This window comes from Motilimonas pumila (genome assembly GCF_003596335.1).
Taxonomy (GTDB): domain Bacteria; phylum Pseudomonadota; class Gammaproteobacteria; order Enterobacterales; family CBDFNC01; genus Motilimonas; species Motilimonas pumila.
The window spans coordinates 57,205-114,875 of the sequence record NZ_QZCH01000001.1; the positions used below are offsets into that span (position 1 = coordinate 57,205).

The window sequence follows — 57,671 nt, forward strand, 5'->3', positions numbered from 1 at the left end:
ATTTAAAAGGTAAAATAGCCATTATGCAGGCAGGTGAAAAGCCCGTGCCATTGGATATGAACTGGCAACAAAATGACGCCAACTTCGATTTAACCTTTACCCGCTTCATCAAAACTGTACTGGAAGTAAAGCAAACAGAGCAAGCAGCAACCTTGGTCGATAATGAAGGCAAAAAGTACCAAGCTGATAACGCGCAGCAGCTGATTTACGACATTACGAGTTGGCGCTTACCGATGAAGCAAATGCGCCAGTGGATCAAAGGCATTCCCAAAAACTCGCAGTATGAATTAAACCAAGATGGCTACGTCAGCCAGTTCACCAGTATACTGCCACAAGGCACCTGGGACATCAGTATCACGGACTATATGCAAGTGCAGCAATACATGCTTCCTAAGGCCATCACTATGACCAGTCAAGACATCAAACTCAAAGTACTCGTTTACGAGTGGCACTTGGTGCAATAACAATAATGTCGCGCCTGGAGGCCAATATTAGCCTCCTAAGCTAACCACACATCACCTAGCGAATGTAATCCGATATGATCCATGACACTCTGGCTTGGCCAGCCCCTGCCAAGCTTAACTTGTTTTTATACATCAACGGTCAACGTGAAGACGGCTATCACGAATTGCAAACCTTGTTCCAATTTGTGGATTTGGCCGACTCCCTTGAAGTCACAGCTAATAACAGCGGTGACATTACTCTGACGCCTGCCATTGAAGGCGTCGCGCTGCAAGACAACCTCATATTCAAAGCGGCGCAAGCGCTGCAAGATGCCAGCGGATGTCAATTAGGGGCGCACATCAAGCTAGATAAAAAGCTGCCCATGGGCGGCGGATTAGGTGGCGGGTCTTCCGATGCAGCGACCTGTTTACACGCGCTTAATTACCATTGGTGTTTAGGCTTTAGTGATGAGCAATTGGCCGCCATCGGCGTCAAGTTAGGTGCCGACGTACCCATTTTTATTTCTGGTCGTGCTGCGGTAGCAGAAGGCGTCGGTGAAATTTTGCACCCGGTGAACGTGACTGAATCTTGGTACGTGATAGTCAAACCCGAGGTACACGTTTCTACAGTGGACGTTTTTAAGCACAAGTTATTGACCCGCAATACAAAAAAAAGAGAGATCGCCACCTTATTGAACACCCCTTGGCATAATGATTGTGAATCATTAGTTAAAAAACAATATCCTGAGGTTGCCAAGGCAATTGACGCCTTGATAGAATACGCGCCGTCGAGATTGACGGGAACCGGTGCCTGCGTGTTTGCCACATGTGCCAGCCAAGGCCAAGCCCAGAATATTATAGACAGTTGTCCTACGTGGCTGAACGGATTTGTCACGCAGGGTCGTAATCAATCAGCTTTAAGACAGCGGCTTGATTACTTAAAAAATATCGACGATAAGATTTAATACGTTTATTAAATCGGCTAGCGTGCAACGCTGGTTTAATTTAAACAGGAAGCAACCTGAGGTTCCAACCGTGCCTGACATGAAGCTGTTCACTGGTAATGCGACGCCAGAACTTGCCCAGAAGATCGCTGACCGCCTTTTCACTAAACTAGGAAGTGCCGACGTAGGTACTTTTAGCGACGGTGAAATTAGCGTACAAATTAATGAAAACGTACGTGGCGGCGATATCTTTATTATCCAGTCAACTTGCGCCCCAACAAATGACAACCTAATGGAATTGATCGTCATGATTGATGCATTACGCCGCGCATCTGCTGGTCGTATTACTGCTGTCATTCCATATTTTGGTTATGCACGCCAAGACCGTCGCGTACGTTCTTCTCGTGTGCCAATTACGGCTAAGGTAGTGGCTGACTTCCTTTCAAGCGTTGGCGTTGACCGAGTAATGACGGTTGATTTACACGCTGAGCAAATCCAAGGTTTCTTTGACGTTCCTGTTGATAACGTATTCGGTAGCCCAGTGCTACTTGAAGACATGTTAAACAAGAAGTTAGAAAACCCAGTGGTAGTGTCTCCAGATATCGGCGGCGTTGTGCGTGCACGTGCTCATGCCAAACTACTGGACGATGCAGATTTAGCTATCATCGACAAGCGTCGCCCGAAAGCGAACGTGGCTCAGGTGATGCACCTAATCGGTGAAGTAGAAGGCCGCGACTGTATCATCGTTGATGACATGATCGATACTGGCGGTACGCTATGTCAGGCAGCTGCTGCACTGAAAGAGCGTGGTGCTAAGCGTGTATTTGCATACGCAACTCACGCTGTATTCTCAGGTAGCGCACCGCAAAACATCGCTAACTCTGTGATTGATGAAGTGATTGTCACTGACTCTATCCCACTTTCTCCAGAAATGGCGAAAATTGACAAAGTGTCTCAACTTACTTTGAGCGCGATGTTGGCTGAAGCGATTCGTCGTGTCAGCAATGAAGAATCTATCTCGGCAATGTTCCACCACTAAGCTGAGACACCTCGCTGAGTTAATTTACTGAGCAGGGTAAAAACAGATTGAGAAAAAGGCGCGGTCAGGTTAACATGACGCGCCTTTTTTTATGGGCGCCTACAACTTGGTCGCAAAGTTGGGGCTACATTTATTTTTTTGGAGTATTAAATATGTCAGCTATCAAGCTAAATGCAGAAGTGCGTACAGATCTAGGGAAAGGTGCGAGCCGCCGCCTACGTCACGCAGACAAACTACCAGCAATCCTTTACGGTGCTGAAAAAGAAGCGGTTTCTTTAACCCTAGAGCACAACGAAGTGTTAAAGCTTAACGAAAACGAAAGCTTTTACACTAGCGTACTAACGCTAGACGTTGCGGGTGAAGAAGTTCAAGCACTTCTAAAAGACATTCAACGTCACCCGTTCAAGCCAAAGGTTCTTCACATTGACTTCCTACGTGTTGATGCAACTCAGAAGATCCACACTACACTTCCTCTGCATTACATTAACGAAGAAATAGCTGCTTCTATCAAAGAAGGCGGTGTTCTTGTTAAAACTGCACACGAAGTTGAAGTTAGCTGTCTACCTGGTGACCTTCCAGAGTTCGTACAAGTTGACGTTAACGCTATCGCTCTAGGTCAAACGCTTCACCTTTCTGACCTAGTGGTTGCTGAAGGCGTTGAACTGGTTGAACTAGCAAAAGGCGAAGACCACGACCAAGCGGTTGCGTCTGTTGCTGCACCTAAAGCGTCTAAAGAAGACGAAAGTGCTGAAGAGGAAGCAGCTGAGTAATCGTGAATACGAATATTAAGTTGCTTGTGGGCCTGGCTAATCCAGGCCCCGAATATCAATTAACCAGACATAATGCAGGTGCTTGGTATATAGAAGAGCTCGCTCGCAGCTATCATTGCCAACTTAAACCTGAAGCAAAATTCTTTGGCCTCACCGGCCGCATCAACATCGCTAATCAAGACATTCGTCTCCTCATCCCGACGACCTTTATGAACCTCAGTGGCAAAGCTATTTTAGCCATGGCGAATTTTTATCGCATCAGCCCTGAAGAAATCTTAGTCGCCCATGACGAATTAGACATGCCTCCTGGCGTGGCCAAGTTTAAGCAAGGCGGTGGACACGGCGGACACAATGGCTTAAGAGACACCATCAGCAAATTAGGGAATAATAAGAATTTCCACCGTTTGCGTATTGGTATTGGCCATCCAGGCCACAAAGACAAAGTGACTGGTTATGTATTAGGCAAAGCACCTAATGCAGAACAAGCTAACATCGATAGCGTGATAGACGAAGCCGTCCGCGCCACCGATATATTAGCAAAAGACGGAATAACCAAAGCGATGAATCGTCTTCATAGCTTTAAAGCAGATTAAAAAATTAAGGTAATACTCTTATGGGTTTTAAATGTGGCATCGTAGGTCTACCAAACGTTGGTAAATCCACCTTATTTAATGCACTAACACAAGCTGGTATTGAAGCGGCCAACTTTCCATTTTGTACCATTGAGCCAAATACAGGCGTAGTGCCGGTGCCAGATCCACGTCTTGATGCATTGGCAGCTATCGTCAACCCACAGCGAGTATTGCCTACTACGATGGAATTTGTAGACATCGCGGGCCTCGTAGCTGGCGCGTCAAAAGGTGAAGGCCTAGGTAACAAATTCTTGGCGAACATCCGTGAAACAGATGCTATTGGCCACGTAGTTCGTTGTTTTGAAAATGACAACATCGTGCACGTTGCAGGTAAAGTTGACCCAGCAGAAGACATTGATACCATCAATACAGAGTTAGCGCTGGCTGACCTTGATAGCTGTGAAAAAGCCATTATTCGTGTGGGTAAAAAAGCCAAAGGCGGCGATAAAGACGCAAAATTTGAGCTACCTGTACTAGAAAAAATCCGCGCTCACCTTGAAGCCGATGAAATGATCCGCAGCCTTGAGCTAGAAAAAGAAGAAAAAGCCGCTGTGGCTTACATGAACTTCTTAACTGGCAAGCCCACCATGTATATTGCTAACGTCAATGATGACGGCTTTGAAGATAATCCTTACTTAGATACAGTAAAAGCGATTGCCGCCAAAGAAAATGCCGTGGTAGTTGCAGTGTGTGCGGAAATTGAAGGCGAAATCGCCGAGCTAGACGAAGAAGAAAAAGCCGACTTCATGGCTGAAATGGGCCTTGAAGAGCCAGGTCTTAACCGCGTTATCCGTGCCGGTTACGAGCTGCTTAACCTACAAACCTACTTCACCGCAGGCGTGAAAGAAGTGCGCGCATGGACTTTCCCACAAGGTGCTACTGCGCCGCAAGCGGCAGGTAAAATCCATACCGACTTTGAGAAAGGCTTTATTCGTGCTGAAATTGTTGGTTACGACGATTACATTGAGTTTAATGGTGAGTCAGGAGCAAAAGACGCCGGTAAGTGGCGCCAAGAAGGCAAAGCATACGTGGTAAAAGATGGCGACGTTATCCATTTCTTATTCAACGTTTAGTCTAATGCTACATTAAACGTACAAGGCCCCGCATCGACGGGGCTTTTTTTTGGCTAACAAATATTCAACTGATGATAAAAGCGAATAAAATATAGCCGAACAATTCAAAAGCCAATTTTTTTTAATAAAAACTATTGACGCTTAGGCCGAGTATCCGCATAATGCGCCCCGCAACAACGAACAGGAACACAGTTTTCTGAACGTGAAAGCATTGGCTACATAGCTCAGCTGGTTAGAGCACATCACTCATAATGATGGGGTCCCAAGTTCAAATCTCGGTGTAGCCACCATTCTTCTTTTGAAATAAAGTAATTTTTTTCATAAGATAGAGATGATGCGGAAGTGGTGAAATTGGTAGACACGCTAGATTTAGGTTCTAGTGCCGCAAGGTGTGAGAGTTCAAGTCTCTCCTTCCGCACCATATATCAAAACAAGCCGTTTTGATCCGTGTGAATAATTCATACGTAAAACAATACAATTGGGATATCGCCAAGCGGTAAGGCACCGGGTTTTGATCTCGGCATTCTGAGGTTCAAATCCTCATATCCCAGCCAAATTTAGATGATTGAGCGAGGCTCAGTCATCACAGAAACAACTGGGATATCGCCAAGCGGTAAGGCACCGGGTTTTGATCTCGGCATTCTGAGGTTCAAATCCTCATATCCCAGCCACATTCAATGCCAACAGGCATGAATATCAAGAATGGCTACATAGCTCAGCTGGTTAGAGCACATCACTCATAATGATGGGGTCCCAAGTTCAAATCTCGGTGTAGCCACCATTCTTGATTTAGTTAGATGCGGAAGTGGTGAAATTGGTAGACACGCTAGATTTAGGTTCTAGTGCCGCAAGGTGTGAGAGTTCAAGTCTCTCCTTCCGCACCATCTAACATCCCCAACTCAAGTTGTTCCCCAGAAATAAAACACACTCACAATTTTCTTATTAATATTCTTTTAGCTAATTGAATATATTCAATATTATGTGTCATCTAGAAATAACCAATGCCATGCCCTCTTTAAAAAGTCAGGCATAAAAAAGGCCTAGTTACAGGCCCATTGCGTATTTCATCACTTGATGTTTTATCGGCCCAGCGTGCTGAGCCAAAGTTAACGCCCCCTGGCGCAAAGCGCTAAGGCCAGGCAATTTGCAAGAGAAGCCTTTATAAAATACATCCATTGCGGTTTGCATTAACAAGTTGTCGGGCCTTCTTCGCGACTGGTAGTCCGCTAACGCACGTGCTTTGTCCGCTTGGTGAGACAAGTCGGTTAACAATAACTCTGCCGCCAAAGCCTGGACGTCTTTGAAGCCTAAGTTAACGCCTTGACCCGCTAAGGGATTGATAGTGTGCGCAGCGTCGCCTACCAGTACTAAGCTATCAAGGTAATACTGCTGAGCATGACGACGAACCAAAGGGAATGCACCGTGTTTCACAACTTCAAAATCAAATTTAAGCGGGGCAAACTCTTGCAGTATGGCCTGCTTAAGTTGCTCATTGGAATACTGCGCCATTTGAGCAATGGTTTTATTTTGGTGATACCATGCCAGAGAAGCGTCTTGCCCAGCGAGGGGTAAAAATGCTCTTGGACCGGTACTGACAAACTCTTGCCAAGTCATATCTTGTTGTACTGAGTCGGTTTTGATATGCACTAGCATACAACTTTGGCGGTAATCCCACGCCGTAATGCCAATCCCCCCATGCTGACGACAAAATGAATGAGCGCCGTCAGCGCCGACTAATAAATCCGCCTGTAACTCATTGCCATCTGCAAGTTGAATCATGACACCGCTGGCGCTATTGGTAAAAGACTGGATCCCTTGCCCTTGTAATACCTTAATGGTGTCATATTGCACCATTACCTGCCAAAGACTGGCTTGCACCACTTGATTTTCAATGATGTAGCCAAGTAATGGGGCTTGAATATCGGCCGCATCAAAGGTCAACGCTTCACCGCCTTGCTGCCAAGTGGACAAACGCATGTAAGGGCAATGGCGCTGCGCCGCAATCAAAGGCCAAGCACCTACCTGCTGTAATAATTGTTGGCTCGAGGCGCTAATTGCCGATACCCGCAAGTCGACTTCAGGGCTTATCTGGCTAAAATCTTTGTCGCTGGCTTCAATCACGGTCACCTGCCGCCCTTGTTCAGCCAGTAAGATGGCCAGGGTTGCGCCCACCATGCCCCCGCCATTTATCACAATATGCTGTTTATTCATGTGCTTCTCTGGATCTTGTTTCAGCCCTTAGTGTACCTAATCTGACGCTTATTTAGCGACTGCTCGTTAACATTGTAATTGATTGCTGTTTTTTTATGCTGATTTTGTAGCATGCGCCTGCGTTAATCAGTAGAATATGCCCTCTTTTTTACTTGGCTAGTACAGAGCAGTTTAAGCACATGAGCAAAAAACTACATATCAAAACTTGGGGCTGTCAGATGAACGAATACGATTCATCAAAAATGGCAGATCTGTTGGACTCAACTCATGGCTATAGCCTGACTGAGGAGCCAAGCGAGGCAGACGTATTACTTCTTAATACCTGTTCGATTCGTGAAAAAGCACAAGAGAAAGTATTTCACCAGTTGGGCCGCTGGAAAACGTTAAAAGACAAAAACCCCGGCCTGGTGATTGGTGTTGGCGGCTGTGTTGCATCCCAAGAAGGCGACGCAATCCGCGAGCGGGCCAAATTTGTAGATATCGTGTTTGGCCCACAAACCTTGCATCGCCTTCCAGAGATGATCAAAAAAGTTCAATCAGGCGACGACGCAGTTGTTGACGTTTCGTTCCCTGAAATTGAAAAATTCGACAGCCTACCAGAACCAAAAGCCGAAGGCGCCAGCGCGTTTGTTTCGATCATGGAAGGTTGCTCTAAATACTGTACGTTCTGTGTAGTACCTTACACCCGTGGTGAAGAAGTCAGCCGCCCTCTTGATGATGTGTTATACGAAATAGCGCAACTGGCAGAACAAGGCGTGCGTGAAGTTAACTTGCTAGGGCAAAACGTTAACGCGTATCGCGGTGCCACTTTTGATGACGACATTTGTAGTTTTGCGCAATTATTACGCTACGTGGCAACCATAGATGGCATAGATCGTATTCGCTTTACGACTAGCCATCCGATTGAATTTACCGATGACATTGTCGACGTTTATACCGATACGCCTGAGTTAGTAAGCTTTTTACACTTACCAGTGCAAAGCGGCGCCGACCGCATCTTAAACCTAATGAAGCGCGGCCACACCGCGATAGAGTTTAAATCTATCATTCGCAAATTACGTAAAGCGCGCCCTGATATTTGCATCAGCTCCGACTTCATCATTGGCTTCCCTGGTGAAACCCAAGATGATTTCGAACAAACCATGAAGCTGATTGCGGATGTAAACTTCGATCACAGCTTTAGTTTTGTATACAGCGCCCGCCCTGGTACGCCTGCAGCAGATTTGCCTGACGACGTGTCAGAAGATGAGAAAAAGCAGCGTTTATACATACTGCAAGAGCGCATTAACCAGCAAGCGATGCAGGTTAGCCGTAATATGCTTAACACGACCCAACGCATTTTGGTCGAAGGCCCATCGAAAAAGAATCCAATGGAGCTGCGCGGACGTACTGAAAACAACAGGGTTGTGAACTTCGTAGGGCCACATACATTGGCGGGTAAATTTGCCGATGTTAAGATTGTTGATGTTTACCCTAATTCATTACGCGGTGAGTTTATTCGTGGTGAAGACGAAATGAACTTACGTGCCGATGTCAGCCCGTCTGATATCATTAAAAAGAACCCAAATTACACCGACGAACTTGGTGTGGGTTCATATACGCCACAATAGAGAGACGATATTGAGCAACACATTAGAGAAGCTGGCCTTTGATTTAGAGCCAGCTGACGGCCAGAGGTTAGCCAACCTCTGCGGCCCGTTTGATGACAACATCAAACAAATCGAACGCCGTTTAGGCGTTGAGATCATCTATCGCAATCACGCCTTTCAAGTGGTTGGCAAAGCCATCAATGCCAACGCGGCTCGTGCTATCTTAAAAGACTTATACATTGAAACGGCGCCGGTCAAAGGCAAAGTGAACGATATTCTGCCCGACCAAGTTCACCTTGCCATTCAAGGCTGCAAGCTGCTAGAGCAAGCAGAGTCGCATAAAGATTACGTGCAAGATATCAATATTAAAACCAAACGGGGCGTGATTAAGCCTCGTGGTGAGAACCAATCAAGCTACGTTGCCAACATCCTTAACAGTGACATTAGCTTTGGTATTGGCCCTGCGGGTACGGGGAAAACCTATTTGGCCGTTGCCTGCGCCGTAGATGCCTTAGAGCGCCAAGAAATACGACGTATCTTACTGACTCGCCCAGCGGTTGAAGCGGGTGAAAAACTCGGCTTTTTACCGGGCGATTTGTCGCAAAAGGTAGATCCTTACTTGCGCCCCCTATATGACGCACTATTTGAAATGCTTGGATTTGAGAAAGTAGAACGTTTAATTGAGCGTAACGTCATTGAAATAGCACCGCTGGCCTACATGCGTGGCCGCACCTTGAACGATGCGTTTGTTATCTTGGATGAGAGCCAAAATACCACGGTAGAACAGATGAAAATGTTCCTAACCCGGATCGGCTTTAACTCCAAAGCTGTGATTACAGGCGATATTACTCAAATCGACTTACCTCGTCACACCAAGTCGGGTCTGCGCCATGCGATAGAAGTCTTGCCGAATGTTGACGATATCAGCTTCAGTTTTTTCCAAGCTCAAGACGTCGTCAGACACCCTGTTGTAGCCCGTATTGTGCAAGCATATGAAGCTTTTGAACATAAAGAACAAACCAAGCAAGCCGCTGAACAACGTGCGCGTTTAGCCGCCAAAGAGGACGCAGCCAGTGGCGATAACGCTTGATTTGCAAATAGCCAGCGAGAGTGAGCAAAACTTGCCCTCGCCTCAAGCTATGGAGCAATGGTTAACAGCTTGTATTAAACAAGATGAGGCTGAGCTCACCGTGCGTATTGTTGACGCAACAGAAAGCCAAGCCCTTAATCGTGATTACCGCGGCAAAGACAAACCTACCAATGTATTGTCTTTTCCATTTGAAGCACCACCAGGCATTGAGCTACCTTTATTGGGTGACCTTGTCGTGTGTAAGTCAGTGGTAGAACAAGAAGCGAAACAACAAGATAAAACCTTAACCGCACATTGGGCTCACATGCTTGTGCATGGGTGTCTGCATCTGTTAGGTTATGATCATATCGAAGATGATGAAGCTAATATTATGGAATCATTAGAAACTGAGATATTGTTATCTCTGGGCTTTAATGACCCGTATATTGCTGAAAAGGAAACTGAGTAAAAAATGAGCGACGATATTCCCCAACCTAGCGGCTCTGTAAAGAACCGCTGGCTTAATCGATTAAGCCAACTTTTTCAGGCAGAGCCGAAAAATCAGGAAGAACTAGTCGAAGTCATCCAAGACGCTAATGACAGAGATTTAATCGATCACAACACCAAAGAAATGATCGAAGGCGTACTGGATGTATCAAAAATGCGGGTGAGAGACATCATGATCCCTCGCTCACAAATGGTCACAATAGAAAAAAGTCAAAGCGTTGAGTCTTTTTTACCCATTGTGATTGAGTCTGCTCACTCTCGCTTTCCGGTTATCAATGAGGACAAAGACCACATTGAAGGCATCATGTTGGCAAAAGATCTCATCAGTTATGGCTTTGCCAAAAAAACCGATGATTTCTCTTTAGCCAGCATTTTGCGCCCTGCGGTGGTGGTGCCAGAAAGTAAACGCTTGGATAAACTGTTAAAAGAGTTTCGCTCTGAACGTTATCACATGGCCATCGTGGTAGATGAATACGGCGGCGTATCCGGTTTGGTCACCATTGAAGATATTCTTGAGCTTATCGTCGGCGAAATTGAAGATGAAACTGATACCGATGACGAAAGCCAAGAAGATATACGCCAAATCAGCAAGCGTCATTACTCGGTACGCGCGCTGACGCCGATTGATGATTTTAACCAAGCGTTTGAAGTAAACTTTGAAGACGAAGACCAAGATACCATCGGCGGTTTAGTGATGCACGCCTTTGGACACTTGCCCAGCCGAGGCGAAAGCATTGAAATAAATGGCTTTACCTTTAAAGTGGTCAGTGCAGATAAACGCCGCTTGATTCAATTACAAGTGAAGATGCCAGACACCATCAATCGCGAAGAAATAACGGCGGAAGAATAACGTTTAATGGCCATTTCGATGGCCATTTTTTATGGGAAGAACAGTTTTGTTGATTGCATCCACGTGGCGTAAAGCCTTGCTCGCCTTTGTCTTAGGCGGCGTAACTCATTTTGCATTTGCCCCTTACTCGCTTTGGCCTTTGGCCTTACTGACCCTCACAGGGTTATTCCTATTACTCAATAAACTCGGCCCCAAAGCCGCTGCTGGCGTCGGGTTTAGTTATGGCTTCGGTTTATTTGCCTTTGGTATTAGTTGGATCCAAGTGAGCATGGCACAGTTTGGAGGTATGCCAACTGCGGTTAACTGGCTACTGATGGGGCTACTGTCGGCTTATCTTGCGCTCTTTTTTGCGCTCACAACTTATACCGCAGCACGTCTTAATCTTGCAGGGCCTTGGCAGCAATTATTACTTTTACCCGCTTGCTGGCTGCTATTTGATTGGGCCAGAGGCCATATAATGACAGGCTTCCCTTGGCTTTGGATGGGTTACAGCCAAATAGACTCGCCACTTTCCGGGTATGCCCCTATTTTCGGAGTCCAAGGGGTAACTCTTGCCTGTTTATTAATTGCAGGCTCGATCACTTGGGCTTGGCAAAGTAAAACCTATATTATGCCCTTGCTGGTATGCGTAGCCGTATTTGGCCTTGGCGCGGGCCTCAATACAATGACTTTTACCCAGCCCCAACCCACTCAAAAAGTGGCGCTGGTACAAGGTAATATTGAGCAAAAAATCAAATGGGAAGATGAGCATTTATGGCCATCGATTTTTAAATACTATGACTTAAGCCAAGCGGTCAAAGACGTTGATATCGTGATTTGGCCAGAGTCTGCGATTGCGGCTTTTGAATTCCAAGTCGAAGCCTTTTTGCAAAAATTCGATAACACCCTTAAACAGCAAAATACCGCGCTGATTACTGGTGTCATTAACTATGACCGCAGTGAGAAACGTTACTACAACACTTTAATTGGCATTGGTGCGATTGAAATCGACAAAACCGAGGTTTCAGAAAATCAGAGTAACCAAAGCTCGCCCTATTTCCTTGGTCATGACAACCGCTACTTTAAGCATCACTTGCTACCTATTGGCGAGTTTGTGCCATTTGAAACTATCCTAAGGCCCCTTGCGCCTTATTTTAACTTGCCGATGTCATCCTTTAATCGGGGCGACTACGTGCAGCCGAACATGACGGCAAAAGGGCAAACTTTAGCGCCGGCGATCTGCTATGAAATAGCCTATTCTGAGCAGCTCAGAAAAAATATAGGCTCGGATACCAGTATGATCTTAACCGTCAGTAACGACGCTTGGTTTGGCACCTCAATCGGCCCTCATCAACACTTGGAAATAGCGCAAATGCGGGCGTTGGAATTTGGTAAACCCGTTTTACGTGCCACCAATACCGGTGTGACGGCATTTATTGATCAACAAGGCCAGCTTGCTGCCGTGGCGCCGCAATTTGAAGATATCGCACTGACCCACCAAGTCACGCCCATGTTAGGTCAAACGCCCTATAATCGTTTCGGCTCATGGCCTTTGATTTTCTGGGTCATCGGCGTGTTGATGTTTACCTTAATCATTCGCCGTAAAAAGGCCGCGATTTGAACCATCAAATTGGCGGATAAACCAGCTGAAAGTAGGCTAGTTATTGTTGCTAGCCCCTTGCTGCTGTATCCTGTATGCCATTGATCTGGGCGCGATCTAAAATGCGTTCAAAAAATTCTTAATTTAACCCTATATGTGCGGACAAAAAACATATGCAAGAGCAATACAATCCCAAGGAAATAGAAACCAGTATTCAACAGCAGTGGGACACTGACAGCAGTTTCAAAGTTGAAGTCGATGAAAGCAAAGAAAAGTTCTATTGCCTCTCTATGTTCCCCTACCCTAGCGGTCGCTTGCATATAGGTCACGTACGTAACTATACCTTAGGCGATGTAGTATCTCGCTATCAGCGCATGCAAGGTAAAAATGTCCTTCAACCTATGGGTTGGGATGCATTTGGTTTACCCGCTGAAAATGCAGCCATTAAAAACAATACTGCGCCAGCCAAGTGGACTTACGAAAACATTGAATACATGAAGGCACAGCTAAAACAGCTGGGTTTTGGTTATGACTGGGATCGTGAATTAGCTACTTGCCGACCTGAGTATTACCGCTGGGAGCAGTGGTTTTTCACTAAGCTTTACGAAAAAGGCTTGGTATACAAAAAAATGTCGACCGTCAACTGGGACCCAGTCGATCAAACCGTATTGGCCAATGAGCAAGTCATTGATGGCCGCGGCTGGCGCTCAGGTGCGTTAGTTGAGCAAAAAGAAATTCCACAGTGGTTTATCAAAATCACTGACTACGCCCAAGAGCTATTGGATGACCTGGACCAACTTGATGAGTGGCCTGAGCAAGTTAAGACCATGCAACGTAACTGGATTGGTCGCTCTGAAGGCGTTGAAATGACCTTTGGTCTGGTAGGACGTGACGATACCTTTGATATCTACACGACTCGTCCAGACACATTAATGGGCGTTACTTACGTCGGTATTGCCGCGCAGCATCCTTTGGCTTTAGAGGCTGCGGAATCAAATCCAGCGCTGGCTGCATTTATTGAAGAGTGTAAAAACACCAAAGTGGCTGAAGCAGACATGGCCACTATGGATAAAAAAGGGGTCGATACAGGCCTTAAAGCTATCCACCCGCTAACCGGTGAAGAAGTGCCTGTGTTTGCAGCTAACTTTGTCTTGATGGGTTACGGCTCAGGCGCGGTTATGGCGGTACCCGCTCATGACCAACGTGACTACGAGTTTGCCGCGCAATATGGCTTAGACGTGAAAGCGGTTATCAAACCTGTAGACGGCGAATCAGATATTTCAGAGCAAGCCTACACCGAGCGCGGCGTATTGTTTAACTCTGGCGAATTTGATGGCTTAGATTTTCAAGGCGCGGTTGATGCCATCGCCAGCAAGCTAGAAGGCTTAGGCAAAGGCAAAAAAACCATTAACTACCGCCTTCGTGATTGGGGCGTTTCACGCCAGCGTTACTGGGGCACGCCTATCCCGATGATCAATCTAGAAAATGGCGATGTAGTACCAGTACCTGAAGATCAGCTGCCAGTAAAATTGCCTGAAGACGTGGTCATGGATGGTGTCACCTCGCCAATTAAATCCGATCCTGAGTGGGCTAAAACCACTTACCAAGGGCAAGACGCGTTCCATGAAACGGATACGTTTGACACCTTTATGGAGTCAAGCTGGTATTACGCGCGTTACTGTTGTTCGAACAACGAAGAGATGATGCTCGACCCGAAAGAAGCGAACTATTGGCTACCAGTAGATCAATACATTGGCGGCATCGAACACGCTATCTTGCACTTGTTATATTCTCGCTTTTTCCACAAGCTGCTTCGAGACGCAGGCTTAGTAGAGTCTGATGAACCATTCAAAAAACTGCTGACTCAAGGCATGGTACTTGCCGACGCGTTTTATTTCGAAGATGACAAAGGCGGCAAAATCTGGGTATCGCCACTTGATGTCAAAGTTACTCGTGATGAAAAAGGTCGTATTTCCGAAGCTGTCACTCATGACGGCCAAGCCGTTATTTACGCCGGCATGAGCAAAATGTCGAAATCAAAAAATAACGGCATTGATCCACAAGTCATGGTAGATAAATATGGCGCGGATACGGTGCGATTATTCATGATGTTTGCGGCGCCTGCTGAGCAAACCCTTGAATGGCAAGATTCGGCTGTTGAAGGCTCATTACGCTTCCTTAAACGTGTATGGAAGTTAGCTCAAGAACATGTATCACAAGGCTCTGCAGGTGAACTAGACGTTGCATCTTTGACGCCTAAACAAAAAGAGTTACGCCGCGAGCTTCACAAAACCATCGATAAAGTGTCAGATGATATTGGTCGTCGCCAAACCTTTAACACTGCGATTGCAGCGGTCATGGAATTGATGAACAAGCTTACCAAAGCGCCGCAAAAAGAAGCGCAAGATCGCGCCTTGATGCAAGAAGCGTTGGAAGCCATCACTCGCCTATTAGCGCCTATTACACCGCACATTTGTGCGCGTATCTGGCAAGAGTTGGGTCATGCTGGCAATGTTGAAGCTGCGGATTGGCCTCATGCCGATAAAGCGGCTATGGTTGAAGACTCAAAACTAATCATAGTACAGGTTAATGGTAAGTTAAGAGCCAAGCTAACGGTTGCGGCAGATGCGCAGCAAGCGGAAGTAGAAGCGCTCGCCCTGGGTGATGAGCAAGTCAGTAAGCACACTGAAGGCAAAACCGTGCGTAAAGTGATTTACGTACCGGGTAAGCTTCTTAACATCGTTGCTAACTAATTACCTGTCATTAAGACTCCAACCAGACCTTAAAGGTGAAGGCTGAATGCAGCAACTGAAAAAGGCCAGTTTAATACTGGCCACCTTATTGTTATTAAGTGCCTGTGGCTTTAAGCCAAAAGGGTATGTGACCAATGGCGGTGACATAGATAAGGTTTATCTGCAAACTGCAGATCCTTATGGTCCACTGACGAAGGAGATCGAGCGTCAACTCAGGTATGCAAAAATCGAGTTTATCGCCGACTTACCTGACGCAGAGGCAGTTATTGCACAAGACATCGTAAAACTGGTGGTCAGTGGTGAACGTCAAACTAGCCGAGTGATCTCTTTGTATGACAATGCCTCTACCGCGGAAAATGAGATCAGTTACTCGGTCAGCTATCAAATTTTAAGGCCAGAGCAATCGCCGCTGGCGTTTGACATCAATATAGTGCGTGACTCATTAGAGAACCCACAACAAGCGTTGGCATCTTCCCGTGAAGATGAAATGATTCTCCGTGAATTGCAGCGCGAAGCGGCATACCGCATCGTGCGCCAACTTACCACCCTAGAGTTGGAAAGCAGCCAGTAAATGCGGGTTTACCCAGACCACCTTGGTAAACACTTAAACCAGCCTGCCAATCAGGCTGGTTTAAATTACTTTTTAATCTTCGGTGATGAACCCCTGATTCGCCAAGAAAGCCAGCAACAAGTGATGGCGTTTTGTCGCCAACAGGGCTTTGATGAACACCACGGCTTTGTGCACGAAGCCAACTTTAATTGGGACCAAGTCTTCGACTGTGCCAATGCCATGTCTTTATTTGCCAGTCGTCAAATCATCAGTATTCAGATAGATAAAACTGATAAAACCATTACCGACGCTTTACTGCAACTGGCCCAGCTAAATAACCCAGATACCATCATCATAGTGCATGGTAATAAACTCAGCATGCAGCAAATGAAAGCCAAATGGTTTGTCGCGATGGATAAGCACGGCTTGTATGTCCCTTGCCAACATCCGGATGCTAAGTTTTTTCCGGTATGGATGTCAAAGCGGTTGCAAGCGGCGCAGCTAAGTTGCCGTCAAGACGTGACACAATTTATGTGCCGGCAGTTTGAAGGCAATTTACTGGCCGCCTCGCAGGAAATTGAAAAGCTGAGTTTACAATTCAAACAGCAAACTCTGACGTTAGCACAAGTGGAAGCCAACATAACGGGACATACTCACTTTGGTATTTTCCAGTGGCTAGATACCTTATTCGCGGGCAAAAACAATCGCGCAGAGCGTATGTTACAGCAGCTAAAAAGTGAAGGTACCGAACTTATCTTGCTGAGCGGCACTTTAAACAGCGAGGTAAAAAAACTGCTCACTTACCGCTATCAATATCAAGCGGGGGAACCACTGAGCGTAATTTTCAAAAAAGCCAAACTGTGGCAATCTAAGCAAGCATTGATAAGCCAAGTACTAAACCGTCTCTCGGTTGCCCAGTTAGAACAAATTTATGCCCAGTGTGGCCAACTCGACCGGGCAATTAAAACTCAATACGGCCAAGACAACTGGCCATTATTACAATTAATATGCGTATTATTTCAAGGTCAACACAGCCCTATTCAACCTGTGTTTGAGCCCATTCACTTATAAGAGTCACTCATTACTTATGCGCCAAGCTCAGTCCATCATCGCTTTTTTAGGTGGCACCTTTGACCCGATCCACTTTGGCCATTTACGCCTAGCTACTGAGGTGCAGCAAGCACTTGACGCTCAGGTAATGCTGCTGCCAAACCAAACACCGCCCCATAAAGCGCAGCAACAGGTGAGCTTTGCGCACCGTTGTAACATGGTAGAATTGGCGATTGCTGCTCATCCTGAGTTAACCTTAAGTACGCTAGAAGCACAATTACCACAACCAAACTACAGCGTGCAGACTTTGCAGCATTTACGTCAACACCAGCCTCAGGCGGCCATTGTTTTTGTCATTGGCATGGATTCACTGCTCAACATTCAAAGTTGGCACCGATGGCAAGAATTACTGGCGTATTGTCATTTATTAGTGTGCCGTCGACCGGGCTGCAATACCGACTACCCTGCGCCTTTAGCGCAATTTTTGGCGCAGCACGAAAGCACTGATATTGAGCCATTACTGCGTACGCGCAATGGCCGTATTTTCTTTTTGGAAAGTACCGAACTCGAAATCAGCTCCAGCCACATTCGGCAGCAAATAATACAAGGGCAAAGCCCACGTTACCTCTTGCCTGATAACGTGATCGAGTATATAAAGCAAAATAAACTATATCTTAATCTCGAAGCTTAATACCCTGTATGCTTCGTGCTAGAATAACCCGCTTAAACAACAGGTGAGGAAAAGACCTTTGCAAGCAGATGAATTACGCAGCTTTGCGATCGATAAAATAGAAGACATGAAAGGCCGTGATTTGGTGGTTTTGGATGTTTCAAGCAAATCCAATATGACAGATTACTTGATCGTGTGTTCAGGTAACTCCAAGCGCCATGTTATTTCAATCGCTGAAAATGTAGCCCTAGAAGCGAAACGTGCGGGTAAAAAGCCCCTTGGCATTGAGGGTAATGATACCGGTGAATGGGTGTTGGTCGACCTAGGCGACGTGATCGTGCACGTTATGCAAGATGAAACACGGGATTTCTACCAATTAGAGAAACTGTGGAGTGAAGAAGTTTAATGAAAATCCAGCTGTTGGCGGTGGGCTGTAAAATGCCCGATTGGGTAGAGCGTGGTTATCAAGAATATGCGCGCCGTTTTCCCCATGACATGCCTCTTGAGCTGGTTGAAATTGCCGCGGGAAAGCGCGGTAAAAATGCCGACATTAAACGTATTCTTCATAAAGAAGGTGAGTTAACCCTTGCCGCGATCCCTAAAGGCAACCGCATTGTGACTTTGGAAGTGACCGGACGGCCTTGGGACACGCCACAACTGGCTAAACAGCTCGATAAGTGGAAGCTTGATGGCCGTGATGTCAGCTTACTGATTGGCGGCCCAGAAGGCTTGGCCCCTTCATGCATTCAAGCCTCTGAGCAAAAATGGTCGTTGTCAGCCTTAACCTTGCCTCACCCTTTAGTACGTGTGATAGTGGCCGAGTCTTTATACCGAGCTTGGAGCGTCACGGCTAATCACCCTTACCACAGAGAGTAATCATGGCAAAACCCAGTATCGCCATGCGAGACCACAGCGCGGAATCACGATTGTTTGCCCGCCGTGTTGTGGTCAGTTTATTTATCGTCGTGTCGTTATTGGCTGTGCTGCTATACAACTTGCATTATCTTCAAGTTGAATCGTTTCAAATTTACAAAACCCGCTCTAACGACAACCGAATCAACGTGTTACCCGTGGCACCAAACCGCGGCCTTATTTATGATCGAAATGGCGTGTTACTGGCCGAAAATCGTCCTGTATTTAGCTTAGAGCTGGCCACTGAAAAGATTGATAACCTAGACGACACCGTCATTGAGTTGGCCAATTTATTGAGCCTAGATCAAAACCGAATAGACAATTTCTACAAACAAAAAAAACGCCAACGCCGTTTTAAGCCCGTTGCACTGGTGCCTCGCCTTACTCAAGAGCAAGCTGCATTATTTAGCGTCAACCAGCACAAGTACCAAGGCGTAACTATTGAAGCCAGGCTAAAACGATTTTATCCATTCGGCGATACCCTCACTCACACCTTAGGTTATGTGGCCAAAATCAATAGTCGCGACGTAGAGCGCCTTGCTAAACAAGATAAAACGGCAGAATACGCCGCAACCCATGACATCGGCAAGCAAGGAATAGAGCGCTTCTACGAAGATATGCTGCACGGTAAACCAGGCTACCAAGAAGTAGAAGTCAACAACCGCGGTAAAATCATTCGCACTCTTAAATTTGTGCCGCCAGAGCCTGGCAAAGACATCTATCTCAACTTGGACATTCGTTTACAAATTAAAGCGCAAAAGCTGTTAGATGGACGCCGCGGTTCAGTGGTCATGCTTGACGCCAAAGATGGCGGAGTACTGGCGATGATCTCAAGCCCGAGTTATGACCCCAACTTATTCGTTCATGGCATCAGCAGTAAAGAATACAACAAGCTGTTACAGTCAAAAAGCAGACCATTGATCAACCGGGCGACACAAGGACGCTACCCTCCCGCGTCAACCATCAAACCGCAAATGGCGTTACTTGGCCTGAATGAAGGTGCTATCACACCGCAAAAGAAAATATGGGACCCAGGTTGGTGGCAAATTCCAAACACCAGCAAACGCTTTCGCGACTGGAAGCGCTGGGGCCATGGTTGGGTCGACGTTTACCATGCCATTGAACAAAGTTGTGATACCTACTTTTACGAAATGGCTTACCAAGTCGGCATCGATAAAATCAGTGACTTCATGAGTAAATTTGGATTTGGTGATTACAGTGGCATTGATATTTCAGAAGAAACTGCTGCCATCATGCCCTCACGAGGTTGGAAGCGCGCGCGGTTCAATCAACCTTGGTACCAAGGTGACACTATCTCCATTGGTATCGGCCAAGGTTACTGGACTTCAACGCCGGTACAATTAGCACAAGCCACCGCGATTTTAGCTCGTCGCGGTGACATCATAGTGCCAAGGTTATTGAAATCGATTCGTTCAGACTCTGGCTTTTTAGACGTGCCGCCCGATCGTAAAGCGCCCATTAAACTTAAAAATGAAGCCGACTGGCAAGTCGCCCTTGACGGCATGTATGGCGTGATCAACAAGCAAACCGGTACCGCGCGTAAGGCTTTTAAAGATACTCGTTACGTGGCAGCGGGCAAATCTGGCACGGCTCAAGTCATTAATATGAAAGAAGACGAAGAGTACGATCCTGAAAAAATTGCCGAACATCACAGGGATAACGCCATGTTTGTGGCTTATGCTCCGTTTGAGAAGCCGGAAGTGATCACTTCTATCGTGGTAGAAAATGCCGGCGGCGGTAGCTCCCACGCCGCGCCAGTGGCAAGAGCCATGTTCGACAAATATTTTGATGACAAGTTTTTACTGCATGACGCTGCAGCGCCTTTGCAATTAAGCCAAGAACAACTGGATATCATGCCACCTCACCCTGATTCAGCCGAGGAATAATGGAACGTAAACACGAAAACAGCATCTGGTACAAGCTGCATATCGACTTGCCTTTACTGCTTGGCTTGCTGGCCCTTATGGTATTGAGCTTAGTTGTACTTTATTCTGCCGGAGGCCAAGACACGGGCTTGCTGATACGTCAGGTCATTCGTTTGGGCCTTGCCCTTGTGGTGATGTTTGTGTTGGCACAAATATCGCCCAACTTCTATGAACGCTGGGCTTTGCCTATTTTCCTTGTCGGCTGCGGGCTATTAGTGGCCGTGCTTTTGGTCGGGCACGTGGGTAAAGGAGCGCAGCGCTGGCTCAACCTCGGATTTTTCATGTTTCAGCCGTCAGAAATTATGAAGCTGGCCATGCCGCTGATGGTAGCCGCTTACCTAGGTAACAAAAGCTTGCCTCCGAGTATGAAGCATACTTTTATCGCTTTTATCATCATTTTGACGCCAACGTTAATGATCGCCAAACAGCCCGATCTCGGTACCTCTCTATTGGTTTCTGCTTCGGGTATTTTTGCCATTTTTCTGGCCGGTGTAAGCTGGAAATTGATCACGTTTGCCATCGCATCCGGTTGCGCCTTTGCCCCGGTATTGTGGTTTTTCTTGATGCATGATTACCAGCGGCAACGAGTGCTGACATTTCTCAACCCAGAAACTGACCCACTGGGCTCGGGCTACCACATCATTCAATCAAAAATTGCGATTGGTTCAGGTGGCTTATTTGGTAAGGGTTGGATGCAAGGTACCCAATCGCAGCTCGATTTTTTACCCGAGCGACATACTGACTTCATCTTCGCGGTATTATCTGAAGAATTTGGTCTAATTGGCATTGCCTTGCTCTTTATGATTTACCTATTTGTGATAAGCCGAGGCTTGTTGATTGCCAGTAAAGGTCAAAGTGCCTTTAGCCGTTTAGTTGCTGGCAGCATCACCTTGACTTTCTTTGTCTATGTTTTTGTTAACATCGGCATGGTCAGCGGCTTATTACCCGTAGTCGGCGTGCCTTTACCCTTGATAAGTTATGGCGGTACCTCTATGGTGACCTTGATGGCAGGGTTTGGCATTTTGATGTCAATTCACACTCATAAACGCTTGTTATCGAATTAGCACCCACAAGCAACGAGAGTGAGGAAAATAGGGGATATTCTCCCGATTTACCCACTGTCACTTTTTTACTTTCGCTGTTTTCATGGATGAAACATTAAGCGTATATAAAACAGACACCAAAGCAGTAAATGGTGTCTATAGTTAATGCACTTAACGGCCTCGCACTATGACTAGGCCGATGTTGATTAGGCAATAAAGTTTCATGTTAAAAGCGATTTCATATCCAATAGCAGCGGTTTTAATAGCCGCCAGTTTATTAACCGCCTGTAGCCAAAATGCCACAGACTCAAGCGCAACAGACAACAAAGCCGACACATCGACGGTGCCATCAAGCTCTCGTTACAGCATTAGCCAAGACCATGCTCCCACTCAAATCCCAGACTTATCAACCGTGGAAGAGCCTGAGCCTCGTTATGAGCCATATTCGGCAAAAGGCAATAAGTCTTACACGGTGCGAGGCCAGCGTTATCACGTTTGGAAAGATAAAGCAGCATACAAAGAAGTCGGCCACGCCTCATGGTATGGCAATAAGTTTCATGGTCATCTGACCTCTAACGGGGAAAGGTATGACATGTATTCGATGAGCGCAGCTCATAAAAACTTGCCTTTACCTAGCTATGTCAAAGTGACCAACCTTGCCAACCAGAAATCGGTCATCGTGCGAGTCAACGACAGAGGTCCCTTCCACGGCGGCCGTATAATTGACTTGTCTTACGCCGCTGCAGACAAAATAGGCATGGTCCACAGTGGCACCGCTAAGGTGGAAGTGGAACTGATAAACCCTAACTATAACAAAGCCAATCCCCAGCAGGCCTTACTGCCCGCCAACGAATACTTGATTCAAGTGGTTGCAGGCAGTAACAAAGCCAAGCTGGAAACCCTTGCCAAACAACTTGAACAAACCTACCAAGTGCCCACCGTGATTGTTGCGGACAAAGCCATTTATCGCTTAAGAATTGGCCCTTTAACTGACCAACCGAAAACATTTCAGTTATTTAATCAGTTAAAAGCGGGCGCTTACCCGTCTGCGTTTGTCATCACGCAGGCAATAACGCCGCAGTCTTAACCCGTATACGTTGAGCCAAATAATTACTCGGCTGTAAGATTAATGCTTACTAACTTGAATAAAAAATTGAACGCTGGCCTGTGTTTATGGTCTGTTTTCTAGGTAACGATGTGGCGAGATTTAAAGCAACGAAAGTGAATTAAGCTTCATTTTGTTATCGCCAGCAGGCCTTATTTGCAATATAAAGCGCTGGCATATTTCGTTTCTAAACAAAATAGATATAATGAAACCTCAGTAAATGCTAGCAAAACCAGCATTTATGCTGGTTCACGTTAGCTTTCACCCAATTAAGAGATAATGATTTTGATGTCAAAACTGCTAAGCAAATCTTTACTGGTCTGTGTATTTCTCAGCTTTAGCGTCAGCGCTGCCCCTAAAGTAATTCCTAATTCCCCAGTGATTGCCGCTAATGGCTACCTATTGATGGATTTCGATTCAGGTAAGATCCTCACAGGCAAAAATGAAGACGTGCCGATCCCGCCTGCTAGTTTGACCAAAATGATGACCAGCTATGTGATAGGTCAAGAGGTCAACGCCGGTAATATCTCTCTCGATGACCAAGTGGTTATCAGTGAAAATGCGTGGGCAAAAAATTTCCCTGACTCATCGAAGATGTTCATTGAAGTCGGTAAAACCGTCTCAGTAGCAGATCTTAACCGCGGCATTATCATTCAATCAGGTAACGATGCATGTGTGGCAATGGCAGAGCACATAGCCGGTAGCGAAGACGCTTTTGCAGATTTAATGAACTCGTGGGCAAAACAGTTAGGCATGAACAATACTCACTTTGTCAACAGCCACGGCTTACACTCAAGTGACCACAACACCTCGCCACGCGACATGGCAATCTTAGCTTCGGCGATGATCAGAGACGTGCCAGAAGAGTACGCCATCTACAAAGAAAAATCGTTCACTTACAATAACATTACTCAATACAACCGTAACTCTTTGCTATGGGATAAAAGCCTCAACGTTGACGGTATTAAAACCGGTCATACCAGTGACGCTGGATACAGCTTAGTATCTTCAGCAACCAAAGACGGCATGCGACTAATTGCAGTGGTCATGGGGACCAATAGCGAGCAGGCCCGTAAAGCGGAGAGCAAAAAATTACTTAACTGGGGTTTTCGCTTTTTTGAAACGCTTACACCATATAACGCCGGCGACAAGCTTGCCTCTGAGCGGATTTGGATGGGAGACGTAGAGTTTGTTGATTTAGGCGTACAAGAAAGCACGCCTATCACTATTCCTCGTGGCGCAGCGAAAAACCTAAAAGCTAACTTTGTGCTTGAAACGGAGTTAGAAGCACCGCTTGCTAAAGGCGCGGTGGTCGGCAAGGTATTTTATGAAGTAGATGGCGAACAACTGGCTGAGTTTCCTTTGGTTACCTTAAATGAAGTGAACGAAGGCAGTTGGTTTAGCCGCCTCATGGACTACTTCCAATTGTTGATTAAGCGCTGGATTGGTTAATCCGACTTCCCTTAAACATTACTTTTGTCATAAAAAGCCTCATGATCATGGGGCTTTTTTTTGCCTTGGATTTATTTCGAAAGGCCAAATTTGCGATATACCTCTCGCTTCAGCTAAGGTAAAATGCCCCCTTGCGCAATCAGTAACAAGAAGTGATATGACATGGCTTTAAATACCAAATTTGATGAATACCTTGATTTTCCTTGTGATTTTCCATTTAAGGTACTTGGCTTAGCCGATGAGAGACTGCCAGATTTAGTCGTCGCCGTCGTGCAAGAGCACGCTCCTGGCGATTACACGCCTACTATCAAGCCTAGCAGTAAAGGCAATTATCACTCTGTTTCAATTCGCGTCACGGTCACCAGCAAAGAACATATTGAAACCCTTTACACTGCACTTGGCGACATTGATATCGTAAAAGGCGTGTTATAAAGGTGCAAGGCAACAGCAGTATAGTGCAGCACTTGCTCGTCAAGCAATGGCCACAAACCGACTATGAAAGCGTGTGGCAGGCCATGCAGGCTTTCACCGACAATCGAACAGAAACTAGCCTTGACGAGTTTTGGCTGGTGCAGCATCCTCCAGTTTTCACCCAAGGTAGCGCGGGTAAAGCTGAGCATGTTTTAGTGCCAGGCGACATACCTGTGGTTGCTTCCGATCGTGGTGGTCAAGTGACTTACCACGGTCCAGGACAACAAGTCCTGTACGTGCTTGTCAATATTAAGCGCAAAGCATTTGGGGTACGCGATTTAGTCACCTTCATCGAGCAAGCCATCATCTCTGTACTAGGGCAGTACCAAATAGAGGCCTACGCCAAGCCTGATGCACCAGGGGTGTATGTTGACGGAAAAAAAATCGCCTCGTTAGGTCTTAGGATCCGTAAGGGCTGCTCATTTCATGGCTTGGCCCTGAATATTGATATGGATTTGGCGCCGTTTCTGCGCATTAATCCTTGTGGTTACGCCGGTCTTGAAATGACCCAAGTCACCGACCTTGCCGACCACGCAGACAGTGAAGATATTGCAAAACAATTGGTTTTAGCCTTAAGCCAATCGTTAAGTTACACAAATATAGAATGGACAACGCCATAACATGAGTAAAGTTTCTAAACCGCAAGCAGGTGTGAAGTTAAGAGATGCTGACAAGGTTTCGCTGATCCCGGTTAAAGTCGTGCCATCTGAAAAAGCCACCATGCTGAAAAAGCCTGACTGGATGAAGATTAAGCTGCCAAGCTCCAGCGCCCGCATCCAAGAGATTAAAGATGCCATGCGTAAAAACAACTTGCACTCAGTGTGTGAGGAAGCTTCTTGCCCTAACTTGTCAGAATGTTTCAACCATGGCACGGCAACCTTTATGATCTTAGGCGCAATTTGTACCCGCCGTTGCCCCTTCTGTGATGTAGCCCATGGCCGGCCATTAACGCCCGACGCCGCAGAGCCGAAAAAACTGGCGCAAACCATCAAAGACATGAAGCTTAAATACGTGGTGATCACTTCCGTTGACCGTGACGATCTTAGAGATGGCGGCGCGCAACACTTTGCTGATTGTATTCGTGAGATCCGCCTGTTGAACCCGGGAATTAAAATAGAAATTCTGGTGCCCGACTTCAAAGGCCGCATGGATAAAGCACTAGAAATTTTAAAAGATACGCCGCCAGACGTGTTCAACCATAACTTAGAAACGGCACCGCGTTTATACAAGAAAGTACGCCCAGGTGCAGACTATAAATGGTCACTGACTTTATTACAGAAATTTAAAGCCATGCATCCAAACGTGCCGACCAAATCTGGCTTGATGATGGGCCTAGGTGAAAGCAATGACGAAATTGCTGAAGTCATTCGCGACCTAAGTGAGCATGGTGTAACCATGTTAACGCTAGGACAATACCTGCAGCCAAGTCGTAACCATTTAGCGGTTGAACGATACGTACCGCCTGCTGAGTTTGATGAGCTTGGCGACATCGCCAAACAAGTGGGCTTTACCCACGCGGCCTGTGGGCCATTTGTGCGCTCTTCTTACCACGCCGATTTGCAAGCTCAAGGTAAAGAAATCACCTAGTAAATATCGTTAGCAAATCAGCGTTCTAAGTTGATTTGCTAACCCTCGCCGCCGCCATCACCTGCGCAAATAACACTGTCATCAACGTCAACGCTACAGTCCCGAATATGCCGATAGCCTGTAGGGTTGTTGAAAAAAGTCGTCGCTAGCCAAACAACGGCAAACACGGTGACAAAAATGCCTAAAGCCAAGACTGAGCTCCAAAGTAATAAGCTAAGGCCAGTAAATGCCAGTAAACAGGCGCCAACTCGTTGCAATAATACCACTCAACACCTCCATCTTTGCGTGCTTAGTATGTAATCGGCAAGGTCTTTCATTTATGAAAGCAATACAACTCTTGATAACTATTTTAGATATAACACTAAGCGAACAAAAAATAAAGACATAATATGTCTAAAATAAAAAAGCCTGCACTCGGCAGGCTTAACAAGATCAAAGTAAGATGTTCCTTAAAAGGTCACTAAGTCATCTCGGTGAATAGCTACAGAGCCGTAAGCATAACCCAGCGTGGCTTCTATTTGATCCGAATGTAATCCTTTGATGGCTTGTATTTCAGCACTGGAATAGCGAGTGATGCCGCGGGCAATGACTCTGCTATTGCTGTCTTGCACTAAGATCACCTCGCCCCGTGAGAACTCTCCGTATACATGGCTGATCCCTTTAGGCAACAAGCTGCTGCTTTTTTCCACAACAGCACGCTGGGCGCCTTCGTCGATGGCGATTTGCCCTGCAGGAGGTGGACCGGCTAAGATCCACTGCTTACGGTGTTCTAACGGTGTTTTCTTCGATAAGAATCGAGTGCCTATGGCCTCGCCTTCTACGACTCGTTTAATCACTAAGTCTTCTTGCCCCGCAGCAATTACAACTTCAATACCCGCTCGCGTGGCAATATCCGCAGCTTGTAATTTTGTAGCCATGCCACCTGTGCCTAAACCTGAAATACTGTCGCCGGCAAGGGCTTTTATTTCATCGGTAATTTCTGACACTTGAGATATCAGTTTCGCATCAGGATTATTTCGAGGGTCTGCAGTAAACAAACCGGATTGGTCCGTCAGTAGCAACAATAAGTTGGCTTCGCCTAAAATCGCCGCCAAGGCAGATAAGTTATCGTTATCACCCACTTTGATTTCTGAGGTAGCCACCGCGTCATTTTCGTTAACGATAGGAATAATACGGTGCTTTAGCAGCGCACGCATGGTGTCGCGTGCGTTTAAAAAACGCTCTCTGTCGTCTAAATCAGCTCGCGTCAGCAGCATTTGACCTACGTGTAAGTCATAGATATTAAATAGGTTTTCCCAAGTTAACAGTAACTGACTCTGACCTACAGCGGCTAACATTTGCTTGTTCGCGACGGTTGTCGCCAAATTGGGGATGGCTAAGTGCTCACGACCTGCCGCAACGGCGCCAGATGTTACGATAATGACTTGATGGCCGGCTTTATGCAGCGCAGCACACTGTCTGACCAACTCCACCATGTGTGCACGGTCTAGCTTTGACGTTCCAGCCGTTAATACGCTGGTACCCAATTTTACAACAATTGTTTGTTTCGACATGATTACGACAATAAGGCCGTGTGGCCGCTAATAAAGATGACGTAATAATAACAAGTTTATGCAACTGAAACATCCATATAATGGCTGATATCAGCTGCATAACGTAACGGCAACACACAAACGAGCGGTTTGAGTGATAAAGTAGGAGAAGAAGTAAAGACTTACGCGGCAGACAGAACTAGTTCGCTGTCTAAATTCGCAGCAGGGCTCACTTTTAATTCAAACGTAGACTCAACCAAACCGGTAATTTTCTCATAAAATACATGCAGCGAACGCGTGGTTTCTGCTTGATGCTTTTTAGGAATGGCCTTCACTTCCCATTCACCTGCTTGGTTATAAAAACCGTATTGGTAGTGGTAATGAAAACCGTCTTCGGTTTTAGTTAACATTAACCACCAGCCATAAAACTCGCGCTGCTCAGGCTCAGCTTTTGTGCTGGCACAAACAGCAAGACAATCAAAGAAGAACTGCTCATCATTGCTTTGATCAATGCGAAAGTAAGGGCCGATATCGGTGAATTTTTTTCTCAATCTACCTCGGGGTGGAAAAACGCTTTCTGACATATGATCTCGTCTCCATGACATAAGTGTCCTATACAAATATCGTATTATTTCATTAGGTGCAACTTTAACCACTCAGCAGCCTGATCCAGCGCCCGATAATAAGAAGTAAAAATGGGTGGTTTATCAATTATGATGGTTTCACCGCTAAAACTGCCGTTGGCCACTTTACGAATATCAGACTCTGGACAAATCACATCTTGCTTGTGACCTATGCTCAAAATAGGGACCTTGGTTTTACTGCGCCCCAACAAACCTTGCATCGACAAAGAGTAAATTTTGCAAAATTGGTACATCACAGCTTTATCATCACTGCGAATTTCCATGCGGCTGGCAATGGCGTCCAGTAACATTTGCGGTAACAAACGAAACCTTTTTTCGTCAATAAACACTTGGTCGACCGCGCCGCCTAAACTGACCGCGGCTTTGATGCTAAAAGGTTCAAGGTAAGCTAAACGAGTTACCAAATTGGCTCCCAAACGTCCTCCAAGTAGCGCTACTCTGTCATGATCTATCCAAGGGACCTTTTTCAAATGCTGCACCACAGCTTGCATTACCTTAGTGCTGTCTTGGTCTAAACGGTAATGGCTGGCATAACCGCCGCCAGGTATGTCCACCGTCAACATTGCCATGCCAGCAGGCTCTAGGTGCTTTTCAAACAAGGTGTAGTACTCTAATTGCATCACATCAACGCTGCCACATACGACCACCACAGGTGACACTTCTTCGATTTGCGCCAAGTGTAAGTAACACTGAATCGTTTTCCCTTGAAACGGCACTTCAATGACTTTTAGTGGGCACTTAAGCAACTTGCCCGCTTCGCGATAACACACGTTCGCCAGCGCCTGCGCTTGCACTGCCAGCTCATCCCCTTTTAAATGAGGATAACCTGAAATCGCGTAGTACTGAGAGGCAAGATAAAACGCTTTACGGGCTGCGGTAAAATCTTCTTGTTCAAGGGCGGCTTTCGCCTCATGGTGAAGCTTAGCCGCAGGCTGCATCCATTCATATACCCAGTTGCCGGGTTTGTAGTCGCTTACGGTATCCAGTAAAGCATCGTTCGAGCGTTGTTGGGTTGAAATCGCAATTTTAGCCAGGGTTGATTCTACCAAGATAGGATCAGCCCCCTGCCAAGCCCATTGCGCCCGCCTTAATAAACGATACCAGCCAGGGGTATTATCGTTATCCATTAACTCACCCACAGCCGCGCCCGCGTCGCCGCTGTGACCGTTCACTACACACGAGGTTTCAGGGTAATTAAATTGGGGTTTAAACAATACTTCGGATAAATTTTCTTGAGCCATAGCGCCGCATTCAATGTCTTCAGATGACTAAAAGTATACCCGCATAATGGCACTTATTCAGGCGAGTATGCATATCTAATGATCTAAATCAGCTCGCACACTGGCCATTTCTTACTCAAAACACAGCAAGTGATTAAATATTCAACGCTTTAATTCATCAATAAAAATAGGGACTTGGTTTAGATTCAACCATAAAGAAGTATTTGATGAATTACGCCCGTTTTCTTCAGTCTCATATTTTTGAAATATACGACAAAATTTCAAAACATGAGGGAGCATATGCAGCACACCAAGATTATCAATTTCGATCTAAATCCCCAGTTTGGCCTGGTGTGGGTCGACTTATTGAACAAACGAAAGAAACGAACATTCACAGTACAATGCTTCACCCAAGATATGGCGATTGAAAAGCAAAACTGTGGTCACAATGAAGGGTTATGCGGCGACGTCAATGAAGCAGCATTTAACTACTACGGTGAAGGTAAGTGTATGGAAGTTTTATTTACGCAAGCCCAGAAGGCCGGCATAACCGTCGCCTAGCAAAGCATAAAAAAGGCGCTGAAGTCAGCGCCTTTTTACCCGTTTTATTGCTCATCCACCAAAGGTTTGGTGTAGCTTAGGGTCATGTCCCAAGGTTGCTCAATCCAAGTGTCTTGTGGAATTTCAGTGATAAAGTCATCCACTAGGTGCTTAGCGGCAGGCTTAGCAAATACTGTGACAAAACGCGCTTTAGGCAGCAGCTCGCGAATCACCTTAGCGGTCCCGCCGGTATCAACCAAGTCGTCGACTACAATATAGCCTTCACCGTCACCACACTCAGGGTTCACCCCTTTAATCACCTTCAACTCTTTTTGTTGGTCATGGGTGTAACTTGCAATGCATAAGGTATCTACATTACGGATACCTAATTCACGTGCTAACACTGCTGCAGGTACCAAGCCACCTCGGCTCACCGCGATAATGCCTTGCCATTGATCAGCAGGCAATAGTTTGCGTGCTAAGCGGCGTGACTCGCGTTGCTCAAGTTCCCAAGAAACATAGAATTTTTTACCCATAACGACCTCAAAAATATATACAAAGCGCCAACTTAAACAACGCTGTTAAAAATGGAATGCAAACTTAACCGCAAACAAGATAGCCAATACCAGCACACTGCTGCTTAGCTGATGAAATTTACCCGTCATTGACTTAGTTAAAGCATAGGCAATAAAACCAAGGGCAATACCGTCCGCGATAGAAAATGTTAACGGCATCAATACGGTAACCACCACCACAGGCGCGGCTTCAGTAATATCGTGCCAATCAATTTTTGCCAGCCCAGACATCATTAAGATAGCCACATAAAATAGCGCACCCGCTGTAGCATAACCCGGTACCATGCCAGCTAAAGGCGAGAAAAAGAGGCATAATAAGAACATACAACCTACTACCACGGCGGTTAAGCCAGTGCGACCGCCTTCTGCCACACCACTGATGCTCTCAATGTAGCTGGTAGTGGTTGAAGTACCCATTGCCGCCCCTGCGATAGACGCGCCACTGTCGGCTAATAGTGCTTTGTTTAAACGCGGCAAGTTACCCTTTTCATCAAGCAATTTCGCTTTGTCAGCCACCGCAATCATGGTGCCCGAAGTGTCAAATAGGTCAACAAATAAGAAAGCAAAGATCACGCTGATCATACTGATTTCAAACGCGCCCTTAATATCTAACTCAAGGAAGGTAGGCGCCACAGACGGTGGCATAGACACTATGCCTTGGTATTCAACATCACCAAATAACAACCCCAATAATGTCACCGCTAAAATAGCGATCATCACGCCGCCTTTCACGCGAAAGTGTGCCAGCGCAATAATTAAGAAAAAGCCCACAAACGCAAACAAAGTAGATTGCTGCGTAATGTCACCCATAGACACTAGCGTGGCAGGGTTAGCTACAACGATACCCGCGTTTTTCAACGCTATCAGGCCAAGGAATAACCCGATACCGGCAGCAATACCCGTGCGCAGCGCTTGCGGAATACTGTTGATAATCCATTCACGAATTTTAAACAGGCTTAACGCCACAAAACACACACCAGATAAGAAAACAGCGCCAAGAGCCACCTGCCAGCTATATCCCATGTCGCCAACGACTACAAATGCGAAAAACGCATTTAATCCCATGCCTGGCGCGAGGGCCACTGGGTAATTAGCGTAAAAGCCCATGATAAAACAGCCAATGGCAGCGGCTAAACAAGTAGCCACAAACACCGCACCTTGATCCATGCCGGTGCTCGAAAGCATAGATGGGTTTACAAAGATGATGTAAGCCATTGTTAAAAAGGTAGTAATACCCGCTACTACTTCATTGCGGACATTGGATTTGTTTTCCTGCAATTTAAAGAGTTTTTCTAACATGTGTGTGTCCAACTGGGTTGTTAAAAGCCTAAGTCCTTTGACTTAAAATGGGGCTAATCTTGATAAAGGCGCGCATTATAAAGTGTGAAGCAAAATTAACCATGATATTTATCAGAAAATAACTAAAACGAGTAAAAAACCACCATAAACCGCGTTAACACGTAATTTACAACGTTTTTCACTGGCTAGATCTTCTTGATTATCTAAAAGTAGCCACTTTTTTAGCTAACGTCCTGATTTTTCGATTTTTGAATTGATAACTTTGACAATGAAATGAGATTTGTTCGACGGTCACCTCGACAGCCGAAGGTGAGATGAGGTTTACCGCTGCTGAAGATATATCTGGCCAATAGATGACATAGAGTTTCATCAGGTCCAATAAAGGCAAAAGGCCACCAAGGTGAGTCCATTAACCCGCTATTTGAGACCCGTTGAGTCGCATTTTATTTTGATTATGAGCTATCTGATTTAGTATAAAGGCATATTCTTCTTATTTAAGGTCTCACCATGTCTTTATCATCTCTTCAACCTCGACCATTGTGGCAATGGTTTGAAACGATTTGCAGCATTCCACACCCCTCTAAACATGAAGCCGCCCTAAAAGCCGTTATCACAAAATGGGCAAGTGCAGAGCAACTCAGCTTTACTGAAGACAGCGCCGGCAACCTGATCATTAAAAAACCGGCAACGCCAGGCTTTGAACAAGCCGCCACCGTAGCCTTGCAAGCCCATTTAGACATGGTGCCACAAAAAAATAGCGGCATAGACCATGACTTTACCCAAGATCCTATCCAGCCTTATATCGACGGCGACTGGGTCAGGGCGAAAGATACCACCTTAGGTGCAGATAACGGCATTGGCATGGCTTCTTGTTTGGCTTTGCTTGCCAGTAAGGACGTCACACACGGCCCGCTGGAAGTGTTGCTCACCGCAGATGAAGAGGCCGGAATGAGCGGCGCGTTTGGTTTACAAGCCGGAGTATTATCTGCCCAGTACTTGATTAATACCGACTCAGAAGAAGAAGGCGATGTATTTATGGGCTGCGCCGGCGGCGTAGACATTAGCGCCACGTTACAAAAACAAACCCAGCCCTGCCCTGCACACTGGCAGAGCATTTTGGTAAATATTAGCGGCCTAAAAGGCGGCCACTCTGGGTGTGACATTCACTTAGGCCGAGCCAATGCCAACAAGCTATTGGGTCAACTCTATACTGCTTTACTAAATCAGTGTGATCATAACCAATTTAGTTTGGCAGCAATAAGCGGCGGCAGCCTGCGTAATGCGATACCTCGTGAAGCCAGTATGACACTGACCTTTGCCCCAGAAATATCCGGCGCAATGATTGATACTTTAAATAGCGCTAAAGAACAAATTAGCCTGCAATACGCAGACTCCGACGCCAATATTCACATTGCCCTAGATAACCATGGTGGTGCTCATCAAATGTATACGCCGGCATTTAGCCATCAAGTGATGCGCGCCATTTCAGGCTGTATCAACGGGTTAGTAAAAATGAGCCAAAGTATGCAAGGTGTGGTGCACAGCTCAACCAATTTAGGCGTGATAACCGAAACCGAACAAGAATTGTCGCTACTTTGTTTAGCCAGATCTTTGTCTGATATCGACCGAGAAGACATCAGCCAAAGCCTGAGCAGTATCTTTGAGTTAGCAGGCGCCAAAGTCACATGCAGCGGCGCTTACCCTGGGTGGGAGCCCAACGCAAACTCCAAGCTAATGCAGCTCACCAAGGCTTGTTATCAAACCCTATATAATCAGACACCTAACACCATGGTGATCCACGCCGGTCTTGAGTGCGGTTTATTTAAAGCCGTATACCCTAACCTTGATATGGTGTCGTTTGGCCCGACAATTAAGTTTCCTCACTCTCCGGATGAAAAGGTCCATATCGAGAGCGTACAGCGCTATTGGCAACTGTTAACCCAGGTAGTGGAAGATCTAGCGAAAAATGATGACAATAAAACGGTTAACGAGTAAGTAAATGCTTACATGCCATTACTGCAACGATTCAAGCTTACGTGAGCAAGTAAAATAGCACCAATGGCTAGTTAGCGTGCGCGCCATTGTGGGTTACAATGGCTGCCCTTACTTTTTTGTGAAGGTAATCAGGATGAAATCAATCGCCAAATGGACCATGCTTTGCCCCCTACTTATCTCGCCTTTTACGGCTGCAGAGACCAGTGCTTGGGACGACTTTAGTTCCGCCAGCGCCAAAGCATGGCAGACGACGAAAGACACCAGCGCGCAAGCTTGGGAGGCAACAAAAGACACCAGTGCCGATGCTTGGGAAGTCACCAAAGAAGAAAGCGCCGACGCTTGGGATGTAACGAAAGAAACCTCGGCCAATGCATGGGACTCCACCAAATCTGGCAGCGCTGAAGCTTGGCAAGCCACCAAAGAAACCAGCAGCGAATTTTGGCAAGACTTACAAGTTGCCAGCAGCACAGGTTGGCAAGAAACTCAAAAAGCATTCAATAGTGATGAAGCTTCCAGTTCACCTGAAGCAGCCCGAGACGGCTTGCAATCGGATGGTCAACTCGATAATCGTTAATGCAAAGCGTCTAACAGGGTAAGTTGCTGAGGTCTGGCTTGGGCTTGCTCTTCTAAATGGGCAGACAAACCCAATAAGCGGATTTCCTTGCCTTGGTGACGCTGCAAAATTTGCAGTAATAAAGGCGTGGTTAAGCTGGCGTCCAAATACGCGGTTTGTTGCTCGGCAGATCGCAGTTGAAAGTCGGCGAACTTTACCTTAATGCCTAACGAGCGAATGCGGTCTTGGGCTTGTGCCCGTTCAACTCGCCGATTTAATTCTTGATAGAGGTGAGCAAGCACTTGTTCACACTGCTCTACACTGGTGATGTTTTTTACCAAGGTGCGCTCTACGCCAACGGATTTTCGAACTCGCTCAGTTACCACAGGGCGGTTATCGATGCCTTGAGCACGCTCTAGTAATACCCTTCCCATTTTGCCGTATTGACTGAGAAGCTGTTCTTTTGGGTAAGCCAAGATATCACGACCGGTAAACAGACCGTCATCGGCTAACTTTTGCTCGGTTACTTTACCTACACCAGGAACTTTGCCCAGTGGCATAGAGGCAACAAAAGCTTCAACTTCACCGGGGTGGATCACGCATAAACCGTTCGGTTTGTTTTCGTCCGATGCGATTTTGGCTAGAAACTTCACCGGCGCTACGCCAGCAGATGCAGTTAAGCCAATTTCTTGTTCAATGGCTCGGCGGATATCTTGTGCAATGTACGTCGCGGAGCCAGAGAATAGCTTGCTGTCAGTGACATCTAAATATGCTTCATCCAAGCTTAACGGCTCAATAATGTTGCTGTAGCGTAATAAGATCTGATGGATTTGCGTAGAAATCTCTTTGTATAACGCCATACGACCGGGGACTAAAGTTAACTCAGGGCATACTTTCAGCGCTTGATGAGTTGGCATCGCACTTTTCACCCCAAATTGCCGCGCTAGATAATTACAGGTAGCAATCACCCCTCGACGACTTACCGCACCGCCGATTGCGATAGGAATATTTTTAAGGGATGGATTATCGCGCATTTCAACGGCAGCATAAAAACAATCCATATCGATATGAATAATTTTCCGAGTCATACTGAGCAAGCACCTACACTGTACATAAAAACAGTATAAGTATTTTATTCGAATCTGCCAACAGATGTTTGCATAACAGACGCAAAAAAGGGCTCATAAGAGTCCTTTTTAAGGGCGATGTTAGCTGTGTTTAGATAATGCGATTTTCATTTAGCATTTTTTCTCGGGCAGCTTCTTTTGCCATTTTCTTTTTGCGGTTGTCGCAAGGATCCGGGCAATCACACTCTTTGTCGATGCCGATACTGCCTAAACCACCACAACTGCCACTGACGGCTTTCTTTTGAAAGATATAGCCTACCGACATGGCGACAATTACCAATAAAAAGACCACAAATGTGGCGATAAAGTAAATCATTTTGCCTCCGGCAACAAATATTGCTCAAATTGTTGCGTATATTGCTCTTTAAAACCTGTCTCGGTTTTTGTAATCATAAAAACAGGAATGCCTTGCTCACGAGCGAAATCATACCCTATTTCAGGCCCCATCACCATCAGAGCAGTCGCCAAGCCATCAGCAGTCATGGCAAACGGGTCGATCACCGTTACAGATACCAGCTTGTGGTTAATCGGTTTTCCCGTTGCAGGGTTTATCATATGAGAGAACCGTACCCCATTATCTTGATAGTAATTGCGATAATCACCTGATGTAGCGATGGCATTGGTTCCAGGGGTGATAATTTGTTGAATTGCTCGCTCAGTATCAACCGGTTTTTCTATCGCAATCCGCCAAGGTAAGCCTTTATCATTTAGGCCTTTCACCCTTAGCTCTCCGCCCACATCCACCAAGTAATTGTGCTCACCTAGGGCATCCAGGTAATCCACCAATACATCCACGCCATAACCTTTGGCGATAGAAGATAAGTCGACATAAAGCTCGGCAATGGCTTTATTGAGGGTTAAACCATTAACACTTAAATGCTCAACACCTGTGATTTTTTTTCGCTCAGCAATCTGTATTTCAGATGGGATTTTATTGGGTCTGTCGTCAGGTCCAAAACCCCAAAGGTTAACCAAAGGTCCCAAAGTGATGTCTAACGCGCCATCTGTTAGCTTGGCTAAACGAATACCTTCTTGCACTACCTTGATGGTATCGGCAGACACTGTCAGTGATTGCTCAGCTTGATTAAAGCGTGATAATTCCGAGTGAGAACGGTAAGTCGACATCTGCTCATTCACCAGCTCTAAGCGTTTATCCACTTCTTGCTGTAAGGCTTTGGCATCCGTTAACGTCTCACCAACCACCTTAATCTTGTAATAAGTGCCCATGGTTTGCCCTTCAATCACCACAGAAGGTTTAACAGGCACTTCATGTTCACTGCATGCAGTAATAAAAAAGGCTAGCCCTATTAAGGCTAGCCATTGTGTTATGGTTTTTACCATCAGTGATTAACCACCAAAGTCATCCAATAGAATGTTTTCTTCTTCGACACCTAGGTCTTTAAGCAAGCCAATAACGGCTGCGTTCATGACCGGTGGACCACACATGTAGTACTCACAATCTTCTGGTGCTTCATGATCTTTCAGGTAGTTTTCATATAACACATTATGAATGAAGCCAGTGTAGCCGTCCCAATTATCTTCAGGTTGCGGATCACTCAAGGCAACATGCCATTCAAAGTTTTCATTTTCTGACGCGATTGAATCGAAGTCTTCAACGTAGAACATTTCACGCTTAGAACGCGCTCCGTACCAGAAACTTACCTTACGGTTAGTGTGCAAGCGACGGAACTGATCAAAGATGTGTGAACGCATTGGTGCCATACCAGCACCACCACCTACAAACACCATTTCTGCATCAGTGTCTTTGGCAAAGAACTCACCAAATGGACCAGAAATCGTCACCTTGTCGCCCGCTTTTAGGCTAAAGATGTATGAAGACATCTTACCACAAGGCAGGCTCATGTTATTTGGCGGCGGCGTAGCGATACGCACGTTCAACATGATGATACCGTGCTCTTCTGGGTAGTTAGCCATTGAGTAAGCACGAATCGTTTCTTCGTCAACTTTAGACTCAAGGTCAAAGAAGCCAAAGTGATTCCAGTCACCGCGGTATTGCTCTTCAATGTCAAAGTCTTTGTACTTAACATGATGAGCAGGCGCTTCAATTTGGATGTAACCACCGGCGCGGAACGGTACCGACTCACCGTCAGGAATTTGCAACTTAAGCTCTTTGATAAAGGTCGCTTTGTTATCGTTAGAGATAACCGTACATTCCCACTGTTTTACACCGAAGATTTCTTCAGGTAATTCAATGTCCATGTCTTGTTTAACGTTCACTTGACACGCTAAACGCTCACCTTCACGCGCTTCACCTTTGGTAATATGGTCAAGCTCAGTCGGCAAGATGTCGCCACCGCCGTCTTTTACTTTCACACGACACTGACCACAAGAGCCACCGCCACCACAAGCTGATGATACAAAAATGCCTGAGTTAGCGAGGGCACCAAGTAACTTGCCACCTGCGCCACAGGTAATTGATTTATCTGGGTCACCGTTGACCGAGATAGTAATGTCGCCAGAGGCCACAAGCTTTGATTTAGCAGACAGTATAATAAATACCAAGGCTAAAACAATCACTGTGAACATGACAACGCCGAGAATAATTTCCATCGACAATTTCCTTGCTTTAAAGGCCGTGTAACGGCCCTAAATTACAACTGAATACCAGAGAAAGACATAAAGCCTAGCGCCATCAAGCCTGAAGTGATAAAGGTAATACCTAAACCACGTAAGCCAGCTGGTACGTCTGCGTATTTCATTTTCTCACGGATACCGGCTAGCGCAACGATGGCTAATAACCAGCCCACACCACTGCCTACGCCATATACAAACGCTTCTGTAATGTTGTATTCACGTTGAACCATGAATGACACACCACCGAAAATGGCACAGTTTACTGTGATTAGGGGTAAGAAGATGCCCAGCGCTTGGTATAACGCAGGGAAGTATTTGTCTAAAACCATCTCAAGGATTTGTACCAGTGCCGCGATGACACCGATAAAGGTAATGTAACCTAAGAAACTTAAGTCTGCGTCGCCTAGACCTGCCCATTCAAGCGCGCCAGGAGCCAACAAGTTAAAGTAAATCACTTGGTTTACTGGTACTGCAATCGCCAGTACTACGATAACCGCAATACCCAGACCAAAAGCAGTTTTGACTTTCTTAGAAACCGCTAGGAATGTACACATACCTAGGAAGAAAGCTAACGCCATATTTTCAATGAAAATAGAGCGTACAAATAAACTTAAATAATGTTCCATTATTCTTTTTCCTCAACCTGATCAGGATTGAAAGTTCTGATAGCCCAGATCAATAATCCAATGATGAAGAAAGCACTTGGTGGTAACAGTAATAAACCGTTACTTTGATACCAACCGCCCGCAGAAACCAATGGCATAATTTCAATACCAAATAGCGCACCTGAGCCAAAGAACTCACGGATACCGCCTACTGCGACAAGAATGAAACCGTAACCTAAGCCGTTACCAATACCGTCAATGAAGCTGGCGCCTGGCGCACTCTTCATTGCGTATGCTTCAGCGCGACCCATTACAATACAGTTGGTAATGATCAAGCCAACATAAACAGATAACTGCTTAGACAGCTCAAAAGCCACCGCTTTCAATACTTGGTCTACCACGATTACCAGCGAGGCGATGATCGCCATTTGCACGATAATACGTACGCTGCCAGGAATGTGGTTACGAATAATAGAGATAAATAAGTTAGAAAAAGCCGTTACGAATACTACCGCAAGGGTCATTACGAACGCCGTTTCTAATTTACTGGTTACCGCTAGCGCAGAACAAACCCCAAGGATCTGCAAAGCAATTGGGTTGTTAGCAATAATAGGACTGGTTAAGACCTTTTTTACATCACTAGCCATTGTTCAGCTCTCCTTTCCCTAGTTTCTTAAGGTAAGTGCCGTAGCCGTCTTCGCTTAACCAGAAGTCAAACGTTTTCTGAATGCCAGCACCGGTTAGGGTTGCACCAGAAAGACCGTCTACGCCATGGGTATCACCTTGCGTAGCGCCACCTTTAACAATCTTGATAGCAGGTTGACCTTGCTCATCAAATAACTTTTTGCCAGGCCATAAGGCTTTCCACATTGGGTTATCCACTTCACCACCTAGACCCGGAGTCTCACCGTGCTGGTAGTAAGTGATACCATCAACTGTGTTGCCATCTGGCTGTACTGCAACAAATGCATACATCATCGCCCAAAGACCTGCACCGCGAACAGGAACGATAACTCGCTCTAGGTCGCCTTGGTCATTTTTAACCAAGTATACCAAGCCCAAAGATTCACGGCTTGAAAAGCCAGCAAATGCTTGTTCAGGGGTAAGCTTAACGCTTTGTGCAGGATCTTTCGCCGCTGCTAGCGGGTCATAGTTGTTAGCATCCACGGCGTCTGAATATTCACCGGTCGCTAAATCAATCACGCGTGCTTCAATGTTTTTAGCAAACACATCCGCCATTTTTTGGTTGCCAATTTCTATTCCAGAAACGGCCAAAATGTTTTTTTGCTTATCTAATAGTGCGTTCGCTTGCTGAGTAGGACGAAGGCCTACCGCAGCAACGGATACAACAATAGAACAAGCTAGACATACACCTACCACAACGGATAGCGTTTTGCCTAAAGATTCTTTACTAGACATTACGAGCTAATCTCCGCTTAATGTTTCCTTGAACTACTAGGTAGTCGAACAAAGGCGCAAACAAGTTAGCAAACAGGATAGCTAACATCATGCCTTCTGGGAAAGCAGGGTTAACAACACGAATCAGCACAACCATGATGCCAATCAGCGCACCATACATCCACTTACCGCGGTCTGTGAAAGACGCCGATACAGGGTCGGTTGCCATGAACATCATACCGAATGCAAAACCACCCATTACTAGGTGCCAGTGCCAAGGCACTTCAAACATAGGGTTAGTGTCAGAGCCAATCGCATTGAAGATAAAGGCTGTTGCCGCCATGCCTATCATGACACCCGCAACAATACGCCAAGAGGCGATCCGGGTAACCATTAAGAAAGCGCCACCGAGTAAGATAGCCAAGGTTGAAACTTCACCCACAGAACCTTGCATCTTGCCTAAGAAAGCATCTGTCCAGCTTAGTTGAGCCGTTACCGCTTCCATACCACCAGCGAATGCAACGCTTAGAGATGTAGCACCAGAGAAGCCGTCAACGGCTGTCCACACTGAATCTCCAGAGATGTCTGAAGGATACGCGAAGAACAGGAACGCACGACCAGCAAGCGCCGGGTTTAAGAAGTTACGTCCCGTACCACCAAAGATTTCTTTGGCAATAACCACACCAAAGGTAATACCTAACGCAACCTGCCACAGTGGGATAGATGCCGGCACAATCAAGGCGAACAGTACAGAGGTAACGAAGAAGCCTTCGTTCACTTCGTGTTTACGCACCATCGCAAACATGACTTCCCAAAAACCACCGACGACAAATGTCACCGCGTAGATAGGCAGAAAGTACATAGCGCCGAATAGCATGTTAGCAAACACGCCTGCGTCTGCGCCCATGGTCACACCCAGCATTTGTAAGATAGCAATACGCCAGTCTTCAATTGCCGTGCCTGCGCCTGTTGCAATCGCTTCATTTGCTTGGAAACCAACGTTATACATACCGTAAAACATGGTTGGGAACGTGGCTAACCACACAAAAATCATAATGCGCTTAAGGTCAATGCCATCACGTACGTGTGAACGACCTTTGTTCACAAAACCAGGCGTATAAGCGAAAGTGGCTGCCGCTTCGTAGAGCGCGTACCACTTTTCATGTTTACCACCAGGTTCAAAATGAGGCTCAATTTTTTCAATAAAATTCTTTAACATCTTAGCCTTCCTTCTCTATCGTGGTTAAGCAGTCACGTAGAATAGGACCGAAGTCGTACTTACCAGGACATACAAAAGTACATAATGCTAAGTCTTCTTCATCTAGCTCTAAACACCCAAGGGCCTGAGCACTATCTACATCACCGGCAATCAGATCGCGAAGTAGCATGGTTGGCAAGATATCAAGCGGCATTACTCGCTCGTATTGACCAATTGGCACCATAGCGCGATCACTACCACCTGTTGTTGTAGTGAAGTTGAATAACTTTTTACTAAATACTGATGCAAATACATTAGCCACAGAGAATTTGTTAAAGCCAGGAGCGCCCCAACCTAAGAATTCTTTCTCTCTGCCTTCAGCAAGAACAGAAACTTGATTGTGGAAACGTCCAAGATAAGCATGGCTGTCGGCAGCTGTTGTACCGTACAGTACTGAACCAGAAATAATACGGTTGTCACCGCCTTTTAGTTCACCTTTAGTAAGCTCGTCAATAGAAGCGCCAAGGCGAGTGCGTAATAAACGAGGTTTATTCACTGCAGGGCCAGCTAGAGCAACAACGCGGTCAGTGTTTAATTCACCAGAAGTGAACAATTGACCGAAAGCAATAACGTCTTGGTAGTTGATATGCCAAACTTGCTTGCTTGCATTCACAGGATCCAAGAAATGGATGTGAGTGCCAACCAAACCGGCAGGGTGTGGGCCAGCAAATACATGCTCTTCTACATTGTTTATTGGTGATTTAGGCAGTGAGCCTTCACCTTTACAAACAAATACTTTGCCATCCGTTAATCGAGACAACACAGCTAAACCATCTAGAAAAGCTTGTTCTTGCTGATTAATTACAACTTCTGCAGAAGCTGCCAACGGGTTAGAATCCATCGCGGTAACGAAGATAGAAGAAGCTACTGCATCAACCGTTGGTGCCTTACTAAAAGGTCTGGTGCGTAACGCAGTCCAGGCGCCTGACTCAATCAGGTTTTCCTTAACTTGATCTCTGTCGAGAGCGCTCAGCTGGTCTGATTTGAATTGCTTGAAGGTAATACTGTCATTACCTTCTACACGAATTACTACAGACTGCAGAACACGTTTTGCTCCACGGTTAATTTCTTCAACTACACCGGATGCTGGCGCTGTGTATTGCACACCTTCATTCTTTTTATCCACAAAAAGAACTTGGCCTTTTTTTACACTGTCACCCACCTTGATTTTCATGGTAGGGCGCATGCCAACATACTCTTCGCCCAGGGTAGCTACCTTGGTAATGGCAGGGCCATCATGGATTACTTGCTCTGGAGCACCTTGAATCGGGAGATCCAGTCCTCTTTTTATTGTAATCATACTCACTTGCACTACTTTGTCGGGAAGAAAGGGTTTGTGCCTAAAGCACTACTATATTATGGCTGGACTCCTGATTCTTGTCGTTCATGTTACATACCTTGTAACACCCTGGCGACATGAAGATAACATCCAGCTACATTTTCAGGCGCTGTATTCTAGCACTAAAAGTGCGCATTTCGCCAAATAAAAAGCACATGAATGAGGCATCTTGTTGAAAAAGATAGACAGGATTAACAATTAAAAAAAGGAAATTTGACTGGCTTTGTTACTGCAAGATTACGAGCAGGTAACAAGATTTACCAACAAAGAGGTAATAAAATAGGCCCAAATCAGGGTATTACACGCTAACCTGGGCGCTAAAACAATGAAATTAGCGTTACTTGGTAACGCTAACTTTGCGACAAATCAATTAGTCTCGCATTTCAATATAAGCTTTTGAGGATACCTTGCTGTAATCTTTTACGTCAGCCAAAAAAGCTTGGTACGCTTGGTAGATTTTGTTCATTTCTGGATCAGCAGCGGCTTGCTCTTCGAGCACTTGTTGCGACAATTGTTTCAACTTAGCAATCACTTCAGGTGGGAATTGACGCAACTGCACATTGTGCTCATTTACCAGTACTTTTAATGCCTTGACGTTTTGAGCCATGTATTCATCAAGCATTTCCGCATTCGTCGCGCGAGCCGCTGTTTCAACAATGGCCCGAAGATCTGCCGGTAGCGCTTCTAAGGCTTTCTTATTGGCCATAAATTCAATGGTGGTACCCGGCTCATGCCAACCTGGGTAGTAGTAGTACTTCGCGGCCTTGTGTAGGCCAAACGCTAAATCATTGTATGGCCCTACCCATTCGGTTGCATCAATGGCACCGGTTTGCAACGAGGTAAATATTTCACCGCCAGGCAAGTTTACAGGTACCCCACCGGCACGCTTGAGCACCTCGCCGCCTAAGCCAGGCAAACGCATTTTTAAACCTTCTAAATCAGCCAGTGAGTTAATTTCTTTATTAAACCAACCGCCCATTTGAATATCTGTATTACCGCCGGCTAAAGGCACAAGCCCAAACTTGCCGTACACTTCTTGCCACAGTTCCATGCCGCCACCGTAGTACAACCATGCGTTCATCTCTTGCGCTGTCATACCAAAGGGAACCGTTGAGAAAAATTGCGCCGCAGGTGATTTACCTTTCCAGTAATACGCCCCTGAGTGACCCATTTGCGCGGTGCCCGCTTGCACAGCGTCAAACACTTCTAGCGCAGGCACCAACTCGCCAGCGCCATAAACTTTCACGGTCAAACGACCGTCGCTCATTTGGCCTACTTTCTCAGCAAAACGCTCAGGCGCCACGCCAAGTCCAGGAAAATTCTTTGGCCAAGACGTCACTAATTTCCATTGAATCGGTTTAAACTCTTGTTTTTTTGCACCCGCAGCATCTTTTTCACCACAAGCCGTCAGACCTAAGGTCATCAGTCCAGCCATAATGATGGATGCCAGTTTGATGGTTTTTCTCATTTTTTCATCCCTTGTGAAATATTAGACATCAAGTGTCCATGGTTAAGGCTTGCGGTGTTTTTTCTGCGCCAGTCAAGCAGTCAAACGCCAGCACAGAGCAAGCTAGTTATAAATTTGATCCGGTAACCAAGTGACCAGCCCTGGCCAAATAGCCAGCGCTAATAATAGTAGTAACTGAATAGCAATAAAGGGCATCACGCCATAATAAATATCTTTGGTTGCCACATTACTGGGTGCCACTCCCCGTAAATAAAATAAGGCAAAGCCAAATGGTGGCGTTAAAAACGATGTTTGCAGGTTAACCGCGAGCATGATCCCTAACCATACGGGGTCAAATCCCATGGCTAACAACACAGGGCCTACGATTGGCACCACCACAAACGTGATTTCAATAAAGTCCAGAATAAAGCCCAACAAGAACACCACCAGCATCACCACTATCATGGCGCCAATCTTCCCGCCGGGCATGCTTTCAAAAAGGTGATGAATCAGCTCTTCGCCGCCAAAGCCACGAAATACTAAAGAGAAAATTGACGCGCCAATTAAGATCAAGAAAACCATGCAAGTGATTTTTACGGTCGCTTGAACCACCGACGCTAAGATATGGCGGTCGATATGGCCCTGGGTCACCGCCAAGATAGAGGCCCCCATCGCCCCAACACCGGCGGCTTCTGTTGGTGTGGCAAAACCAAATAAAATAGAGCCAAGCACAACTACGATAAGGCCAAGTGGTGGCAGTAAAGCTTGCATAAGTTGTGGTAAAGCTACGCGTGGGGCGTCAGCGCCTGATTCAGCATCATCGGCGTTTTGTGTCTTTGTATCACTGTTGGCTGACTGATTGTTAACATGCGTAATCACTAAAACATATAGCAAGTACATCACTACCAGTAATAAACCCGGTACGATAGCACCGGCAAATAAATCTCCGACTGAGACGGTGTCCGGAGAAAAGATACCCATTTTCAACTGAGCTTGCTGATATGCGCTCGATAAAACATCACCAAGTAAAACCAAGGCAATGGAAGGAGGAATAATTTGGCCAAGGGTACCGGTTGCGCAAATAGTGCCCGCCGCAAAACTGGCCTTGTAGCCCTGCTTTAGCATACTTGGTAAGGACAACAGCCCCATGGTGACCACGGTCGCGCCTACAATTCCCGTACTTGCCGCCAATAACATGCCCACAAGAATAACCGCTATGGCTAAGCCTCCTTGGTAATTGCCCATCAGTAAGCCCATCGAGGTCAGCAGTTTTTCAGCTACCTTAGACTTTTCAAGCATGACACCCATCAATACAAACAGCGGGACCGCCAGCAATGTTTGGTTAACCATGATGCCATAAATACGATTGGGTAAAGCGCCTAAGAAACCATCATCAAAAGTGCCCGTTAGAATGCCCACAAAAGCAAACAATAACGACGTGCCCGCGAGCGTCAGCGCCACCGGGTATCCCAGCATTAACACTGCACACACAGCAGCAAACATCACTAAAGCAAGGTATTCCATTATGCTTGTCCCCCTTGCGCAGTAGTCGAAGTATTTTCGGTCTGGACGCCCAATAAAGTCAGTAAACACAGGGCAATTTGTGATAGCCCTTGCACCATTAACAACCCAGGAAACAACAGTAACGCAGTTTTTAATACAAACACTAAAGGCAAACCGCCTGCTTCGGGGCTGCCTTCCAGTAATTGCCATGACGTCATGACATATTGCCAACAGCTAATAAGTAAGAAGATACAAACGGGAAGTAATAAAAAGACACCGCCAAACAGGTCAACCCAAGCTTGTTTACGAGGGCTAAAGTTGCGGTAAAAAACGTCAACACGTACGTGTTCGTTGTCTTTAAGGGTATAGCCCGCGCCTAACATAAACACCATAGCGTGCAAGTATATGGTTGATTCTTGTAACGCAATCGAACCAAAATCAAACACATAACGTAACGCCACCACGACGACCATAACAAGCATCAGCAACAGTAAACTCCAGCCTAAAACTCGCCCGAAAGCGTCGGAGCATCGATTGATAAGGTGATGAAATGCCAACAATTGCTTGGCCATAGGACTTCTCTTAACTGACAAACACGCAGCTAGCACTGTAATTATAAAAAAAACATAAAACAAACCGCGCTAACTAAAAACATGATGCTTATCAGTGAGCTAATCATTTAGTGTGCAAAATAGTGGCGCAGCGCACGAAAATACTAAGGCGCAAATTGATAAAGATCATGGCGTCTTATTTACCGGCTTAATATTCCAGTAACTATTTTAGCGACCACCCTTGGACCTGTAGCGGACAGTCAGGCATACCAATGCGCTATTGAAACAAAAGCGTCATCGTCAGTATAAAGTCGTAATACTTGCTAGTAATTCGACACGTTTCCATTAATATGCCAATGATTTTCACAACTAAAGTAGGCGTTTGATGGCTCGTTTTGGATTTATTATCAGTAGTTTTTTTCTATTATTTGCGTGCGCCAACACTGAAACACTTGAGCAAAAAGTGCCGCAGCCAAACGAAGCATTACCACAAATTATTAGCCTTAACCCTTTGCTACCTGAATTTAAGCCACTACTGAATACCTTTGCCCCCTTTGAGCTCGAAGTGAGGGATTATCGCCCCGCTAATTATATTGTGAGCATTGCTGATGGCGATAAAGTAGCAGTGCTAATTCGTAACCAACAAAGCATCCGGTCGCTGGTTAAAAAACGTTTAAATCAGGGGTTATTAGAGCAAGGAAAAGTGACGTTGGCGCGCCACGATAACCAACTCGTGGTAGATGTGGTGAAATTGCTGACTGAAATAGAGCAAGATCCAAATCAGTTTACCCTAACCACACAGGTGCAATTACACGCAACCTTGCTAGTGAATGACCAAGTGCAATTAACAAAACAGTTTAAAAGCCAACAAGTTCAGACTAGAATCAATTTGACTCCGGAAGATTTAAACCAAGGCTTGGATCTTCATTTAAGTAATGTATTACAACAGATTATTAGGCATACCGAGCTATACCAACCGCTCGTGAACAAGGATAAATAATGAGAATTGCCCAACTGCTTACTCTTATCAGCTGTCTTTTTATTGGCAGCGCAATGGCTGCAAACCCACAAATCAAAATTGCGACGAATCAAGGTGACATTGAGCTGGAGCTTTATCAGGATAAAGCGCCAACCAGCGTCAAAAACTTTCTGAGTTATGTTGAAAAAGATGGTTTTAAAAACACCGTTTTTCATCGTGTCATCAAAGGCTTTATGATTCAAGGCGGTGGTTTTGATATTGACTATCAACGTGTTGCCACTGGCGCGCCTATCGTCAATGAAGCCAAAAATGGTTTATCCAATGACCGAGGCACTATCGCGATGGCGCGCACTGCCATACCAGACTCAGCCACCCGACAATTCTTTATTAACCATAAAGATAACCCTAACTTAAACTACGGCCGCTCTGACGGTTATGCTGTATTTGGTAAAGTGACCAAAGGCATGGACGTGGTTGATAAAATTGCGAACACTCGCACCAGTACCAACAGCAAGCTGCCAGGCATGCGCGACATCCCCGTTGAGCAAGTGGTTATCACCGAGATTTCAGTGCTCCCTGTCGAGGAGAAGTAATCTTATGCCAGTTGTGGATAGGCTTCACAACTGGCTATCACTGACCACCTGATGCATTGAGTGTACTTGATTTTCGTCTCCCCCCCTTACACAATGCATACTCTTCAAGCTATTTAGCTCAACCAGTAAGGGCACCGTTATTTCAACCACTCAATCTTGGCGAGACGCCATCAGCGTTTATCTAGAAAAACGTGTCGCCATCTTATTCTTATTAGGCTTTTCTGCCGGCCTGCCTATTCTGTTGGTGTTTGGAACCTTGTCGTTTTGGTTGCGCGAAGCCGGCGTTGACCGCAGTGTGATTGGGTTTGCGAGCTGGGCAGGTTTGGCCTATGCCTTCAAATGGATGTGGGCCCCCCTCGTAGACCGGCTACCCTTACCAATTCTCAGCACAATACTGGGTCGGCGTCGCAGTTGGTTATTGCTGTCCCAGCTTCTAATCGTCGCCGCCATCTGTGGCATAGCACTTACGGATCCCCTTGAAAACCTAGGCATATTTATCGCGTTTGCAGTGTTAGTCGCATTCGCATCAGCCACTCAAGATATCATCATTGACGCTTATCGTATTGAGTCCGCGCCGGAGGAGTTTCAGGCTGCGATGTCGGCGGCGTATTTAACCGGTTATCGATTAGCCATGATAGTAGCAGGTGCTGGCGCGCTGACGATTGCAGCGATGATGGGAGACGGCACAGAAGCCTATCAACGCAGCGCTTGGATGTGGTCTTATTTGGCCATGGCGAGCTTAATGTTGGTTGGGATCATCACTTGTTTATTTTGTCATGAGCCGCAAGTTGCAAGTAAAGGTGTCAATGAACAAATGTTAGCCTTAAAGCAGCAATTATTGGTCAATCACCCTCACCTACCTCATGGGCTTTGCCATGGCCTGGCTTGGCTCAAGTCCACATTCATCACCCCCTTTGTTGACTTCTTTAGCCGCTATGGTTGGCATGCGTTGCTGATTTTGGCCTTAGTTGCCAGCTATCGAATTTCCGATATCGTGATGGGCATTATGGCCAACCCATTTTACGTCGATATGCAATTCACTAAAGAACAAATTGCTGCGGTGACCAAGGTGTTTGGGGTTATCATGACCTTAGTGGGAGCCGGTTTGGGTGGCATACTGATTAAACGCTTTGGCACCTTAAAAATTCTGTTTGTAGGCGCCCTCCTCTCTGCCGCGACCAATTTAACCTTTGCACTGCTTGCCACTACAGCTGACAACCCGGTGGTGTTCACCTTTGCGTTTAACTGGCTCGATACGCCCTGGCAGCTGACCAATTTCCATTTACTGATAAGTGTTATCTCTTTAGACAACCTCAGTGGTGGCATCGCCATTGCAGCCTTTATTACCTATTTATCTAGCCTGACAAATCGCGCTTTTTCAGCCACCCAATATGCTTTGTTTAGCTCTGTGATGACCTTACTGCCAAAGTTTGTTGCCGGATTTTCGGGCGTATTTGTAGATAACTACGGTTATGAAGCCTTTTTTATCACCACCGCAGCGATAGGCGTGCCGGTGCTGTTTCTCATTATTGTGATAGCCAAGGTTGTGCCAGCGCCTGCAGCGTTAGCAAGCCATGAAGAAAAAACTGACAACCCAAGTTCTTAAGTTCTAACCGCCCTGCGACGAAGCCAGTCTTCGTCGCCGCTCCCTCCTGTCAGTTACCCCTTTTTATTCCAAGTTCAATTCGACTGGGCAATTACGTTTTTTGTAATAAGCTTACGTAATAGTTATGCAGCTTACGACAACGGCCATGCTGCGCCTGATTCATGAGTTTTTTATAACTTGAATTGGAAAAAAAAATAGCTTATATATTATTTCAGAATAAGAAATGAAGTAATTATCCTAACAAATCTTATCTTTTCGGCCGTGAGAAGTGGATTGAAGCGGCCATTTTCACTAGGATGTATAGCAATGTGTTGTAAAAAAACATCTTTTACCATGATGTAATAAACACACAAACAATGATCCAGATCCAGCCTTGTGTTTATTACATAAGTAAAATGGCAAAAACTCGATAAATCAGGGAATAACTATGCAGATAGGTGTACCAAAAGAGCTGCTAGAAAATGAAACCCGAGTCGCTGCGACGCCAAAAACCGTCGAACAGCTTCTTAAACTTGGCTTTTCAGTTTCAATTGAAGCATCCGCTGGCGAACTCGCCAGCTTTAATGACCAAGCATACATAGACGCAGGTGCAAGCGTTGAATCAGATACCCCAACATTGTGGCAGTCTGACATCATTTTTAAAGTTAACGCACCCACGTTTGAAGAAATAGACTTACTCAAAGACGGCGCAACATTGATAAGCTTCATTTGGCCAGCTCAAAACGAAGAGTTGATGGCGAAATTAAGCAGCAAAAATATCAACGTGCTCGCCATGGATGCCGTACCACGAATTTCACGAGCGCAAGCTCTTGATGCATTAAGCTCAATGGCTAACATTGCTGGCTACCGTGCAGTTATTGAAGCCGCAAACCAGTTTGGCCGTTTTTTCACCGGTCAAATTACCGCAGCAGGTAAAGTGCCGCCAGCTAAAGTGTTAGTGGTAGGTGCAGGTGTGGCTGGTTTAGCAGCAATCGGGGCAGCAGGCAGCCTGGGCGCCATCGTTCGTGCAACAGATACCCGCCCTGAAGTCGCTGAACAAATCGAATCGATGGGGGCAGAGTTTCTTCTGCCAGATTACGAAGAAGACGGTTCAAGCTCTGACGGCTACGCCAAAGTCATGAGTGATGGCTACAAGCAAGCGCAAGCAGAAATGATTGCCGAGCAAGCCAAAGACGTTGATATCATCATTACCACTGCGCTTATTCCTGGCCGACCTGCACCGCTCATCATTACCGAAGAAATGGTTAACTCGATGAAGTCTGGTAGTGTCATTGTCGACTTAGCCGCGCAAACTGGTGGTAACTGTGCCTTTACCGAAAACGGTAAAATTGTAGAAGTTAATGGCGTTAAAATTGTAGGTTACAGCGACTTACCAAGCCGCTTACCAACACAATCAAGTCAGTTATACGGCACTAACTTAGTTAACCTAATGAAGCTGCTATGCACTGAGAAAGACGGCAACATCAATATTGATTTTGAAGACGAAGTCATCCGCGGTACCACAGTCGTGAAAGCGGGTGAGATCAGCTGGCCACCACCGGCAATTCAAGTCAGCGCAGCGCCTGCACAACCAGCACCGGCTGCTGAGCCTGCACCACAAGTCGAAGAAAAACCTGCCAACCCTTGGCTTAAACCGGTTGCAGCTGCACTCGGTGCGTTGGCTTTTTTCTGGGTAGCGGACAAAGCGCCAAGCGACTTCTTGTCTCACTTCACCGTGTTTGTGTTGGCATGTATTGTCGGGTATGGCGTGGTATGGAATGTAAGTCATTCTCTGCATACACCATTAATGAGTGTCACCAACGCAATTTCAGGCATCATTGTAATAGGTGCGTTACTGCAAGTTGGCAGTGAAAGTGGCGTGGTCACCTTCCTCTCGTTTATCGGGGTGCTCATCGCTACCATCAACATTGTTGGTGGCTTCACCGTTACTCAGCGTATGCTGAAAATGTTTACTAAAGACTAGGGGTTAAGCAAATGTCAGATGGAATCATGACTGCAGCGTATATTATTGCTGCAATTTTATTTATCCTTAGCCTAAATGGTTTAAGCCATCAAGAAAGTGCAAAGCGCGGTAACTTGTTTGGTATTTGTGGTATGGCAATTGCCATATTCGCCACCATTTCAAGCGACGGCGTCACTGGCTTAGGTTGGATCATTGTCGCTATGGTTATTGGTGCTGCGATTGGGGTACATAAAGCCAAAAAAGTTGAAATGACCGAAATGCCTGAACTGATTGCGGTATTGCACTCATTCGTAGGTTTAGCGGCAGTCTTCATTGGTTTTAACTCTTTTATCGACCATGAAGCACCAGCAGCCGTTGAAGTTGCTGGCTCAGTAGCCGGTAATTTACCGGAAGCGGCTGTGGCAGCAAAAGCTGCATTGCAAGCGGCAGCTGATGAAGCTCACGCTCGGCACATCATTCACTTAGTGGAAGTCTTTTTAGGCGTGTTTATTGGCGCGGTAACCTTTACAGGTTCAATCGTTGCCTTTGGGAAACTGAGCGGAAAATTCAAAAGTGCCCCGCTTAACCTGCCGGCTAAAAACATGCTGAATGTGGCGGCGTTAGGGGTTTCTGCTTTACTGATGATGTGGTTTATCAACGCAGAAAACGGCAGCACCTTTGCCTTAGTAGTAATGACCCTTATTGCATTTGCTTTTGGTGTACACCTAGTAGCATCAATCGGTGGTGCAGACATGCCTGTAGTGGTTTCAATGCTGAACTCATACTCAGGTTGGGCTGCTGCGGCAACGGGCTTTATGCTATCAAATGACTTGTTGATCATTACAGGTGCCTTGGTCGGCTCAAGCGGTGCTATCTTGTCGTACATCATGTGTAAAGCAATGAACCGCTCGTTTATTAGCGTAATCTTGGGCGGCTTTGGCGCCGAAAGTGGCTCTGTAGGCGGCGACGACGAGCAAGGCGAGCACTATGAAACATCCGCTGAAGAAGTAGCTGAAATGCTGCGTAACAGCCGTAATGTTATCATCGTTCCTGGTTACGGCATGGCGGTAGCGCAAGCACAATACCCTGTTGCAGATATCACGCGTAAACTGCGCGATAAAGGCGTAAATGTGCGCTTTGGTATTCACCCTGTTGCAGGTCGTTTACCTGGCCATATGAACGTATTACTGGCTGAAGCGAAAGTGCCTTATGACGTTGTATTAGAGATGGATGAAATCAACGACGACTTCGCTGAGACAGATACGGTATTGGTTATTGGTGCTAACGATACGGTTAACCCAGCGGCGAAAGAGCCTGGCTCACCGATTGCCGGCATGCCAGTGCTAGAAGTGTGGGAAGCGACCAATGTCGTCGTCTTCAAGCGCTCTATGGCTTCGGGTTATGCGGGTGTGCAAAACCCATTGTTCTTTAAAGATAATACCAGCATGCTATTTGGTGATGCCAAAGCGTCAGTAGATAATATTCTACACGCTCTGTAATCTAAGCCAGAATACATGTTAATAACTGAGCCCGCTGATAGCGGGCTTTTTTATGTTTGCTAAACGTTAATTCAGACTCATATTCGTTAAAATGTGTGGTTTCTTGCCATGCTGGGCGACACACCGTAGAACTTTTTAAACCGGTTAGAAAAGTTGGCCACATCATAATAACCGAGCGCTAAAGCGACTTGCCCAACTCCCCAGTGTTGAGTCACCAATAAGTGCTTTGCTCGGGCCATTTTTAGGGTCAGCAAATACTGTTTTGGGCTAACGCCTAAGTACTGCATACACAATCTAAAAAAATGCGGCTCAGAGTAATGCAACTTGCTGGCTAACTCCGCCACAGTCCACGGATGCTGTAACTGCTGCTCTACCTCAGCAAATAAGTGCCTAAGCTTTATTTGCGCGCCACTCACGTTAGCTTTAGGCTCGATAAATAAGGACTTCTGCACGAGTTGCAATATAAGTTCCAAACATGCCGCAGTAGTATGACCACCTCCTGGGGTCATTTTAGCTTCACAGATGAACATATTAATGGCGTGATAAAGGCCAAGAGCATGTTCACTGTAACTAACCTCTGGCTGACTTAAACTCAACCCTTGCCACATTTCAGTACTGTCCAAAATAAACCAAGCGGTTTCCCACTCCTCGCCGTCTAACGCAAATCCACTGAATGTTTTCGCTGGCAATATGGTTAAGGTGTTAGCTTCAATGACTTGGCTTGAACCTGGCGTTAATAAACGACCTTGCCCCTTGATACTGTATAACAAAACATGGAAGTCGACGTCTGAACGACATATTTTAAAATGATCTTTTGCCAAACTTGTTCCACACAGCAAGATACTATACTTAGAGAGACTTTTAACGTCATCTTGACCTAAATATTTCTCTTGGCAGGCTTCTGATACTTCACAACAATCTTGCCATTCATGCATAAAATATTCACTATGATAGTTTAGAACAACACATTGCGAGTTTACACTATGCAGTTAAAGGGTAAAAGCCAGTATATTTCCGGTTGTCTAATAACATTAACTACACCGTGATCTTTCTCGGTTTGTTAAGCTCATAAGCGCTTAAGCGCTGTAATATTTACCTGCAAATAGGAGACAGTATGAGAGCTAAAATCGCAACTGCAACTGACAGTGGCTTTTTACGTAAACTGTGGCAACTTGCGTTACCGGTTTCAATTCAGTCTTTACTGTTTTCACTATTGGGCTTGGTCGATATTCTGATGGTAGGTCAGCTTGGAGAAGCTGAGGTTGCCTCTGTGGGTTTAGGAAACCGAGTCTTTTTTTTCAATCTATTAATTATCTTTGGTCTCTCCGGTGGGGTCAGTGTTTTAGCTGCGCAATATTATGGTAAAGGTGAAGTCGCAGGGGTACGTCGTTGTTTAGTGCTTGCGATAATTGCTGCGGTCGCGGTTTCTTTGCCTTTTGCTCTTTGGTACACGATAAACCCTGAGCAAATTATGGCATTTGCTAGCGACGACCAAAAACTCATAACGCTTGGCGGTCAATACCTCCAAATAACCGGTATTTCTATTCTATTGACTGCGATTGTTGTACCAATAGAGGCCTCTTTACGTGCGGTAGGTGATGCCAAAACCCCTACCAACATTGGTATTATTGCTATCATAATCAACGTTTTTTTAAACTGGTTATTAATTTTTGGCAACTGGGGATTCCCGGCACTTGGCGTTGAAGGTAGCGCTTGGGGTACCACTATCTCTCGCGTGTTACAAACCATCATATTAATCGCGTACGTACTACGTAAACGAAGAATCGTGGTATTTAATTGGGTTGACGTGCGCATGGCGTTGGCTAAGAAAGAAATCATGCGCTTTTCCAAAATTGCGGTACCGCTGCTTATTCACGACGGTTTTTGGGCCTTCGGGGTACTGATTTACAGCTTTATTTATGGCCGTATTGGCACCGAAGAGCTGGCAGTGATGAGTATGTTAGCCTCTGTTGAGGGTACCATTTTTGCGCTGTTTGTCGGGTTTGCAGTCGCTTGCTCTACCATGCTAGGCCATGAGCTTGGTGCCGATAAATTTGACGACGCTTGGCAGCAATCTTGGGTGTTTATCATTTTTAGCCCTATTTTTGCGCTATTAATGACAGCGACCATCATTTTATTCAAAGACCAATTGGCGAATGTCTTCAGTGGGTTTGAAGGGGACACGCTTAACAGTGCGATAAGAGTACTGATCATAATGGCGCTGGCTTTAAGCATTAAAGTGCTTAATATGGTTGGTATAATGGGCGTGCTGCGCAGCGGCGGCGACGTCAATTACAGCATCTTTATTGATTTATTTTGCATGTGGTGCATCGGTATCCCATTGGCATTTGTTGCTGCAACCGTATGGGGCTGGCCGTTGTACTTGGTCTACCTTTGCTCATTATCAGAAGAGATTGTGAAGGCCTTTATGGTGATTTTTAGGGTACATCGTAAAAAGTGGTTAAAGAATTTAGTACACGACGATGATAAATCAGTGTCAGCATAATTATACAAGCCTGCACACTAACCTAATACAAAGAGAATATGGAACAAGAGCAATACAACAGCGTCACAACTAGGATTTGTAAGGTGGTTGCGCTGATACCGACAGGTTACGTTGCAAGCTATGGACAGGTGGCAGACTTGGCGGGCCTGCCTGGTAGAGCGCGCTCAGTCAGCCGCGCGCTTAATCAAGCCCCTAAGGCCCTCAACTTACCATGGCACAGAGTGGTGAATAGCCAAAATAAGCTGTCATTTGCCAAATATTCAGAGCTTTACCAAGCACAAAAACAGCTTTTGCTGGCAGAGGGGGTTTGCTTTAAGGGGTTAACCATCGCTGCAGAACACCGCTGGCAACCGCCTCTCTCCACTTTATTACAGCTAGAGTTTTAACACTCCTAGTGGTGGCCCGTTCGAACAAGTTGTTAAAGTGCCTCTTTGATCGCAGTTAAGGTTACATCGATATCAGCTCTGCTAATACCGAGATGGGTAACCCAGCGGGTCGGCTGGCCGGGCGTAAATAAGATGCCCTTATTTTGTAAACGTTGAGCCAGCTTATACATATCAATATTTATGCTTTTAACAAACACCATGTTGGTTTGTACTCGGCTGGGATCTACGTCAAAACCCTTAATCTCACTCAGCTTAAGGGCAAGGTAATGCGCATTATCATGATCTTCTGTTAACCTTGTGACATTATGCTCTAAAGCGTATTGAGCACCTGCAGCTAGCATCCCCGCTTGACGCATCCCACCTCCGGTAGTTTTACGCCAACGTTTTGCCGTCTCAATAAAACCTCGAGAGCCTAGAAGTAGAGACCCTACCGGTGCGCCTAAACCTTTTGATAAACAAATGGAGACAGAATCAAAGTACTGGCAAACTTGTTCTATAGATACGCCTAGTTTCACGGCCGCATTAAAGGCTCTCGCGCCATCCAAATGCATACGCAAATTACGCTCAAAGGCTAAGGCTTGAACTTTTGCCATATAATCCAGAGACAGTACTTTGCCATTAATGGTGTTCTCTAACGAAATAAGCTTGGTTTTCACAAAGTGGATATCGTCAGCTTTGATCGCCCGCTCCACTTTTGTAAGATCTAAGGTACCATCAGCTGAATTCTCAATCGGCTGAGCTTGCACTGATCCTAACACTGCGGCGCCGCCACCTTCATAAATATAGTTATGAGCTTGTTGGCCGCAGATGTATTCATCACCTCGTTGACAATGGGTCATCAAGCCAATCAAGTTTGCTTGGGTACCGGAAGAGGTAAACAATGCGGCGTCAAAGCCGAGCAAATCTGCGGCGTATTCTTGCAGCGCATTTACACTAGGATCGTCACCATAAACATCATCGCCTACCGGCGCTTGAGACATGACCTTGCGCATCTCTGCGCTTGGTTGCGTGACCGTATCACTTCGAAAATCTATCATAGATACCACCAAAATTATTTATCACTATGGTAATCCACAAAATAAAGCCATAACAACCAATTTGTTTGACCAGTCCAAGTTAAAAACCTAAGTGATAAATATTCAAGACGGCAAAATTACAAGAGAAAAGCCAGCATGTAAAAAGGAGGGGGTTGGTTGGTTATTTGCTTGATTGATTATTTGCTGGGTTGCTTGCTTGGTTAGTTGCTTGCTTGATTAATTGGTAGAGGAAAGTTCGTCGACGATACCGTCGGAAGAAAAATGACTGATTGGGCTTAAGAAGCCACTTAAAGCTACTTCATGATCTTGATTAACGCCAGTCCAAGAAACTGAGATATCGACTTTTTTAGGGTTGACTGCGCCATCCCCCAATAATTTAAGCTCGTTGACTTGCCAGCTTACTTCATAAGTAAAAATGCCATAAATCTGCGGCGCTTCACTGCCAGTATTAATCGCGATGAAGTCATCTTCGGTGATAAAATCGCGAAAATCTTCCATTTTTGCTTGAGCGAGCTCAAGCGCGACGAGCCGAGCTTCAGCTTGACTGCCTTTAATAAATAAATGCTTTTGCAATTTCACCGTCGCAACAACCGCTATGCTGACAATCAGCATAGAGACTAAAATTTCGACTAAGCTAAAACCGCTTTGCTTATTACTCATTAACAACTAAAAGTCCGTTTATTAGTTGAAATCACGC

At 45.8% G+C, this 57,671-nt stretch carries 57 protein-coding genes and 6 tRNA genes (2 of these 63 only partly in view); 40 read left to right on the forward strand and 23 right to left on the reverse strand.

The window, feature by feature from the left end:
* The 12 genes from lolB to D1Z90_RS00355 all read left to right on the forward strand — a co-directional run.
* On the forward strand, positions 1–464 hold the 3' portion of the coding sequence (lolB, locus tag D1Z90_RS00300; RefSeq protein ID WP_147378716.1) for a lipoprotein insertase outer membrane protein LolB. 133 nt of this gene lie to the left of the window's left edge; 464 of the gene's 597 nt are visible here — the last part of the coding sequence; its start codon lies off the left edge, out of view; the stop codon is at positions 462–464.
* A gap of 74 nt (positions 465–538) precedes the next feature.
* On the forward strand, positions 539–1,408 hold the full coding sequence (ispE, locus tag D1Z90_RS00305) for a 4-(cytidine 5'-diphospho)-2-C-methyl-D-erythritol kinase (protein ID WP_119908768.1): 870 nt from the start codon (positions 539–541) through the stop codon (positions 1,406–1,408).
* Positions 1,409–1,478: 70 nt separating this feature from the next.
* Positions 1,479–2,426: a ribose-phosphate pyrophosphokinase gene (locus D1Z90_RS00310; RefSeq protein ID WP_119909178.1), complete on the forward strand. Its 948-nt coding sequence runs from the start codon at positions 1,479–1,481 to the stop codon at positions 2,424–2,426.
* 152 nt (positions 2,427–2,578) lie between these two features.
* Positions 2,579–3,196, forward strand: a complete 618-nt coding sequence (locus D1Z90_RS00315; RefSeq protein WP_119909179.1) for a 50S ribosomal protein L25/general stress protein Ctc — start codon at positions 2,579–2,581, stop codon at positions 3,194–3,196.
* Positions 3,197–3,198: 2 nt separating this feature from the next.
* Positions 3,199–3,789 carry an aminoacyl-tRNA hydrolase gene (pth, locus tag D1Z90_RS00320; protein ID WP_119908769.1) on the forward strand — a complete coding sequence of 197 codons (591 nt, stop codon included), beginning with the start codon at positions 3,199–3,201 and terminating at the stop codon, positions 3,787–3,789.
* A 20-nt stretch (positions 3,790–3,809) separates the two neighbouring features.
* Positions 3,810–4,901 (forward strand): redox-regulated ATPase YchF, encoded by a 1,092-nt coding sequence (gene ychF / locus D1Z90_RS00325; protein WP_119908770.1) that lies wholly within the window; start codon positions 3,810–3,812, stop codon positions 4,899–4,901.
* Between the two features lie 213 nt (positions 4,902–5,114).
* Positions 5,115–5,191, forward strand: a tRNA-Met gene (locus D1Z90_RS00330).
* A gap of 46 nt (positions 5,192–5,237) precedes the next feature.
* A tRNA-Leu gene (locus D1Z90_RS00335) sits at positions 5,238–5,322 on the forward strand.
* Between the two features lie 58 nt (positions 5,323–5,380).
* A tRNA-Gln gene (locus D1Z90_RS00340) sits at positions 5,381–5,455 on the forward strand.
* A 42-nt stretch (positions 5,456–5,497) separates the two neighbouring features.
* Positions 5,498–5,572: transfer RNA gene (locus D1Z90_RS00345), tRNA-Gln, on the forward strand.
* A gap of 33 nt (positions 5,573–5,605) precedes the next feature.
* Positions 5,606–5,682, forward strand: a tRNA-Met gene (locus D1Z90_RS00350).
* Between the two features lie 18 nt (positions 5,683–5,700).
* Positions 5,701–5,785 (forward strand) — tRNA-Leu (locus tag D1Z90_RS00355).
* Positions 5,786–5,945: 160 nt separating this feature from the next.
* On the opposite strand, the gene D1Z90_RS00360 is transcribed toward D1Z90_RS00355, so the two are convergent.
* Complete coding sequence (locus D1Z90_RS00360) at positions 5,946–7,112, reverse strand: FAD-dependent monooxygenase (protein WP_119908771.1); 1,167 nt, start codon at positions 7,110–7,112, stop codon at positions 5,946–5,948.
* 179 nt (positions 7,113–7,291) lie between these two features.
* On the opposite strand from D1Z90_RS00360, the gene miaB reads away from it, so the two are divergent.
* The 18 genes from miaB (at position 7,292) to lipA (ending at position 26,245) form a co-directional block, all read left to right on the forward strand.
* A complete protein-coding gene (gene miaB, locus D1Z90_RS00365) occupies positions 7,292–8,722 on the forward strand; it encodes a tRNA (N6-isopentenyl adenosine(37)-C2)-methylthiotransferase MiaB (protein WP_119908772.1) in 1,431 nt (476 codons plus the stop codon).
* A 10-nt stretch (positions 8,723–8,732) separates the two neighbouring features.
* Entirely contained in the window at positions 8,733–9,791 is a 1,059-nt protein-coding gene (locus D1Z90_RS00370) for a PhoH family protein (protein ID WP_232525170.1), read from the forward strand.
* On the forward strand, positions 9,775–10,239 hold the full coding sequence (gene ybeY / locus D1Z90_RS00375; protein ID WP_119908774.1) for an rRNA maturation RNase YbeY: 465 nt from the start codon (positions 9,775–9,777) through the stop codon (positions 10,237–10,239). The genes D1Z90_RS00370 and ybeY overlap by 17 nt, the downstream gene beginning before the upstream one ends.
* 3 nt (positions 10,240–10,242) lie before the next feature.
* Positions 10,243–11,127: a CNNM family magnesium/cobalt transport protein CorC gene (gene corC, locus D1Z90_RS00380; protein ID WP_119908775.1), complete on the forward strand. Its 885-nt coding sequence runs from the start codon at positions 10,243–10,245 to the stop codon at positions 11,125–11,127.
* Between the two features lie 31 nt (positions 11,128–11,158).
* The gene (lnt, locus tag D1Z90_RS00385) at positions 11,159–12,727 is read left to right on the forward strand and encodes an apolipoprotein N-acyltransferase (RefSeq protein WP_119908776.1); all 1,569 of its coding nucleotides are present in this window, start codon (positions 11,159–11,161) and stop codon (positions 12,725–12,727) included.
* Between the two features lie 152 nt (positions 12,728–12,879).
* A complete protein-coding gene (gene leuS, locus D1Z90_RS00390) occupies positions 12,880–15,459 on the forward strand; it encodes a leucine--tRNA ligase (RefSeq protein ID WP_119908777.1) in 2,580 nt (859 codons plus the stop codon).
* A gap of 46 nt (positions 15,460–15,505) precedes the next feature.
* Positions 15,506–16,030 carry an LPS-assembly lipoprotein LptE gene (locus tag D1Z90_RS00395; protein ID WP_119908778.1) on the forward strand — a complete coding sequence of 175 codons (525 nt, stop codon included), beginning with the start codon at positions 15,506–15,508 and terminating at the stop codon, positions 16,028–16,030.
* Entirely contained in the window at positions 16,031–17,080 is a 1,050-nt protein-coding gene (gene holA, locus D1Z90_RS00400) for a DNA polymerase III subunit delta (RefSeq protein ID WP_119908779.1), read from the forward strand.
* Between the two features lie 16 nt (positions 17,081–17,096).
* Positions 17,097–17,750 carry a nicotinate-nucleotide adenylyltransferase gene (nadD, locus tag D1Z90_RS00405; RefSeq protein WP_119908780.1) on the forward strand — a complete coding sequence of 218 codons (654 nt, stop codon included), beginning with the start codon at positions 17,097–17,099 and terminating at the stop codon, positions 17,748–17,750.
* Between the two features lie 58 nt (positions 17,751–17,808).
* The gene (rsfS, locus tag D1Z90_RS00410) at positions 17,809–18,135 is read left to right on the forward strand and encodes a ribosome silencing factor (protein WP_119908781.1); all 327 of its coding nucleotides are present in this window, start codon (positions 17,809–17,811) and stop codon (positions 18,133–18,135) included.
* Complete coding sequence (gene rlmH, locus D1Z90_RS00415) at positions 18,135–18,605, forward strand: 23S rRNA (pseudouridine(1915)-N(3))-methyltransferase RlmH (protein WP_119908782.1); 471 nt, start codon at positions 18,135–18,137, stop codon at positions 18,603–18,605. The genes rsfS and rlmH overlap by 1 nt, the downstream gene beginning before the upstream one ends.
* A 2-nt stretch (positions 18,606–18,607) precedes the next feature.
* Positions 18,608–20,548, forward strand: a complete 1,941-nt coding sequence (mrdA, locus tag D1Z90_RS00420; protein WP_119908783.1) for a penicillin-binding protein 2 — start codon at positions 18,608–18,610, stop codon at positions 20,546–20,548.
* Complete coding sequence (gene rodA, locus D1Z90_RS00425) at positions 20,545–21,651, forward strand: rod shape-determining protein RodA (protein WP_198419025.1); 1,107 nt, start codon at positions 20,545–20,547, stop codon at positions 21,649–21,651. Before mrdA ends, rodA begins: the two co-directional genes overlap by 4 nt.
* Before the next feature lie 202 nt (positions 21,652–21,853).
* A complete protein-coding gene (locus tag D1Z90_RS21890; RefSeq protein ID WP_119908785.1) occupies positions 21,854–22,717 on the forward strand; it encodes a septal ring lytic transglycosylase RlpA family protein in 864 nt (287 codons plus the stop codon).
* Between the two features lie 297 nt (positions 22,718–23,014).
* Positions 23,015–24,187, forward strand: a complete 1,173-nt coding sequence (locus D1Z90_RS00435; protein ID WP_438941729.1) for a serine hydrolase — start codon at positions 23,015–23,017, stop codon at positions 24,185–24,187.
* 162 nt (positions 24,188–24,349) lie between these two features.
* Positions 24,350–24,619, forward strand: a complete 270-nt coding sequence (gene ybeD, locus D1Z90_RS00440) for a DUF493 family protein YbeD (protein WP_119908786.1) — start codon at positions 24,350–24,352, stop codon at positions 24,617–24,619.
* A 20-nt stretch (positions 24,620–24,639) separates the two neighbouring features.
* On the forward strand, positions 24,640–25,278 hold the full coding sequence (lipB, locus tag D1Z90_RS00445; RefSeq protein ID WP_119909181.1) for a lipoyl(octanoyl) transferase LipB: 639 nt from the start codon (positions 24,640–24,642) through the stop codon (positions 25,276–25,278).
* A gap of 1 nt (position 25,279) precedes the next feature.
* Positions 25,280–26,245, forward strand: coding sequence for a lipoyl synthase (lipA, locus tag D1Z90_RS00450; protein WP_119908787.1), 966 nt, complete (start codon positions 25,280–25,282; stop codon positions 26,243–26,245).
* A gap of 38 nt (positions 26,246–26,283) precedes the next feature.
* On the opposite strand, the gene D1Z90_RS00455 is transcribed toward lipA, so the two are convergent.
* The 4 genes from D1Z90_RS00455 to frsA form a co-directional block, all read right to left on the reverse strand.
* Positions 26,284–26,511 (reverse strand): hypothetical protein, encoded by a 228-nt coding sequence (locus tag D1Z90_RS00455; RefSeq protein ID WP_119908788.1) that lies wholly within the window; start codon positions 26,509–26,511, stop codon positions 26,284–26,286.
* 183 nt (positions 26,512–26,694) lie between these two features.
* Complete coding sequence (gene proB / locus D1Z90_RS00460; protein WP_119908789.1) at positions 26,695–27,798, reverse strand: glutamate 5-kinase; 1,104 nt, start codon at positions 27,796–27,798, stop codon at positions 26,695–26,697.
* Between the two features lie 161 nt (positions 27,799–27,959).
* The gene (gene crl, locus D1Z90_RS00465; RefSeq protein ID WP_158587019.1) at positions 27,960–28,361 is read right to left on the reverse strand and encodes a sigma factor-binding protein Crl; all 402 of its coding nucleotides are present in this window, start codon (positions 28,359–28,361) and stop codon (positions 27,960–27,962) included.
* A gap of 44 nt (positions 28,362–28,405) precedes the next feature.
* Entirely contained in the window at positions 28,406–29,662 is a 1,257-nt protein-coding gene (gene frsA / locus D1Z90_RS00470) for an esterase FrsA (protein ID WP_119908791.1), read from the reverse strand.
* Positions 29,663–29,941: 279 nt separating this feature from the next.
* Here frsA and D1Z90_RS00475 point away from each other — a divergent pair, with 279 nt between their 5' ends.
* The gene (locus D1Z90_RS00475) at positions 29,942–30,202 is read left to right on the forward strand and encodes a hypothetical protein (RefSeq protein WP_119908792.1); all 261 of its coding nucleotides are present in this window, start codon (positions 29,942–29,944) and stop codon (positions 30,200–30,202) included.
* Between the two features lie 44 nt (positions 30,203–30,246).
* Here D1Z90_RS00475 and gpt read toward each other — a convergent pair whose 3' ends face one another.
* Both gpt and D1Z90_RS00485 read right to left on the reverse strand, forming a co-directional pair.
* Complete coding sequence (gpt, locus tag D1Z90_RS00480; RefSeq protein WP_119908793.1) at positions 30,247–30,717, reverse strand: xanthine phosphoribosyltransferase; 471 nt, start codon at positions 30,715–30,717, stop codon at positions 30,247–30,249.
* Positions 30,718–30,762: 45 nt separating this feature from the next.
* On the reverse strand, positions 30,763–32,055 hold the full coding sequence (locus tag D1Z90_RS00485) for an NCS2 family permease (RefSeq protein ID WP_119908794.1): 1,293 nt from the start codon (positions 32,053–32,055) through the stop codon (positions 30,763–30,765).
* A gap of 507 nt (positions 32,056–32,562) precedes the next feature.
* Here D1Z90_RS00485 and D1Z90_RS00490 point away from each other — a divergent pair.
* Both D1Z90_RS00490 and D1Z90_RS00495 read left to right on the forward strand, forming a co-directional pair.
* Entirely contained in the window at positions 32,563–34,050 is a 1,488-nt protein-coding gene (locus D1Z90_RS00490; protein WP_119908795.1) for an aminoacyl-histidine dipeptidase, read from the forward strand.
* Between the two features lie 133 nt (positions 34,051–34,183).
* Entirely contained in the window at positions 34,184–34,624 is a 441-nt protein-coding gene (locus D1Z90_RS00495; protein WP_119908796.1) for a hypothetical protein, read from the forward strand.
* On the opposite strand, the gene dinB is transcribed toward D1Z90_RS00495, so the two are convergent.
* The 12 genes from dinB to D1Z90_RS00555 all read right to left on the reverse strand — a co-directional run bounded on the left by dinB (position 34,621) and on the right by D1Z90_RS00555 (position 46,447).
* Complete coding sequence (gene dinB / locus D1Z90_RS00500) at positions 34,621–35,691, reverse strand: DNA polymerase IV (RefSeq protein WP_119908797.1); 1,071 nt, start codon at positions 35,689–35,691, stop codon at positions 34,621–34,623. The genes D1Z90_RS00495 and dinB overlap by 4 nt on opposite strands.
* Before the next feature lie 130 nt (positions 35,692–35,821).
* Complete coding sequence (gene nqrM / locus D1Z90_RS00505) at positions 35,822–36,046, reverse strand: (Na+)-NQR maturation NqrM (RefSeq protein ID WP_119908798.1); 225 nt, start codon at positions 36,044–36,046, stop codon at positions 35,822–35,824.
* Positions 36,043–37,071, reverse strand: a complete 1,029-nt coding sequence (locus tag D1Z90_RS00510; protein WP_119908799.1) for an FAD:protein FMN transferase — start codon at positions 37,069–37,071, stop codon at positions 36,043–36,045. The genes nqrM and D1Z90_RS00510 overlap by 4 nt, the downstream gene beginning before the upstream one ends.
* A 6-nt stretch (positions 37,072–37,077) precedes the next feature.
* Positions 37,078–38,301 carry an NADH:ubiquinone reductase (Na(+)-transporting) subunit F gene (gene nqrF / locus D1Z90_RS00515; RefSeq protein WP_119908800.1) on the reverse strand — a complete coding sequence of 408 codons (1,224 nt, stop codon included), beginning with the start codon at positions 38,299–38,301 and terminating at the stop codon, positions 37,078–37,080.
* Between the two features lie 41 nt (positions 38,302–38,342).
* Positions 38,343–38,951 (reverse strand): NADH:ubiquinone reductase (Na(+)-transporting) subunit E, encoded by a 609-nt coding sequence (gene nqrE, locus D1Z90_RS00520; RefSeq protein WP_119908801.1) that lies wholly within the window; start codon positions 38,949–38,951, stop codon positions 38,343–38,345.
* Positions 38,951–39,577, reverse strand: a complete 627-nt coding sequence (locus tag D1Z90_RS00525) for an NADH:ubiquinone reductase (Na(+)-transporting) subunit D (RefSeq protein ID WP_119908802.1) — start codon at positions 39,575–39,577, stop codon at positions 38,951–38,953. Before D1Z90_RS00525 ends, nqrE begins: the two co-directional genes overlap by 1 nt.
* Positions 39,570–40,349, reverse strand: a complete 780-nt coding sequence (locus tag D1Z90_RS00530; protein WP_119908803.1) for a Na(+)-translocating NADH-quinone reductase subunit C — start codon at positions 40,347–40,349, stop codon at positions 39,570–39,572. The genes D1Z90_RS00525 and D1Z90_RS00530 overlap by 8 nt, the downstream gene beginning before the upstream one ends.
* Positions 40,342–41,547, reverse strand: coding sequence for an NADH:ubiquinone reductase (Na(+)-transporting) subunit B (locus tag D1Z90_RS00535; protein WP_119908804.1), 1,206 nt, complete (start codon positions 41,545–41,547; stop codon positions 40,342–40,344). Before D1Z90_RS00535 ends, D1Z90_RS00530 begins: the two co-directional genes overlap by 8 nt.
* A gap of 1 nt (position 41,548) precedes the next feature.
* Positions 41,549–42,886: a Na(+)-translocating NADH-quinone reductase subunit A gene (locus tag D1Z90_RS00540; RefSeq protein WP_119909182.1), complete on the reverse strand. Its 1,338-nt coding sequence runs from the start codon at positions 42,884–42,886 to the stop codon at positions 41,549–41,551.
* A 409-nt stretch (positions 42,887–43,295) separates the two neighbouring features.
* Positions 43,296–44,393 (reverse strand): TRAP transporter substrate-binding protein, encoded by a 1,098-nt coding sequence (locus D1Z90_RS00545; protein WP_119908805.1) that lies wholly within the window; start codon positions 44,391–44,393, stop codon positions 43,296–43,298.
* A gap of 102 nt (positions 44,394–44,495) precedes the next feature.
* Complete coding sequence (locus D1Z90_RS00550; RefSeq protein ID WP_119908806.1) at positions 44,496–45,896, reverse strand: TRAP transporter large permease; 1,401 nt, start codon at positions 45,894–45,896, stop codon at positions 44,496–44,498.
* The gene (locus D1Z90_RS00555; RefSeq protein ID WP_119908807.1) at positions 45,896–46,447 is read right to left on the reverse strand and encodes a TRAP transporter small permease subunit; all 552 of its coding nucleotides are present in this window, start codon (positions 46,445–46,447) and stop codon (positions 45,896–45,898) included. The genes D1Z90_RS00550 and D1Z90_RS00555 overlap by 1 nt, the downstream gene beginning before the upstream one ends.
* Before the next feature lie 364 nt (positions 46,448–46,811).
* Here D1Z90_RS00555 and D1Z90_RS00560 point away from each other — a divergent pair, with 364 nt between their 5' ends.
* The 5 genes from D1Z90_RS00560 to pntB all read left to right on the forward strand — a co-directional run bounded on the left by D1Z90_RS00560 (position 46,812) and on the right by pntB (position 53,045).
* Positions 46,812–47,426, forward strand: a complete 615-nt coding sequence (locus D1Z90_RS00560; protein WP_119908808.1) for a YajG family lipoprotein — start codon at positions 46,812–46,814, stop codon at positions 47,424–47,426.
* Positions 47,426–47,998, forward strand: a complete 573-nt coding sequence (locus D1Z90_RS00565; protein WP_119908809.1) for a peptidylprolyl isomerase — start codon at positions 47,426–47,428, stop codon at positions 47,996–47,998. Before D1Z90_RS00560 ends, D1Z90_RS00565 begins: the two co-directional genes overlap by 1 nt.
* 139 nt (positions 47,999–48,137) lie before the next feature.
* Entirely contained in the window at positions 48,138–49,604 is a 1,467-nt protein-coding gene (locus D1Z90_RS00570) for an AmpG family muropeptide MFS transporter (protein WP_119908810.1), read from the forward strand.
* 427 nt (positions 49,605–50,031) lie between these two features.
* Positions 50,032–51,567, forward strand: a complete 1,536-nt coding sequence (locus tag D1Z90_RS00575; protein ID WP_119908811.1) for a Re/Si-specific NAD(P)(+) transhydrogenase subunit alpha — start codon at positions 50,032–50,034, stop codon at positions 51,565–51,567.
* A gap of 26 nt (positions 51,568–51,593) precedes the next feature.
* Positions 51,594–53,045 (forward strand): Re/Si-specific NAD(P)(+) transhydrogenase subunit beta, encoded by a 1,452-nt coding sequence (gene pntB, locus D1Z90_RS00580; protein ID WP_438941732.1) that lies wholly within the window; start codon positions 51,594–51,596, stop codon positions 53,043–53,045.
* An 86-nt stretch (positions 53,046–53,131) separates the two neighbouring features.
* On the opposite strand, the gene D1Z90_RS00585 is transcribed toward pntB, so the two are convergent.
* Positions 53,132–53,980: a helix-turn-helix transcriptional regulator gene (locus D1Z90_RS00585; RefSeq protein WP_119908813.1), complete on the reverse strand. Its 849-nt coding sequence runs from the start codon at positions 53,978–53,980 to the stop codon at positions 53,132–53,134.
* Positions 53,981–54,159: 179 nt separating this feature from the next.
* Between D1Z90_RS00585 and D1Z90_RS00590 the strand changes: the two genes are divergently transcribed.
* Together D1Z90_RS00590 and D1Z90_RS00595 are read left to right on the forward strand one after the other, a co-directional pair.
* Positions 54,160–55,551 carry an MATE family efflux transporter gene (locus D1Z90_RS00590; protein WP_119908814.1) on the forward strand — a complete coding sequence of 464 codons (1,392 nt, stop codon included), beginning with the start codon at positions 54,160–54,162 and terminating at the stop codon, positions 55,549–55,551.
* Positions 55,552–55,589: 38 nt separating this feature from the next.
* Positions 55,590–55,937: an MGMT family protein gene (locus D1Z90_RS00595; protein WP_119908815.1), complete on the forward strand. Its 348-nt coding sequence runs from the start codon at positions 55,590–55,592 to the stop codon at positions 55,935–55,937.
* A 32-nt stretch (positions 55,938–55,969) separates the two neighbouring features.
* On the opposite strand, the gene ltaE is transcribed toward D1Z90_RS00595, so the two are convergent.
* The 3 genes from ltaE to D1Z90_RS00610 form a co-directional block, all read right to left on the reverse strand.
* Positions 55,970–56,974: a low-specificity L-threonine aldolase gene (gene ltaE / locus D1Z90_RS00600; RefSeq protein ID WP_119908816.1), complete on the reverse strand. Its 1,005-nt coding sequence runs from the start codon at positions 56,972–56,974 to the stop codon at positions 55,970–55,972.
* Between the two features lie 216 nt (positions 56,975–57,190).
* The gene (locus tag D1Z90_RS00605; protein WP_119908817.1) at positions 57,191–57,634 is read right to left on the reverse strand and encodes a type IV pilus modification PilV family protein; all 444 of its coding nucleotides are present in this window, start codon (positions 57,632–57,634) and stop codon (positions 57,191–57,193) included.
* Between the two features lie 21 nt (positions 57,635–57,655).
* On the reverse strand, positions 57,656–57,671 hold the end of the coding sequence (locus D1Z90_RS00610; RefSeq protein WP_147378717.1) for a hypothetical protein. 1,358 nt of this gene lie beyond the right edge of the window; 16 of the gene's 1,374 nt are visible here — the last part of the coding sequence; the start codon falls outside the window, past its right edge; its stop codon occupies positions 57,656–57,658.

Bases quoted from the DNA above. Each gene is read 5' to 3' on its own strand.
- D1Z90_RS00540 (WP_119909182.1), bottom strand. From the start codon at position 42,886: ATGATTACAATAAAAAGAGGACTGGATCTCCCGATTCAAGGTGCTCCA.
- nqrM (WP_119908798.1), bottom strand. From the start codon at position 36,046: ATGATTTACTTTATCGCCACATTTGTGGTCTTTTTATTGGTAATTGTC.
- D1Z90_RS00535 (WP_119908804.1), bottom strand. From the start codon at position 41,547: ATGTTAAAGAATTTTATTGAAAAAATTGAGCCTCATTTTGAACCTGGT.
- D1Z90_RS00605 (WP_119908817.1), bottom strand. From the start codon at position 57,634: ATGAGTAATAAGCAAAGCGGTTTTAGCTTAGTCGAAATTTTAGTCTCT.
- rlmH (WP_119908782.1), top strand. From the start codon at position 18,135: ATGAAAATCCAGCTGTTGGCGGTGGGCTGTAAAATGCCCGATTGGGTA.
- D1Z90_RS00575 (WP_119908811.1), top strand. From the start codon at position 50,032: ATGCAGATAGGTGTACCAAAAGAGCTGCTAGAAAATGAAACCCGAGTC.
- D1Z90_RS00565 (WP_119908809.1), top strand. From the start codon at position 47,426: ATGAGAATTGCCCAACTGCTTACTCTTATCAGCTGTCTTTTTATTGGC.
- D1Z90_RS00585 (WP_119908813.1), bottom strand. From the start codon at position 53,980: ATGCATGAATGGCAAGATTGTTGTGAAGTATCAGAAGCCTGCCAAGAG.
- frsA (WP_119908791.1), bottom strand. From the start codon at position 29,662: ATGGCTCAAGAAAATTTATCCGAAGTATTGTTTAAACCCCAATTTAAT.
- D1Z90_RS00525 (WP_119908802.1), bottom strand. From the start codon at position 39,577: ATGGCTAGTGATGTAAAAAAGGTCTTAACCAGTCCTATTATTGCTAAC.
- D1Z90_RS00360 (WP_119908771.1), bottom strand. From the start codon at position 7,112: ATGAATAAACAGCATATTGTGATAAATGGCGGGGGCATGGTGGGCGCA.
- D1Z90_RS00595 (WP_119908815.1), top strand. From the start codon at position 55,590: ATGGAACAAGAGCAATACAACAGCGTCACAACTAGGATTTGTAAGGTG.
- lipA (WP_119908787.1), top strand. From the start codon at position 25,280: ATGAGTAAAGTTTCTAAACCGCAAGCAGGTGTGAAGTTAAGAGATGCT.
- nadD (WP_119908780.1), top strand. From the start codon at position 17,097: ATGCGCCAAGCTCAGTCCATCATCGCTTTTTTAGGTGGCACCTTTGAC.
- D1Z90_RS00510 (WP_119908799.1), bottom strand. From the start codon at position 37,071: ATGGTAAAAACCATAACACAATGGCTAGCCTTAATAGGGCTAGCCTTT.
- D1Z90_RS00555 (WP_119908807.1), bottom strand. From the start codon at position 46,447: ATGGCCAAGCAATTGTTGGCATTTCATCACCTTATCAATCGATGCTCC.
- D1Z90_RS00530 (WP_119908803.1), bottom strand. From the start codon at position 40,349: ATGTCTAGTAAAGAATCTTTAGGCAAAACGCTATCCGTTGTGGTAGGT.
- leuS (WP_119908777.1), top strand. From the start codon at position 12,880: ATGCAAGAGCAATACAATCCCAAGGAAATAGAAACCAGTATTCAACAG.
- D1Z90_RS00395 (WP_119908778.1), top strand. From the start codon at position 15,506: ATGCAGCAACTGAAAAAGGCCAGTTTAATACTGGCCACCTTATTGTTA.
- ychF (WP_119908770.1), top strand. From the start codon at position 3,810: ATGGGTTTTAAATGTGGCATCGTAGGTCTACCAAACGTTGGTAAATCC.
- D1Z90_RS00485 (WP_119908794.1), bottom strand. From the start codon at position 32,055: ATGTTAGAAAAACTCTTTAAATTGCAGGAAAACAAATCCAATGTCCGC.
- nqrE (WP_119908801.1), bottom strand. From the start codon at position 38,951: ATGGAACATTATTTAAGTTTATTTGTACGCTCTATTTTCATTGAAAAT.
- gpt (WP_119908793.1), bottom strand. From the start codon at position 30,717: ATGGGTAAAAAATTCTATGTTTCTTGGGAACTTGAGCAACGCGAGTCA.
- D1Z90_RS00590 (WP_119908814.1), top strand. From the start codon at position 54,160: ATGAGAGCTAAAATCGCAACTGCAACTGACAGTGGCTTTTTACGTAAA.
- D1Z90_RS00435 (WP_438941729.1), top strand. From the start codon at position 23,015: ATGATTTTGATGTCAAAACTGCTAAGCAAATCTTTACTGGTCTGTGTA.
- nqrF (WP_119908800.1), bottom strand. From the start codon at position 38,301: ATGGAAATTATTCTCGGCGTTGTCATGTTCACAGTGATTGTTTTAGCC.
- D1Z90_RS00550 (WP_119908806.1), bottom strand. From the start codon at position 45,896: ATGGAATACCTTGCTTTAGTGATGTTTGCTGCTGTGTGTGCAGTGTTA.
- pntB (WP_438941732.1), top strand. From the start codon at position 51,594: ATGACTGCAGCGTATATTATTGCTGCAATTTTATTTATCCTTAGCCTA.
- D1Z90_RS00490 (WP_119908795.1), top strand. From the start codon at position 32,563: ATGTCTTTATCATCTCTTCAACCTCGACCATTGTGGCAATGGTTTGAA.
- holA (WP_119908779.1), top strand. From the start codon at position 16,031: ATGCGGGTTTACCCAGACCACCTTGGTAAACACTTAAACCAGCCTGCC.
- ybeD (WP_119908786.1), top strand. From the start codon at position 24,350: ATGGCTTTAAATACCAAATTTGATGAATACCTTGATTTTCCTTGTGAT.
- lnt (WP_119908776.1), top strand. From the start codon at position 11,159: ATGGGAAGAACAGTTTTGTTGATTGCATCCACGTGGCGTAAAGCCTTG.
- crl (WP_158587019.1), bottom strand. From the start codon at position 28,361: ATGTCAGAAAGCGTTTTTCCACCCCGAGGTAGATTGAGAAAAAAATTC.
- mrdA (WP_119908783.1), top strand. From the start codon at position 18,608: ATGGCAAAACCCAGTATCGCCATGCGAGACCACAGCGCGGAATCACGA.
- ispE (WP_119908768.1), top strand. From the start codon at position 539: ATGATCCATGACACTCTGGCTTGGCCAGCCCCTGCCAAGCTTAACTTG.
- ltaE (WP_119908816.1), bottom strand. From the start codon at position 56,974: ATGATAGATTTTCGAAGTGATACGGTCACGCAACCAAGCGCAGAGATG.
- D1Z90_RS00495 (WP_119908796.1), top strand. From the start codon at position 34,184: ATGAAATCAATCGCCAAATGGACCATGCTTTGCCCCCTACTTATCTCG.
- corC (WP_119908775.1), top strand. From the start codon at position 10,243: ATGAGCGACGATATTCCCCAACCTAGCGGCTCTGTAAAGAACCGCTGG.
- D1Z90_RS00545 (WP_119908805.1), bottom strand. From the start codon at position 44,393: ATGAGAAAAACCATCAAACTGGCATCCATCATTATGGCTGGACTGATG.
- miaB (WP_119908772.1), top strand. From the start codon at position 7,292: ATGAGCAAAAAACTACATATCAAAACTTGGGGCTGTCAGATGAACGAA.
- proB (WP_119908789.1), bottom strand. From the start codon at position 27,798: ATGTCGAAACAAACAATTGTTGTAAAATTGGGTACCAGCGTATTAACG.
- D1Z90_RS00315 (WP_119909179.1), top strand. From the start codon at position 2,579: ATGTCAGCTATCAAGCTAAATGCAGAAGTGCGTACAGATCTAGGGAAA.
- D1Z90_RS00560 (WP_119908808.1), top strand. From the start codon at position 46,812: ATGGCTCGTTTTGGATTTATTATCAGTAGTTTTTTTCTATTATTTGCG.
- D1Z90_RS00475 (WP_119908792.1), top strand. From the start codon at position 29,942: ATGCAGCACACCAAGATTATCAATTTCGATCTAAATCCCCAGTTTGGC.
- D1Z90_RS21890 (WP_119908785.1), top strand. From the start codon at position 21,854: ATGTTAAAAGCGATTTCATATCCAATAGCAGCGGTTTTAATAGCCGCC.
- dinB (WP_119908797.1), bottom strand. From the start codon at position 35,691: ATGACTCGGAAAATTATTCATATCGATATGGATTGTTTTTATGCTGCC.